This window comes from Zobellella iuensis, assembly GCF_016746085.1.
In the GTDB taxonomy this organism is placed as follows: Bacteria; Pseudomonadota; Gammaproteobacteria; order Enterobacterales; family Aeromonadaceae; genus Oceanimonas; species Oceanimonas iuensis.
Map to the genome: position 1 here is coordinate 1 of NZ_JAERTZ010000001.1, position 56,526 is coordinate 56,526.

General features: G+C 63.1%; 54 protein-coding genes, 1 tRNA gene and 2 rRNA genes (1 of these 57 only partly in view). 43 read left to right on the forward strand and 14 right to left on the reverse strand.

What is annotated here, in order from left to right; genetic code table 11:
• The 6 genes from rrf (JKV55_RS00005) to JKV55_RS00030 all read left to right on the forward strand — a co-directional run.
• Nucleotides 1-100 (forward strand): 5S ribosomal RNA (rrf, locus tag JKV55_RS00005); the annotation flags it as partial.
• Between the two features lie 9 nt (nt 101-109).
• Nucleotides 110-185, forward strand: a tRNA-Thr gene (locus tag JKV55_RS00010).
• A 27-nt stretch (nt 186-212) separates the two neighbouring features.
• Nucleotides 213-327: ribosomal RNA gene (gene rrf, locus JKV55_RS00015) — 5S ribosomal RNA — on the forward strand.
• Between the two features lie 329 nt (nt 328-656).
• The gene (gene ccoG / locus JKV55_RS00020; protein WP_202081604.1) at nt 657-2,075 is read left to right on the forward strand and encodes a cytochrome c oxidase accessory protein CcoG; all 1,419 of its coding nucleotides are present in this window, start codon (nt 657-659) and stop codon (nt 2,073-2,075) included.
• 51 nt (nt 2,076-2,126) lie between these two features.
• Nucleotides 2,127-3,095, forward strand: a complete 969-nt coding sequence (locus JKV55_RS00025) for a serine/threonine protein kinase (RefSeq protein ID WP_202081606.1) — start codon at nt 2,127-2,129, stop codon at nt 3,093-3,095.
• A 40-nt stretch (nt 3,096-3,135) separates the two neighbouring features.
• Entirely contained in the window at nt 3,136-3,738 is a 603-nt protein-coding gene (locus JKV55_RS00030) for a thiol:disulfide interchange protein DsbA/DsbL (RefSeq protein ID WP_202081786.1), read from the forward strand.
• A 44-nt stretch (nt 3,739-3,782) separates the two neighbouring features.
• On the opposite strand, the gene JKV55_RS00035 is transcribed toward JKV55_RS00030, so the two are convergent.
• Both JKV55_RS00035 and JKV55_RS00040 read right to left on the reverse strand, forming a co-directional pair.
• Nucleotides 3,783-4,100, reverse strand: a complete 318-nt coding sequence (locus JKV55_RS00035; protein WP_202081608.1) for a hypothetical protein — start codon at nt 4,098-4,100, stop codon at nt 3,783-3,785.
• Between the two features lie 66 nt (nt 4,101-4,166).
• On the reverse strand, nt 4,167-5,678 hold the full coding sequence (locus JKV55_RS00040; RefSeq protein ID WP_202081610.1) for a YifB family Mg chelatase-like AAA ATPase: 1,512 nt from the start codon (nt 5,676-5,678) through the stop codon (nt 4,167-4,169).
• Between the two features lie 383 nt (nt 5,679-6,061).
• Between JKV55_RS00040 and ilvG the strand changes: the two genes are divergently transcribed.
• The 7 genes from ilvG (at nt 6,062) to JKV55_RS00075 (ending at nt 14,376) form a co-directional block, all read left to right on the forward strand.
• Nucleotides 6,062-7,705 carry an acetolactate synthase 2 catalytic subunit gene (ilvG, locus tag JKV55_RS00045; RefSeq protein ID WP_202081612.1) on the forward strand — a complete coding sequence of 548 codons (1,644 nt, stop codon included), beginning with the start codon at nt 6,062-6,064 and terminating at the stop codon, nt 7,703-7,705.
• Between the two features lie 2 nt (nt 7,706-7,707).
• A complete protein-coding gene (gene ilvM / locus JKV55_RS00050) occupies nt 7,708-7,968 on the forward strand; it encodes an acetolactate synthase 2 small subunit (protein ID WP_202081614.1) in 261 nt (86 codons plus the stop codon).
• 11 nt (nt 7,969-7,979) lie between these two features.
• Entirely contained in the window at nt 7,980-8,903 is a 924-nt protein-coding gene (locus tag JKV55_RS00055) for a branched-chain amino acid transaminase (protein ID WP_202081617.1), read from the forward strand.
• A gap of 66 nt (nt 8,904-8,969) precedes the next feature.
• Nucleotides 8,970-10,820, forward strand: a complete 1,851-nt coding sequence (gene ilvD / locus JKV55_RS00060; RefSeq protein WP_202081619.1) for a dihydroxy-acid dehydratase — start codon at nt 8,970-8,972, stop codon at nt 10,818-10,820.
• A gap of 5 nt (nt 10,821-10,825) precedes the next feature.
• The gene (gene ilvA, locus JKV55_RS00065) at nt 10,826-12,379 is read left to right on the forward strand and encodes a threonine ammonia-lyase, biosynthetic (RefSeq protein WP_202081621.1); all 1,554 of its coding nucleotides are present in this window, start codon (nt 10,826-10,828) and stop codon (nt 12,377-12,379) included.
• A gap of 294 nt (nt 12,380-12,673) precedes the next feature.
• Nucleotides 12,674-13,513: an urea transporter gene (locus tag JKV55_RS00070; RefSeq protein WP_202081623.1), complete on the forward strand. Its 840-nt coding sequence runs from the start codon at nt 12,674-12,676 to the stop codon at nt 13,511-13,513.
• The gene (locus tag JKV55_RS00075) at nt 13,510-14,376 is read left to right on the forward strand and encodes an NAD(P)-dependent oxidoreductase (protein WP_202081625.1); all 867 of its coding nucleotides are present in this window, start codon (nt 13,510-13,512) and stop codon (nt 14,374-14,376) included. Before JKV55_RS00070 ends, JKV55_RS00075 begins: the two co-directional genes overlap by 4 nt.
• A 275-nt stretch (nt 14,377-14,651) precedes the next feature.
• Here JKV55_RS00075 and JKV55_RS00080 read toward each other — a convergent pair whose 3' ends face one another.
• From JKV55_RS00080 to hemC, 4 genes are read right to left on the reverse strand one after another with little or no spacing between them, the layout of a single operon-like run.
• Entirely contained in the window at nt 14,652-15,821 is a 1,170-nt protein-coding gene (locus JKV55_RS00080; RefSeq protein ID WP_202081627.1) for a heme biosynthesis HemY N-terminal domain-containing protein, read from the reverse strand.
• 10 nt (nt 15,822-15,831) lie between these two features.
• The gene (locus tag JKV55_RS00085; RefSeq protein WP_369409603.1) at nt 15,832-16,902 is read right to left on the reverse strand and encodes a uroporphyrinogen-III C-methyltransferase; all 1,071 of its coding nucleotides are present in this window, start codon (nt 16,900-16,902) and stop codon (nt 15,832-15,834) included.
• Between the two features lie 22 nt (nt 16,903-16,924).
• Nucleotides 16,925-17,680: a uroporphyrinogen-III synthase gene (locus JKV55_RS00090; protein WP_202081630.1), complete on the reverse strand. Its 756-nt coding sequence runs from the start codon at nt 17,678-17,680 to the stop codon at nt 16,925-16,927.
• A complete protein-coding gene (hemC, locus tag JKV55_RS00095) occupies nt 17,677-18,606 on the reverse strand; it encodes a hydroxymethylbilane synthase (protein ID WP_202081632.1) in 930 nt (309 codons plus the stop codon). Before hemC ends, JKV55_RS00090 begins: the two co-directional genes overlap by 4 nt.
• A gap of 195 nt (nt 18,607-18,801) precedes the next feature.
• Here hemC and JKV55_RS00100 point away from each other — a divergent pair, with 195 nt between their 5' ends.
• A complete protein-coding gene (locus JKV55_RS00100) occupies nt 18,802-21,318 on the forward strand; it encodes a class I adenylate cyclase (RefSeq protein WP_237332570.1) in 2,517 nt (838 codons plus the stop codon).
• Here JKV55_RS00100 and cyaY read toward each other — a convergent pair.
• Nucleotides 21,315-21,626, reverse strand: a complete 312-nt coding sequence (gene cyaY / locus JKV55_RS00105) for an iron donor protein CyaY (protein ID WP_202081636.1) — start codon at nt 21,624-21,626, stop codon at nt 21,315-21,317. The genes JKV55_RS00100 and cyaY overlap by 4 nt on opposite strands.
• A gap of 72 nt (nt 21,627-21,698) precedes the next feature.
• Between cyaY and lptM the strand changes: the two genes are divergently transcribed.
• From lptM to JKV55_RS00145, 8 genes are all read left to right on the forward strand, one after another.
• Entirely contained in the window at nt 21,699-21,821 is a 123-nt protein-coding gene (gene lptM, locus JKV55_RS00110; protein WP_202081638.1) for an LPS translocon maturation chaperone LptM, read from the forward strand.
• An 11-nt stretch (nt 21,822-21,832) separates the two neighbouring features.
• Nucleotides 21,833-23,089, forward strand: coding sequence for a diaminopimelate decarboxylase (gene lysA, locus JKV55_RS00115; protein WP_202081640.1), 1,257 nt, complete (start codon nt 21,833-21,835; stop codon nt 23,087-23,089).
• Between the two features lie 9 nt (nt 23,090-23,098).
• Nucleotides 23,099-23,926: a diaminopimelate epimerase gene (dapF, locus tag JKV55_RS00120; protein WP_369409604.1), complete on the forward strand. Its 828-nt coding sequence runs from the start codon at nt 23,099-23,101 to the stop codon at nt 23,924-23,926.
• Entirely contained in the window at nt 23,923-24,594 is a 672-nt protein-coding gene (locus JKV55_RS00125; RefSeq protein ID WP_202081643.1) for a DUF484 family protein, read from the forward strand. The genes dapF and JKV55_RS00125 overlap by 4 nt, the downstream gene beginning before the upstream one ends.
• Nucleotides 24,581-25,534, forward strand: coding sequence for a tyrosine recombinase XerC (gene xerC / locus JKV55_RS00130; protein WP_202081645.1), 954 nt, complete (start codon nt 24,581-24,583; stop codon nt 25,532-25,534). Before JKV55_RS00125 ends, xerC begins: the two co-directional genes overlap by 14 nt.
• 74 nt (nt 25,535-25,608) lie before the next feature.
• Nucleotides 25,609-26,316 (forward strand): HAD-IA family hydrolase, encoded by a 708-nt coding sequence (locus JKV55_RS00135; protein WP_202081646.1) that lies wholly within the window; start codon nt 25,609-25,611, stop codon nt 26,314-26,316.
• A 35-nt stretch (nt 26,317-26,351) separates the two neighbouring features.
• Nucleotides 26,352-28,520, forward strand: a complete 2,169-nt coding sequence (gene uvrD, locus JKV55_RS00140) for a DNA helicase II (RefSeq protein ID WP_202081649.1) — start codon at nt 26,352-26,354, stop codon at nt 28,518-28,520.
• A gap of 34 nt (nt 28,521-28,554) precedes the next feature.
• The gene (locus JKV55_RS00145) at nt 28,555-28,827 is read left to right on the forward strand and encodes a YecH family metal-binding protein (RefSeq protein WP_202081652.1); all 273 of its coding nucleotides are present in this window, start codon (nt 28,555-28,557) and stop codon (nt 28,825-28,827) included.
• A gap of 46 nt (nt 28,828-28,873) precedes the next feature.
• On the opposite strand, the gene rarD is transcribed toward JKV55_RS00145, so the two are convergent.
• Nucleotides 28,874-29,794, reverse strand: a complete 921-nt coding sequence (gene rarD / locus JKV55_RS00150; protein ID WP_202081653.1) for an EamA family transporter RarD — start codon at nt 29,792-29,794, stop codon at nt 28,874-28,876.
• A gap of 221 nt (nt 29,795-30,015) precedes the next feature.
• Here rarD and recQ point away from each other — a divergent pair, with 221 nt between their 5' ends.
• Nucleotides 30,016-31,842, forward strand: a complete 1,827-nt coding sequence (recQ, locus tag JKV55_RS00155) for a DNA helicase RecQ (RefSeq protein ID WP_202081655.1) — start codon at nt 30,016-30,018, stop codon at nt 31,840-31,842.
• A gap of 54 nt (nt 31,843-31,896) precedes the next feature.
• On the opposite strand, the gene JKV55_RS00160 is transcribed toward recQ, so the two are convergent.
• Nucleotides 31,897-32,196 carry a c-type cytochrome gene (locus JKV55_RS00160; RefSeq protein WP_202081657.1) on the reverse strand — a complete coding sequence of 100 codons (300 nt, stop codon included), beginning with the start codon at nt 32,194-32,196 and terminating at the stop codon, nt 31,897-31,899.
• Nucleotides 32,197-32,316: 120 nt separating this feature from the next.
• Here JKV55_RS00160 and JKV55_RS00165 point away from each other — a divergent pair, with 120 nt between their 5' ends.
• The 3 genes from JKV55_RS00165 to JKV55_RS00175 all read left to right on the forward strand — a co-directional run bounded on the left by JKV55_RS00165 (nt 32,317) and on the right by JKV55_RS00175 (nt 34,860).
• The gene (locus JKV55_RS00165) at nt 32,317-33,750 is read left to right on the forward strand and encodes a protein adenylyltransferase SelO (protein ID WP_202081659.1); all 1,434 of its coding nucleotides are present in this window, start codon (nt 32,317-32,319) and stop codon (nt 33,748-33,750) included.
• A gap of 2 nt (nt 33,751-33,752) precedes the next feature.
• Nucleotides 33,753-34,019 (forward strand): DUF3630 family protein, encoded by a 267-nt coding sequence (locus JKV55_RS00170; protein WP_202081661.1) that lies wholly within the window; start codon nt 33,753-33,755, stop codon nt 34,017-34,019.
• Between the two features lie 181 nt (nt 34,020-34,200).
• The gene (locus JKV55_RS00175; protein ID WP_202081663.1) at nt 34,201-34,860 is read left to right on the forward strand and encodes a 7-cyano-7-deazaguanine/7-aminomethyl-7-deazaguanine transporter; all 660 of its coding nucleotides are present in this window, start codon (nt 34,201-34,203) and stop codon (nt 34,858-34,860) included.
• Here JKV55_RS00175 and JKV55_RS00180 read toward each other — a convergent pair.
• Complete coding sequence (locus tag JKV55_RS00180; protein WP_202081665.1) at nt 34,857-35,432, reverse strand: hypothetical protein; 576 nt, start codon at nt 35,430-35,432, stop codon at nt 34,857-34,859. The two genes, JKV55_RS00175 and JKV55_RS00180, sit on opposite strands and share 4 nt — an antisense overlap.
• Before the next feature lie 243 nt (nt 35,433-35,675).
• Nucleotides 35,676-36,323: an isoprenoid biosynthesis glyoxalase ElbB gene (gene elbB, locus JKV55_RS00185; RefSeq protein ID WP_202081667.1), complete on the reverse strand. Its 648-nt coding sequence runs from the start codon at nt 36,321-36,323 to the stop codon at nt 35,676-35,678.
• A 309-nt stretch (nt 36,324-36,632) separates the two neighbouring features.
• Here elbB and polA point away from each other — a divergent pair, with 309 nt between their 5' ends.
• The 11 genes from polA to mnhG all read left to right on the forward strand — a co-directional run bounded on the left by polA (nt 36,633) and on the right by mnhG (nt 48,692).
• Nucleotides 36,633-39,374 (forward strand): DNA polymerase I, encoded by a 2,742-nt coding sequence (gene polA, locus JKV55_RS00190; protein WP_202081669.1) that lies wholly within the window; start codon nt 36,633-36,635, stop codon nt 39,372-39,374.
• A 488-nt stretch (nt 39,375-39,862) separates the two neighbouring features.
• Complete coding sequence (gene thiD, locus JKV55_RS00195; RefSeq protein ID WP_202081671.1) at nt 39,863-40,693, forward strand: bifunctional hydroxymethylpyrimidine kinase/phosphomethylpyrimidine kinase; 831 nt, start codon at nt 39,863-39,865, stop codon at nt 40,691-40,693.
• 98 nt (nt 40,694-40,791) lie between these two features.
• Nucleotides 40,792-41,070: a hypothetical protein gene (locus JKV55_RS00200; RefSeq protein WP_202081673.1), complete on the forward strand. Its 279-nt coding sequence runs from the start codon at nt 40,792-40,794 to the stop codon at nt 41,068-41,070.
• Between the two features lie 43 nt (nt 41,071-41,113).
• Nucleotides 41,114-42,670 carry a multicopper oxidase family protein gene (locus JKV55_RS00205; protein WP_202081675.1) on the forward strand — a complete coding sequence of 519 codons (1,557 nt, stop codon included), beginning with the start codon at nt 41,114-41,116 and terminating at the stop codon, nt 42,668-42,670.
• Nucleotides 42,671-42,988: 318 nt separating this feature from the next.
• Nucleotides 42,989-45,286 (forward strand): putative monovalent cation/H+ antiporter subunit A, encoded by a 2,298-nt coding sequence (locus JKV55_RS00210; protein ID WP_202081677.1) that lies wholly within the window; start codon nt 42,989-42,991, stop codon nt 45,284-45,286.
• On the forward strand, nt 45,283-45,726 hold the full coding sequence (locus JKV55_RS00215; RefSeq protein WP_237332571.1) for a Na+/H+ antiporter subunit B: 444 nt from the start codon (nt 45,283-45,285) through the stop codon (nt 45,724-45,726). Before JKV55_RS00210 ends, JKV55_RS00215 begins: the two co-directional genes overlap by 4 nt.
• The gene (locus JKV55_RS00220) at nt 45,726-46,073 is read left to right on the forward strand and encodes a Na+/H+ antiporter subunit C (protein WP_202081679.1); all 348 of its coding nucleotides are present in this window, start codon (nt 45,726-45,728) and stop codon (nt 46,071-46,073) included. Before JKV55_RS00215 ends, JKV55_RS00220 begins: the two co-directional genes overlap by 1 nt.
• Entirely contained in the window at nt 46,070-47,572 is a 1,503-nt protein-coding gene (locus JKV55_RS00225) for a Na+/H+ antiporter subunit D (protein WP_202081681.1), read from the forward strand. The genes JKV55_RS00220 and JKV55_RS00225 overlap by 4 nt, the downstream gene beginning before the upstream one ends.
• Entirely contained in the window at nt 47,569-48,042 is a 474-nt protein-coding gene (locus JKV55_RS00230; protein WP_202081683.1) for a Na+/H+ antiporter subunit E, read from the forward strand. The genes JKV55_RS00225 and JKV55_RS00230 overlap by 4 nt, the downstream gene beginning before the upstream one ends.
• 4 nt (nt 48,043-48,046) lie before the next feature.
• Complete coding sequence (locus JKV55_RS00235; protein ID WP_202081685.1) at nt 48,047-48,322, forward strand: MrpF/PhaF family protein; 276 nt, start codon at nt 48,047-48,049, stop codon at nt 48,320-48,322.
• Nucleotides 48,312-48,692, forward strand: a complete 381-nt coding sequence (mnhG, locus tag JKV55_RS00240) for a monovalent cation/H(+) antiporter subunit G (protein ID WP_202081686.1) — start codon at nt 48,312-48,314, stop codon at nt 48,690-48,692. Before JKV55_RS00235 ends, mnhG begins: the two co-directional genes overlap by 11 nt.
• Before the next feature lie 43 nt (nt 48,693-48,735).
• Here mnhG and JKV55_RS00245 read toward each other — a convergent pair whose 3' ends face one another.
• From JKV55_RS00245 to yihA, 3 genes are all read right to left on the reverse strand, one after another.
• Nucleotides 48,736-49,890 carry an HDOD domain-containing protein gene (locus JKV55_RS00245; RefSeq protein ID WP_202081688.1) on the reverse strand — a complete coding sequence of 385 codons (1,155 nt, stop codon included), beginning with the start codon at nt 49,888-49,890 and terminating at the stop codon, nt 48,736-48,738.
• A gap of 104 nt (nt 49,891-49,994) precedes the next feature.
• On the reverse strand, nt 49,995-50,681 hold the full coding sequence (gene rsuA, locus JKV55_RS00250; RefSeq protein ID WP_202081690.1) for a 16S rRNA pseudouridine(516) synthase RsuA: 687 nt from the start codon (nt 50,679-50,681) through the stop codon (nt 49,995-49,997).
• Nucleotides 50,681-51,331 (reverse strand): ribosome biogenesis GTP-binding protein YihA/YsxC, encoded by a 651-nt coding sequence (yihA, locus tag JKV55_RS00255; RefSeq protein WP_202081692.1) that lies wholly within the window; start codon nt 51,329-51,331, stop codon nt 50,681-50,683. Before yihA ends, rsuA begins: the two co-directional genes overlap by 1 nt.
• A gap of 141 nt (nt 51,332-51,472) precedes the next feature.
• Between yihA and JKV55_RS00260 the strand changes: the two genes are divergently transcribed.
• From JKV55_RS00260 to JKV55_RS00285, 6 genes are all read left to right on the forward strand, one after another.
• Nucleotides 51,473-52,090 carry a c-type cytochrome gene (locus JKV55_RS00260; protein ID WP_202081695.1) on the forward strand — a complete coding sequence of 206 codons (618 nt, stop codon included), beginning with the start codon at nt 51,473-51,475 and terminating at the stop codon, nt 52,088-52,090.
• 49 nt (nt 52,091-52,139) lie between these two features.
• Nucleotides 52,140-52,802: a class I SAM-dependent methyltransferase gene (locus JKV55_RS00265; RefSeq protein ID WP_237332572.1), complete on the forward strand. Its 663-nt coding sequence runs from the start codon at nt 52,140-52,142 to the stop codon at nt 52,800-52,802.
• Nucleotides 52,799-53,353 (forward strand): Der GTPase-activating protein YihI, encoded by a 555-nt coding sequence (gene yihI / locus JKV55_RS00270; protein WP_202081697.1) that lies wholly within the window; start codon nt 52,799-52,801, stop codon nt 53,351-53,353. Before JKV55_RS00265 ends, yihI begins: the two co-directional genes overlap by 4 nt.
• Nucleotides 53,354-53,364: 11 nt before the next feature.
• A complete protein-coding gene (locus JKV55_RS00275; protein ID WP_202081793.1) occupies nt 53,365-53,808 on the forward strand; it encodes a DUF2489 domain-containing protein in 444 nt (147 codons plus the stop codon).
• A gap of 15 nt (nt 53,809-53,823) precedes the next feature.
• Nucleotides 53,824-55,194 carry an oxygen-independent coproporphyrinogen III oxidase gene (hemN, locus tag JKV55_RS00280; protein ID WP_202081699.1) on the forward strand — a complete coding sequence of 457 codons (1,371 nt, stop codon included), beginning with the start codon at nt 53,824-53,826 and terminating at the stop codon, nt 55,192-55,194.
• Between the two features lie 521 nt (nt 55,195-55,715).
• Nucleotides 55,716-56,526 carry the 5' end (the start) of a methyl-accepting chemotaxis protein gene (locus JKV55_RS00285; protein WP_202081701.1) on the forward strand. Its footprint extends 1,121 nt past the window's final position, so the window shows 811 of its 1,932 coding nt (coding positions 1-811); it begins with the start codon at nt 55,716-55,718; the stop codon falls past the right edge of the window.

The following is a 56,526-nucleotide window of genomic DNA, read 5'->3' on the forward strand; positions in this document are numbered from 1 at the left end:
GTTGTGGTCCCACCTGACCCCATGCCGAACTCAGAAGTGAAACGCACCCGCGCCGATGATAGTGTGGCAGCTGCCATGTGAAAGTAGGTCACTGCCAGGCACCCAATTTGCTGATATAGCTCAGTCGGTAGAGCGCACCCTTGGTAAGGGTGAGGTCCCCAGTTCGAATCCGGGTATCAGCACCATATTACAATTAGATGTAGCAAGTTTTGTTTGACTGCCATAGCGTTGTGGTACCACCTGATCCCATGCCGAACTCAGAAGTGAAACGCACCCGCGCCGATGATAGTGTGGCAGCTGCCATGTGAAAGTAGGTCACAGTCAAACACCTATCCCCAAGCCCCGCTGAAACAGCGGGGCTTTTTCGTTTCTCCCTCTTGGCCTACGTGCGGTTCGCACTTGGTCGGTCATGTGCTCTCTTTCCACCATTAGCTGATCGCTGTCATGGTGCTTGCTGAACCCTATGCCCTATCATGAGGCTCTGGATGGAGGGAACTGACGTCGACTCGATAAAAGGTGATACCGATCACCTTTTTATATTAGTTTTTGCTGCAAAATGCGGCATAACTCGTATTTTATCTGCAAGTTAACAAGAGGTTACATCTTGTCTGCTAGATAATGCGGTCGCGGTCAGTCAGATTAACAATGTGAGCATAATGAACGACAAAAACAAGCAGATCGACATCAGAGACGTCACCGGGGCGGTACCTTCCCATCGGCCGACGGATGAAGGCCATATCTATGTACGTTCACAAAAGGGCCAATGGCAGCGGTTGCGCAAGCTGATGGGCTGGTTTTTCATGCTGCTGTTTGTGGTTGGTCCCTGGCTGAGTTGGGATGGCCGGCAAGCGATACTGCTGGATGTGGAGCATCAGCGCTTTCATATCTTCGCCACCACCATCTGGCCTCAGGATCTGACCTTGCTGGCCCTTTTGCTGATGGTGGCCGCATTTGGACTTTTCTTTATCACCACCTTCCTGGGGCGGGTGTGGTGTGGTTACCTCTGCCCGCAGACGGTGTGGACTTTCCTGTTTATCTGGTTTGAAGAAAAATTTGAAGGCAGTGCCAATAAACGTAAGCAGTTGGATAAATCGCCTTTCAATTTCAACAAGATATGGAGAAAAGGGGCCAAGCATACCGCCTGGCTGGCTATTTCGTTGTTCACCGGTTTTACCTTTATCGCTTATTTTGTGCCGGTAGAAGAGTTGGCGATGGGGCTGCTGACCTTCTCAACCAGCTTCTGGGTCGGTTTCTGGGTGCTGTTCTTTGCCTTCTGTACTTATGGTAACGCGGGGTGGATGCGCACCATAATGTGTACTCATATGTGTCCTTATTCCCGTTTCCAGTCGGCGATGTTTGACAAGGATACCTATACCGTCAGTTACGATGTAGAGCGGGGTGAGCAGCGAGGACCCCGTTCCCGCAAGGCCGATCCCAAACAGTTGGGACTGGGTGACTGTATCGACTGCGACCTGTGCGTGCAAGTGTGCCCGGCCGGCATCGATATTCGTGACGGTCTGCAATATGAATGTATTAACTGCGGCGCCTGTGTCGATGCCTGTGATCAGACGATGGAGCGGATGGGGTATCCCAAGGGCCTGATCAGCTACACCACCGAACACAAGCTGCGCCACAAGGAGACCCATGTGGCACGACCCAAGCTGATCGGCTACGGCATCGTCATGGTGGCGATGCTGGCCGCCTTTGCGTACATGGCATCCAGCATTATGCCGATGGGCATAGAGGTTATCCGTGATCGCAACCAGCTCTATCGGGAAACCAATGAAGGCATGGTGGAGAATACTTATACCCTGAAGATCCTGAACAAGACACTGGCGGAAGAAACCTATCTGCTGGCAGTGGAAGGCATGGCAGAGGTCGAATGGATTGGCCCGAGCGAAGTAACGCTGAAAGCGGGCGAGGTGCTGAGCCTGCCGATTAGCTTATCTGCGGATCCCTACCTGCTTTCGTCCCCGGTCAAGGACATAACCTTTGTACTCAGTCGCAAGGGGGTAGACCCGAGCGATGGCAAGGCCCTCCTCCATACCGAGAGTAAATTTTTCAGCGCTCGCTAAGCTATACTCAGGCCGCGGATAAATACCGCGGCCTTATACTATTGGAGTGATATGAATTATTACCAACTGACCCCGGATGTGATCACCGATGCGCTTGCCAGTGTCGGCGTTTATGTCGATTCGGGCTTGATGGCACTGAACAGTTATGAAAATAGGGTCTATCGTTTCAAAAATGACGAGCAGGGTGCCCTGGTGGTCAAGTTCTATCGTCCTCAGCGCTGGAGCCGGGAGCAGATACAGGAAGAACATGATTTTCTACTGGCCCTGGCAGAGGCCGGGGTGAGGGTCGCGGTACCGCTGCAGCATGAATCTGGCACGCTCTGCGAGTACGAGGGGATACTGTTCGCGGTATGGCCGGCAGTGTCAGGCCGCCAGTTCGAGGCTGATAATCTCGAGCAGCTGGAGGCGTTGGGAGAGCAACTGGCCCGGCTGCATCTGGTGGGAGCGCGTAGCGAGCTCAAGTACAGGCCGCAACTTTCCACCGATGACTATCTGCGGCGAGCCTGTGAGGTTTTGGAGCTGCAGGCCGAGATGCCGGTGCGGCTGAAGGGAGAGTTTTTTCCCTTGCTCAAGCGCGTTGCCGAGCGAGCCACGGAGCTGTATCGCCCCAGGAAACAGCTGACGCTGCATTGTGACTGCCATGCCAGCAACATCTTGTGGCGCGACGGTCCCTGGTTGCTTGATTTCGATGATTGCCGCCGGGGGCCTGCGGTTCAGGATCTGTGGATGATGCTCAGTGGCAGCCGGCAGGAGCAACTAGTGCAGTTGGACACCCTGCTGGCCGGCTATGAAACGGTGCGGGAGTTCGATGCGGCCGAGCTGGCCCTGATTGAACCACTGCGGGCCATGCGCATGGTCAACTACATGGCCTGGCTGGCGGCGCGCTGGTCCGATCCTGCCTTTCCCGCCAACTTCCCCTGGTTTAACACCGAGGATTACTGGCAGCAACAAATCAAGGTGCTGACCGAGCAGCTGCAGAGCCTGGAAGCGCCGCCATTGTCCTTGACGTCCTGGAACTGATTACTTAACTTGAAGCAGCCTTTACTGAATAGGATTGAGTATGAAAAAGTTAGTCTTTGCCTTGTTGACCCTGTTGCTGGCGCCGCTGGCCCATGCCGCGCCCGAATTCAAGGAGGGGGTGGAGTATACGGTGGTGAAGGAAACGGCCAGCAGCAAGCCGGAAGTCACCGAATTTTTCTCTTATGTCTGCCCCCATTGCTACAGCTTTCAACCGCTGATGAACCAGTTGTCCGAGCGGGTACCCGAGGCGCAGCTCAAGAAAGTACCGGTTTCCTTCCTGGGACGGGAAATGGGGCCAGTGTTGCAGCGGGCCTATGGCGCGGCTGTTCTGCTCGAGGTTGAGGATAAACTGACACCGGCTATCTTCGATCAGATCCATCGGCAGAAGAAAATGCCCAACACCCTGGATGATATCAGGGCAATTTTTGTCGCGCAGGGCGTCGAGCAAAAAGCCTTCGACGGGGTGATAAACAGCTTTGCCCTGAACGGCATGGTTGCCCAGTACGACCGGGCGACCGAAAACTTTAATGTACGCGGCACCCCGACCATCGTCGTCAAGGGAAAGTATCAACTCAATATGAGTGAGATTGGCTCAGAAGACAGGTTTTACCGGGTGGTGGAATACCTGCTGACGGCTGACTGACTCCGGCTTCCGGCCCTGGGGCCAGCCTCGTGGGCTGGCCCTTTTCAGTTACTGGGGGTGGGGGCGTTACGCTTGGCCGGCGGTATGAGATGTATGTTGGATACCGGCTCCTGATAATGGCCGCTCTGAGTCTGCCAATGTTCGGTAGGCAGATGAAACAGGTAGAATTTCTCCCTGTGGGTATCGGTGACAAAGCCCATTCCCTGCAGCGCCAGTTCGTAATGAATGTCCGTGATAAATTCGTGGGTGAAACGTTGCCGTCCGGACAGGGTGGCGATATCGCTCTTGGTGAGATAGACCCCGGACTTTACTTCCCTGAAGCGTTCATGCAGCCAACCGGCGAACTCCTTGGCACTCTTCATATTGATTTCCCTGTCAAACAGTGAGCGTTTCCTTAAGGTAGAGCAGTTTTTCCGTTTTTGCAGCCCTTATTCCTGCAGCCGGTGCAACAGCCTGTCCATGGCTCTGTAGCCCAGTGCCTCTATCAGGTGGGGCCGGGCAATGGCCGGCTCTCCGGCCAGATCGGCAATGGTGCGGGCTACCCTGATCAACTTATGCCAGGCCCGGATCGACAATTTCATCCGGTGCAGCGCCTGTTCCAGAAAGAGGGCGTCTGCCCGGCTGAGCGGGCAATAGCGTTCCAGTTCGGCGGCACCGAGCCGGGCATTGGTCTTGCCTGCCCGCGCCAGCTGCCGGGTCCGGGCCGCCAGCACTCGATCACGTACTTGTTCCGAGCTTTCCACGGGGGGACGCGGGCGGCTGAGCTCACCGGGCGGCAGCAGCGGGATTTCTACCGACAGATCGAAGCGATCGAGGAAGGGGCCGGAAATTTTGCTTAAATAGCGCAGTATCTGTTCGGAAGAACTGCGACTGCGGCCGTCTTCATAATGTCCGCAGGGACTCGGATTCATGGCCCCGATCAGCTGGAAGCGGGCGGGAAAAGTGACCCTGTGGGCGGCGCGGGAAATGGACACGGAGCCGGTTTCCAGCGGCTCGCGCAGGGCATCCAGCACCCGCCGCTCGAACTCGGTCATTTCATCGAGAAACAGCACGCCGTTATGGGCCAGGGATATTTCTCCCGGCTTGGGATAGCTGCCACCGCCCACCAGGGCAACGGCAGATGCCGAGTGATGAGGCTGCCGAAAGGCCCGTAGCAGCCAGCGCTCGGGATCCAGTCCCATACCGCTGATGGAGCGGACAGTGGCGGCTTCCAGTGCTTCTTCTTCCGTCATGGGGGGCAATAGCCCGGGCAAACGACTGGCCAGCATGCTCTTGCCGGTTCCCGGTGGCCCGAGCAGCAGCAGATTGTGCTCTCCGGCCGCGCTGATCTCCAGCGCCCGCTTACCGCTTTCCTGTCCGATCACATCGCTGAGATCTGCTGCATCGCTCTTGTGATCCGGGATGACCGGCTCGGGGGCGGCCAAGTCTCCCTGTTGCTGTAACCAGGCGGTAATGGCCAGTAGATGGGGGGCGAGTCGGGCGGGGCTGGGGAGGATGACGCCGGCTTCGCTGCCGTTGTCGCTGGGCAGCACCAGTTGTCGCCTGCTGTCACGGGCCGCCAGTACGGCCGGCAACGCTCCCCTGATGGGACGCAGCGCGCCGGTGAGGGCCAGTTCCCCCAGGAACTCCAGCTGCTCCAGCATGACCAAGGGGAGCTGCCCTGAGGCGGCCAGAATGGCAATGGCGATGGGCAGATCGAAGCGCCCCCCCTCCTTGGGCAGGTCGGCAGGGGCCAGGTTGACGGTGATGCGTTTGGCGGGGAACTCGAAACCCGAGTTGAGCAGGGCGCTGCGCACCCGATCGCGGGCTTCCTTGACGGTGGTTTCCGGCAAACCGACGATATTGAATGCCGGCAGGCCGTTGGCCAGGTGGGCCTCAACGGTGACCAGTGGCGCGGTAACGCCCAGGCTGGCGCGAGCAAAAACAACGGCGAGTGACATCCCGGTCTCCCTAATATTATATTTCAGTAAAATCGTTTTTATTGGTTTTTAGTTCCACCTTTTTTCAACCCTAAATCGCCCTTTATTTGATTTTGTGAACAAGAAAGTCTTGTCTAGTGTAGGTCATCATGCTAGTTCTATAGGGCAGTTGGGTCGGACGTTCCGAATCCCCCCCTAATTTTTATGGTCGGTATATGAATCTGTTCGTACGTTTCGTCAGCATTATCGTGGTCCTAGTGGTGATTATTAAATCACCGCTCGGGGCGCTGTGGTCTGACGAAAAGTAGAACAACCGGCAGACAACAACGCAAAACCCCCGAGCCAACCGCTCGGGGGTTTTTTTTTAAACCGGCTTTGGTAGCAAAACAGGGACAGCAACGAAGATGAATGGCGCACAGTACATTGTTCAGGCATTAAAACAACAGGGGGTAACCCAGATATTCGGTTATCCCGGCGGCGCCATCATGCCGCTCTACGATGCCCTCTACGACGGCGGAGTCGAGCACCTGCTGTGTCGTCATGAGCAGGCGGCCGCCCTGGCGGCGGTGGGCTATGCCAGAGCCAGTGGTCAGGTAGGGGTGTGCATGGCCACCTCGGGCCCCGGTGCCACCAACCTGATCACCGGTCTGGCCGACGCCATGCTTGATTCCATTCCCGTGGTGGCCATCACCGGCCAGGTGCCCATGGCGGCGATCGGCACCGATGCTTTTCAGGAAGTGGACGTGCTGGGCATGTCCCTGTCCTGCACCAAGCATTCCTATCTGGTGGAAAACGTCGAGGATCTTGGCGCTATCATCGCCGAAGCTTTCGAAATAGCCCGTTCGGGCCGACCCGGCCCGGTCTTGATTGATGTGCCCAAAAATATCCAGGTGGCGCTGGTTGAAACTAAATATACGACTCCGGTTGAGGCTGAAACCAATGCCCTGGATCAGGAAGCGCTGGCGCAGGCCAGGGCCCTGCTGGCCGCGGCCAGCAAGCCGGTGCTCTACGTGGGCGGCGGGGTCGGCATGGCCGGCGCCGAGGCAGAATTACGTGCTTTTGCCCGAGTCTGCCGGCTGCCGACGGTAACCACGCTGAAGGGTATCGGCACCCTGGATCCAGACGATGAACTGTTTTTGGGCATGCTCGGCATGCACGGCACAAAAGCTGCCAATTTGGCTGTTCAGCAGAGTGATCTGCTGATTGTGGTCGGCGCCCGTTTCGACGACAGGGTCACCGGCAAACTGGACGCCTTTGCCGTCAACGCCAAGGTGATCCACCTGGACAAGGACGCCGCCGAATTCGGCAAGGTGCGCCACGCCCATGTGGGTATGGATGCCGAGTTGCAGCAAGTGTTGCCCCTGCTGGGCCGGGGCGAGCTGGACATCGATGGCTGGCGTGACCGGTGCCGGCGGCTCAAGGCCGAACACGGCTGGCGCTATGATCACCCGGGCGAGGCCATCTACGCGCCGCTGATGCTCAAGCAACTGAGCGAGGCGCTGGACGACAATGCCATGGTCAGCTGCGACGTGGGCCAGCACCAGATGTGGGTGGCCCAGCACATGCGCTTTACCAGCCCGCGCAATCACCTGAGCAGCGCCGGGCTGGGCACCATGGGCTTCGGCCTGCCCGCCGCCATCGGCGCCAAGTTGGCCAGGCCGGAGCACACTTCGGTGCTGGTGTCCGGCGACGGCTCCTTCATGATGAACGTGCAGGAGCTGGGTACCCTCAAGCGGGCCCAGTTGCCGGTGAAGATGGTACTGCTCGACAACCAGCGCCTCGGCATGGTGCGCCAGTGGCAGGAGCTGTTCTTCGACGGCCGTTACAGCGAAACCATCCTCACCGACAACCCGGATTTCGTGGCCATGGCCGCCGCTTTCGATATTCCCGGTGAAACCATTACCCGCAAGGAAGAAGTCGAGCCGGCCATCCAGCGCATGCTGGCCGCCGAGTCCGCCTACTTGCTGCACGTCCGTATTTCAGAGGAAGAAAACGTCTGGCCCTTGGTGCCGCCGGGCGTCGCCAATGACCAGATGATGGAGAGATAAGCATGAACCAGCATAATTTGCACATTGAAACCCAGTTCCGCCCAGAAGTGCTCGAGCGGGTATTGAGGGTGACCCGCCACCGCGGGTTCCGGGTGGATGACATGGAAATGTCCACCTCGGCCGATTGTCAAAGCGTTAATATTAGGGTTACTGTCAGTGGCGAAAGGCCTATCCAGTTGTTAAGCCGCCAGCTTGAAAAACTGATGGACGTCACCCGCGTCGAAGCGCGGTCAATGGAACAACGACTCAGAAAAACGGCTTGAGGAACATAATAATGTCTACCGCCAACTACATCTGGTTCAATGGAGATATGGTGCCCTGGGACAAGGCCCAGGTGCATGTGATGAGCCACGCCCTGCATTACGGCTCTTCGGTATTCGAAGGCATCCGGGCCTACAATACTCCCGCAGGGCCAGCTATCTTCCGCCTGGAGGAGCACGTGCAACGGCTGTTCGATTCCGCCAAGATCTACCGGATGAACATCCCCTACACCAAGGCTGCGTTGATGGATGCCTGTCGGGAGGCGGTAGCCAAGAATGAGCTGGACAGCGCCTACCTGCGGCCGCTGGTGTTTATCGGCAATGTCGGCATGGGGCTGAATGCCCCCAGGGACGTGCCCTGCGAGGTGATCATCGCCGCCATTCCCTGGGGCGCCTACCTGGGCGAAGAAGGGCTGGAAAACGGGGTGGACGTGTGCGTGACCTCCTGGAACCGGCTGGCGCCCAACACCATGCCCACCGGCGCCAAGGCCGGCGGCAACTATCTGTCTTCCCAGCTGATTTCCGGTGAGGCCAAGCGCCATGGCTATTCCGAGGGCATTTCCCTGGACGTGCACGGCCACCTGAGCGAAGGCGCCGGCGAGAACCTGTTCCTGATCAAGAACAAGGTGCTGTATACCCCGCCGGTCACCGCCTGTATCCTGCCCGGCATCACCCGCGATACCCTGATGACCCTGGCCCGCGAGGCCGGCTACCAGGTGCGGGAAGAGGCCATCGCCCGCGAGGCCCTGTACCTGGCCGACGAGATGTTCATGACAGGTACCGCCGCCGAGGTGACCCCGGTACGCAGCGTGGACGGCATCACCCTGGGCGAGGGCAAACGCGGCCCGGTGACCGCCGAGCTGCAGCAAGCTTTCTTCGGCCTGTTCGACGGCAGCACCCGGGACAAATGGGGCTGGCTCACCCCGGTAAAAGATTAAGCACAGATGGAGAAGGGACGCCGCGGGCGTCCCTGATTTTCTCACGTAATTTCAGGAGTGAAAGCAATGCCAAGGTATCGTTCAGCCACCACCACCCACGGCCGCAACATGGCCGGCGCCCGCGCCCTGTGGCGCGCCACCGGCATGACCGAAGAGGACTTCGGCAAGCCGATCATCGCCGTGGTCAACTCCTTCACCCAGTTCGTGCCCGGCCATGTGCACCTCAAGGACCTGGGGCAACTGGTCGCCCGGGAAATCGAGGCCGCCGGTGGGGTGGCCAAGGAGTTCAACACCATAGCGGTGGACGACGGCATCGCCATGGGCCACGGCGGCATGCTCTACAGCCTGCCCAGCCGGGAGCTGATCGCCGATTCGGTGGAGTACATGGTCAACGCCCACTGCGCCGATGCCATGGTCTGTATCTCCAACTGCGACAAAATCACCCCCGGCATGCTGATGGCAGCCCTGCGCCTCAACATCCCGGTGATCTTCGTTTCCGGCGGCCCGATGGAAGCGGGCAAGACCAAGCTGTCCGACCAGATCATCAAGCTGGATCTGGTGGATGCCATGATCCAGGGCGCCGATCCCACGGTGTCCGATGAACAGAGCGAGCAGATCGAGCGCAGTGCCTGCCCCACCTGCGGCTCCTGCTCCGGCATGTTCACCGCCAACTCCATGAACTGCCTGACCGAGGCCCTGGGCTTGTCCCAGCCCGGCAACGGTTCCCTGCTGGCGACCCACGCCGATCGGGAGCAGCTGTTCAAGACCGCCGGCCACCGCATCGTCGAGCTGACCAAGCGCTACTACGAGCAGGAAGACGCCTCGGCCCTGCCGCGCAACATCGCCACCAAGGCGGCATTCGAGAACGCCATGGTGCTGGACATCGCCATGGGCGGCTCCACCAATACGGTACTGCACCTGCTGGCCGCGGCCCAGGAAGCGGACGTGGACTTCACCATGGACGATATCGACCGGCTGTCGCGCCAGGTGCCCCAGCTGTGCAAGGTGGCGCCGTCCACCCAGAAATACCATATGGAAGACGTGCACCGGGCCGGTGGCGTCATGGGCATACTGGCCGAGCTGGCCCGGGCCGGCCTGCTGAAGACCGAAGTACCGACGGTGCTGGGCATGACCCTGGCCGACCAGCTGGCCCGTTACGACATCATGGTGACTCCCGACGAGGCGGTGAAAACCATGTTCCGGGCCGGCCCGGCCGGGATCCGCACCACCAGGGCGTTCAGCCAGGACTGCCGCTGGCCGACCCTGGATGACGACCGGGCCGAGGGCTGCATCCGCAGCATCGATCACGCCTACAGTCAGGAAGGCGGCCTGGCGGTGCTGGCCGGCAACCTGGCCCTGGACGGCTGTATCGTCAAGACCGCCGGCGTGGCCGACGACAACCTGACCTTCCGTGGCCCGGCCCGGGTCTTTGAGAGCCAGGACACCGCCGTGGCCGGTATCCTCGGCGGCGAGGTCAAGGCCGGCGAGGTGGTGGTGATCCGCTACGAGGGTCCCAAGGGCGGCCCCGGCATGCAGGAAATGCTCTACCCCACCACCTACCTCAAGTCCATGGGCCTGGGCACCAAGTGCGCCCTGATCACCGACGGTCGCTTCTCCGGCGGCACTTCCGGCCTGTCCATCGGCCACGTATCGCCCGAGGCGGCCAACGGTGGCACCATAGGTCTGGTGCAGGACGGTGACATCATCGACATCGACATTCCGGGGCGCAGCATAGTGCTGGATGTGCCGGAAGCCGAGCTGGCCGTCCGCCGTGCCGCCATGGACGCCAAGGGCGAGCAGGGCTGGCGCCCGGTCGACCGCGAGCGGGAAGTGTCTTTCGCCCTGCGCGCCTACGCCTCCCTGGCCACCAGCGCCGACAAGGGCGCGGTGCGCGATCGCAGCAAGCTGGGAGGTTGAGGAAGATGGCACAACCGGCATTGAAAGACGCCGCCGTTCCCCGTTCGGCGGCCGAATACCTGCGCAGGATACTGCTGTCGCCGGTGTACGAGGCGGCGCGGGTGACGCCGCTGTCGCCGCTCAAGAAAATTTCCGAGCGGCTGGGGCACCATGTCTCGCTCAAGCGGGAAGACATGCAGCCGGTGCACTCTTTCAAGCTGCGGGGTGCCTACAACAAGATTGCCCAGCTTAGCCCAGAACTGCAGCAGCAGGGGGTGATCGCCGCCTCCGCCGGCAACCATGCCCAGGGGGTGGCCCTGTCTGCCGCCAAGCTGGGTATCGACGCCACCATAGTGATGCCGGTGGTGACCCCCGACATCAAGGTGGAGTCGGTGCGCCGGCTCGGTGGCCAGGTGGTGCTGCACGGCAACAACTTCGACGAGGCCTATGCCCACTGCCTGGAACTGGCCCAGGCCCGGGGCCTGACCCTGATCCCGCCCTTCGACGACGAGGACGTGATCGCCGGCCAGGGCACCATAGGCCGCGAACTGCTGGAGCAGGATACCCGCCTGACCCATGTGTTCGTGCCGGTGGGCGGTGGCGGCCTGGCCGCCGGGGTGGCGGTGTACATCAAGCAGCTGCTGCCCCAGGTCAAGGTGATCGGGGTCGAAGCCGAGGGCTCCGCCTGCCTCAAGGCGGCGCTCAAGGCCGGTGAGATCGTGAGCCTCGACCGGGTCAGCATGTTCGCCGACGGGGTGGCGGTGAAGCGCATGGGCACCGAAACCTTCCGCCTGTGCCAGGAATACCTGGATGGGGTGGTGACCGTCAGCTCCGATGAGATTTGCGCCGCCCTCAAGGACATTTTCGAAGACACCAGGGCCATCGCCGAGCCGTCGGGGGCCTTGTCGCTGGCCGGGCTGAAGAAGTACAGCCAGGCCGGGGACTATGCCCACGCCCGCATGGCGGCCATCCTCAGCGGGGCCAACGTCAACTTCCATTCCCTGCGTTACGTCTCCGAGCGCTGCGAGCTGGGCGAGAAGCGGGAAGGGGTGCTGGCGGTGACCATACCGGAGCGCAAGGGGGCCTTCCTGGAGTTCTGCGAGGTACTGGGCAACCGCATGGTGACCGAGTTCAACTACCGTTATTCCTCGGAAGAGAAGGCGGCGCTGCTGGTGTCGGTGCGGCTGTCCGACGGCGATCGGGAGCTGGCACAGATCATGGTGGAGCTGGAGCAGGCCGGGTACCCGGTGGCCAACATGACCGACAACGATCTGGCCAAGTCCCATGTGCGTTACATGGTCGGCGGCAGGCCGCCCAAGCCGTTGCAGGAGCGGTTGTACAGCTTCAAGTTCCCGGAGCAGCCGGGCGCGCTGATGCGCTTCCTGCGTACCCTGGGTACCCACTGGAACATCAGCCTGTTCCACTACCGCAACCACGGCGCCGAATACGGCCGGGTGCTCTGCGCCTTCGAACTGCCCGACGCGGATCTGGCCTCGTTCGAGAGCCACCTGGCGGAACTCGGCTACACCTGGTACGACGTCACCCAGGATCCCGCCTACCGGTTTTTCCTGGCGCATTAACGAGCTTTGTCTGCCGGCTTTTATGAAGTCGGCCAAAGGGACCGTTCCTCCGACACGCCATAAACACATCCATGTGGGCTCGGACATGCCATCCCTGGCATGTCACGGTCGGCGGAGCGGCTCCCTTTGGCCTCTTTTTAGAGGCAGGGATTGCCTGTTTCTGGATATAGTTATTAACCCTGCTTTTTAGCCACTTAACCCACCTGCAACATTGTTCACAATAATGTATTGATCAATGTCGGTCCTCCTGCTCTAATTCTCGCCGTTTCCTTTTCCTGTGCAGGAGTGTCCTCGATGGCGCTGTTGTCCGCGATGCTGGCCGGTATCAGCCAGATCTATTTTGTGAATCACCACCTGGCCGGCCTGCTGATGCTGCTGGCGGTGGCCTGGGTCTCGCCCTGGATGGCGCTGCTGATGCTGCTGGCGGTGGCGGCGGCTACCCTGCTGGCCCGCTGGCGGGGCTGGGAGCCGGCGGCCTGGCGGGACGGCCTGTTCGGCTTCAACGCCGCCCTGGTGGGGTTGGCCATCGGCCTGTTCGCACCGCCCGGCCCGGCCTGGCTGGCGCTGGCGATCCTGGGCGGCGCCCTGAGCGCCGCCATCTATGCCGGGCTGCGCCGGCTGGCCGGCATTCCCTGGTATACGCTGCCCTTCAACCTGCTGGTGCTGCCGGCCCTCTATCTGTACGGCAGCCGGCTGATCGAGGTGCCCGAGGGGCACCAGTTCGCGCTGTCGGCGGTGGGCCAGGTGGTGTTCCTGCCCGACAGCCTGTCGGCCCTGCTGATCTGCGCCGCCCTCTTGCTGGCGGGGGCCGGCCTGCTGGCCTGGGCGGTGATCGGCGGCGCACTGGCCAGCCTGGTCGCCTGGGGCCTGGGCGTCGGTACCGATGTCATTACCTTCGGCCTGGCCGGTTACAACGGGGTGCTGGTTGCCATCGGCCTGTACTGGCACCGGCTGCCGGTGGCCTGGGTACTGGCAGGCATCGTTGCCGCCGGGCTGATGAGCGGCCTGATGCTGCGGCTGGGGCTGCCGATGCTGACCCTGCCCTTCGTGCTGAGCTGCTGGCTTTGCCTGGCATTGCGCCACGGGATCTGCTATCAGGGGAACAAACGCATTCGCGACAGGGAGAAAACATGAAACTGGGATTTATCGGTATCGGGCTGATGGGTCAGCCCATGACGCAACGGCTGTTGCAGGCGGGTTTCGAGGTGCGGGTGTGGAACCGCAGCCCCGACAAGCTGGCGGTGGTGAAGGGGGCCGGTGCCATTGAAGCGGCCAGTATCGCCGAGCTGGTGGAGCAGGTGGATCTGGTACTGCTGTGCCTGGCCAACACCGCCGTGGTGGAAGAGGTGGTGTTCGGCGCCGGCGGCGTGGTCGGCCATGGCCGGGCCGGCCAGCTGCTGGTGGATTTTTCCAGTTCGGATCCGGAAGCGACCCGGGCTTTTGCCGCCCGGCTGCAGGCCGCCTGTGGCATGGGTTGGGTGGACTCGCCTGTATCCGGCGGCGTGGCCGGGGCCGAGGCCGGCACCCTGGCCATCATGTGCGGCGGCGAGGCGGCGGACATAGCGCGCATTCGCCCGGTGCTCGCGCCCTTGTCTCAGCGGGTCACCCATATGGGGCCGGTCGGGGCCGGCCAGGTCACCAAGGTGTGCAACCAGATGATAGTGGGGTGCAACCTGATGGTGCTGGCGGAGATGATGGCCCTGGCCAAGGCCTGCGGGGTGGCGGCGGACAGGATCCCCGAGGCCCTGGCCGGCGGCTTCGCCGACTCCAGGCCGATGCAGCTCACCGGCCCGCTGATGGCGGCGGAGTCGGATCCGGATCCCCTGTGGCATGTGCGCACCCTGCTTAAGGATCTGGACATGGCGGTGGCCCAGAGCCAGCGCGCCGGCAGCGCCACCCCCATGTCGGGGCTGGCCGCCCAACTGATGCGCCAGCATGGCAGCCTGGGCTACCTGGAGCGGGATCCCGCCACCCTGATCAAGCTGTACAAGCGGTAATTAAAAAGGGAGCCGCAGTGGCTCCCTTTCAGCTTGATGACAAAGTCCTCTGGTTCACTGATATGAGTCGGCCAAAGGGCCAACTCCGCCGACACGCTATGAATACATCCATGTAAGCTCGCACATGCCGTCCTTGGCATGTGACGGTCGGCGGAGCCGCTCCCTTTGTCCGTCTGCTCCGGCATGGGTGTGGCCTGTCCGAGCCTTGCTGTCGGAGGGACAAACAATAAAGGGAGCCGCGGTGGCTCCCTTTCTGGTTCAGGCCGGCTGCCGGCTTACAGCGCCAGGCTGTGGCGGTAGTAGTCGTTGGCCTTGGCCAGATCCTTGCGCTTTTCCGCCAGGCCGGCCAGCAGCACATAATCCCGGGCGCTGGGCTTGAGCGCCACCGCCTGTTGCAGCTGCTCTTCGGCCTGCTCGGGTTTGCCGTCCTTCAGGTACAGCTGGCCCAGGGCGGAGTGCAGCTCGGGCAGGCTTTCCTTCTTCGCCTTTTTCTCCAGGGTGCTGAGCAGCGGGTGGTAGTCGCCCAGTTGCAGCCGGGTCAGGCAGGCCAGCAGCCGGGGATCCGTCTGTTTGTCGAGCCCCTCCAGCAGCAGCTGCTGGGCTTCCTTGTAGGCCTTGAGCCCGATCAGCCGGTCGCACAGGGGCGCCAGCAGGTCGGCCCGGTATTTGTCCTTGCGCGGTAACTCCTGCCACAGCTTGATCAGGCCCTCGCTGCCGTCGGCCCGGGCGGTGCTGTCGAGCCAGCCGGTGTAGGCCTGCTGCTGCAGCGCCTGCTTGTCCTCGGCGTCGATCAGGCCGTGGCTGCTCAGGGCATCCAGGGTGGCCAGCAACCGCTGCCATTCACCGGTGGCCAGGTAGACGTCCTTCTGCAGCTTGAGAATGGCCGGCTGGTTGCCGTAGTCCTTTTCCAGTTGTTGCACCCCGGCCAGGGCCTGTTCGTACTGGCCCTGCTGGTATTGCAGCCGGGCCTGGGTAATGCCCACCGCCAGGCCGGCACCCGGGCTCTGCTCGTGAGCCTGGCGCAGGTAGTCGTCGCGCTTGCCGTCGAGGCCCTGGGCCTGGGCGGCGGTGGCGGCGTTCAGGTAGTTGAGCAGCGCCAGATCGTTGCCCTTGGTGCCCTTGACCAGCATTTTCTCGGCGGTGGCGTAGTCTTCCGCTACCAGCGCCTGCATGCCGCTCTGGGTGTAGCTCAGCGCCTTGCGGCGACGGCGGCCCATGAACCAGCCGCGGGTGCGGTGGCTCAGGCCGAAGATGCGGCCCAGCAGCCATTCGATGAACAGCAGCAGCAGGTAGAACAGCACCGCCGCCACCAGGAAAATGGTGACCGTGGTCTCTATGGTGTAGCTGCCGGCGGCGACCAGCACATAACCCTGGCGGCCGGTGAGATCCGGTCCTATCACCAGGCCGGCCACCAGCATGGCGACGATAATCGCAAGACGTATCATGGTTTCCCCCTTAGCGGCCGGTCAGCAGGCGTTGCAGCCGGTCGTCCAGCAACTGCTGCAGGCGATCCTGGGCGGTGAATTGCTCGGGATAGTCCACATCGATCTGCTGGCCGCTGAGCTGGTCGATCTGCTCCAGCATAAACTGGCGTACGCTGTCATCGGCAAAATAGTCCTGCAGCCACTGCCGGGACTGGACCAGGGCGCTGTCGTACACTTCCTGTTGCTCGCGGTAGACCGCCAACTGGGCCTGCAGCAGCTTGCCCTTGAGGTTTTCGCTCAGGTACCAGTGCTGCTGGGGCGACAGCAGGGCCTCGACGTTGCCGTCGCGGCGGCGCACCGTCACGAAGTTGTCGCTGAAGCTGGCCCAGCTCTTCTTCAGGTTTTCCTTCCAGTCACCGATGTCGCCGGACAGGGTGAAATCGGGCTCCTCGGCCCGGGCCATGATGACCCCGGCGAGCTTGAGCCGGTCGACCTGCTCGTTGATGCTGTTGAGCTTGATCACCAGTCCCTCCCGATCGACCCTCTGCACCGACTTGATGCCGGCGATGTCTTCTGCCAGGGCCTGGCGAATGGGCAACAGGCTGGGATCGTTGAGGGCGGCCAGGCGCTCGTCGGCGTTGGCCAGCATCATGGCGGCGGCCACCACGTCCTGCTCCAGCCACAGCTTGCGGCCGGCCATGCGCACCAGGTACTCGGCTTCCGCCAGCATCCAGTCGTTGGGGCGCTTGCTGTCCAGATCCAGCACCTTGCGCGACAGGCCGTCGAGCTGTTCGGCGGTGCTGTTCTGGCTGCTGAGAACGGCGGCGATCCGGGCGTCCTGCTCGGCCTTGCCGGCCTGGAGCGCTGACTGCTGCTGGGCCAGCTCGGCCTGCAGCCGGTTCAGTTGATCGGCCTGGGCCACCGCCTGCTTATGACCGTGCCAGTACAGGCCACCGGTCAGCAGGATAGCGAGGATAATGGCAACAATGGCCAGGATGCTGGCGGAAGAAGACGATTTCTGCTCTTTGGCGGCAGGGGCCGCCGGGGGCGGCGCGGCCTTGCCTGACTCGGCCTCGGGCAGGGTGTCAGCGCTGCTGGTCACGGTTTTTTCTTGGTTATCTTGATTATTGTCTGTCATTCCTTTTCCTCTCATCCAGGGCGGCAATCAGCGCCTGGTTGGATGCACCTTCTGCATTGATGACCTGAGTGAATCCCAGTTCCCGGGCACTGTCCGCCACCCGGATGCTGGGCACAATCAATAAACGGCTTAGCAGCCAGTCCTTTGCGTGGGCGGTCGCCAGTTGGAAAACATGGGCCAGCAAGCCGCCGCTGGTGACGATAATACTGTCCACCCCCGCGCTCTGCCAACTTTTCACCAGGCTGCCGCCCGGATCGGCCCGGTAGTGGCGGCGGTAGACTTCGCAGTAGTCCACCCGCGCGCCCCGTCGCGCCAGGGCCGGCGCAATCATATGGCGACCGCCGTCACCGCGCAGTATCAGCACCCGGCAGCCGTCGAGCGCTTGCAGCCCCGGCAGCGAGACGATGCCTTCGGAGCGGGGGTCTTCGGGCACGGTGGCACCCGTGATGCCGGCCCCGGCCAACGCCCGGCCGGTGGCGTCACCCACCGCCACATAGTTGGCCGGCGGCCAGGCAAGGCCTCGCCGGCGCAGAGCATTATCGGTGAAAGTCACCGCCGGTACGCTGACCGCTATCACATAATCCCGGTGTGTCAGGGTGTCGAACAGGGCGGGGAGAGCATGCAGCCCGGCGCCGTCACCGAAGCTCAGCAACGGGCAGGCCAGCGGCCGGTGGCCTGCCTCGGCCAGGGCCCGGCACAGGGCCTGGTTCTGGGGCTCGGGGCGTACCACCAGCGGGTTCATGAGCGATACACCTCATCCAGTATCTTGTCGGCGCCCCGGGCCAGCAGCCGCTTGGCCAGCTCGGCGCCCAGGGCTTCACCCTGGCTGGCCAGGCCGGTGATCTCGTCGAAGATGATCTGGCTGCCGTCGGGTTTGCCGACCAGGCCGCGCAGCCAGAGCTTGTCTCCTTCCAGCTCGGCGTAGGACCCGATAGGAACCTGGCAGCCGCCCTGCAGGCCCTGGTTCATGGCCCGCTCCGCCGCCACCCGCAAGCGGGTGGGGGCGTGATCCAGGGGGGCGAGCAATGCGAGCAATGCGGGGTCGTCCAGCCGGCATTCGATGCCCACGGCCCCCTGGCCGTTGGCGGGCAGGCTTTCGTCCGGGCTCAGCAGGCAGGCGATACGAGCGTCCAGTTCCAAGCGTTTGAGACCGGCGGCGGCGAGGATGATGGCGTCGTATTCGCCCTCATCCAGCTTGCGCAGCCGGGTCTGCACGTTGCCGCGCAGGGTCTTGATCTGCAGGTCCGGTCGCCGGGCGCGGATCTGGCATTCCCGGCGCAGGCTGGCGGTGCCGACCACGGCACCGGCGGGCAACTGGTCCAGGCTCTGGTACTGGTTGGAGACAAAGGCGTCGCGCGGGTCTTCCCGCTCGCAGATCACGGTCAGGCCCAGGCCCTCGGGAAACTCCACCGGCACGTCCTTCATCGAGTGCACCGCGATATCGGCCCGGCCATCCAGCATGGCCTGTTCCAGCTCCTTGATGAACAGGCCCTTGCCGCCGATCTTGGACAGGGGGGTATCGAGCAGTACATCACCCTGGGTCGTCATCGGCACCAGCTCGACGGTGACATCGGGATGCAGCTGTTCCAGCCGATCCTTGACATAATGGGCCTGCCACAGGGCCAGCAGGCTCTTGCGGGTGGCGATGCGGATGATGCGATTTGCCATGTGAGTCTCTTCCTTTGTCCATTAATGCGCCGATATTATCATCCCTGCCGGCGTATTTCAGGGAAGAAAGCAGCGTAGTCAGGATGTTGCGAAAATGTGTCATGATAGATGTTGTTCATTTACTGGCTAATTGTTACCATGATCACACTTTTGACCTGTTCCGGGTCTGTGTCGGTCCAACGAAGGCCTGTACCCTTGCACGCGAATTTTCACCGGCTCGTCGAGCGATGTGACCAGTTTAACCAGCAGAAGCAGGCTCGCGCCCTGGCGGTGATGAGTCGCTACGGCCAGCAGGTATTCCAGTTGCTGCCGGTGCTGCTGCACTACCACCATCCTCTGTTGCCCGGCTACCTGCCCGGGGACGTGCCCGCGGGTGTCTGCCACTTCCGACCCAATGAGCGCCAGCAGGAATTCATCGACGAGCTGTGCCAGGCGGCCAACGGCCACCAGGGGCTGGCAAACAGCCATTGTGAGATTTTCGGGCTCTATTCCATGGGCAGTACCTCGTCCATCGGCCAGTGCCGCCATTCGGATCTGGATGTCTGGGTCTGTTACTCCCATCTGATGGAGCCGGAACGGGTGGCGTTGTTGCAGCAAAAATGCCTGCTGATCTCCAAGTGGGCGGAGCAGCGCCAGGTGGAGCTTAATCTGTTCCTGATCCCCGACAACAAGTTCCGTACCGACAACCAGCAGTGGGTGCAGGGCGAGAGCTGCGGCAGTGCCCAGCACCTGCTGCTGCTGGACGAATTTTACCGCAGTAACCTGCGCATTGCCGGCAAACGGCTGGTGTGGATGTTTGCCCCCGGCAAGCTGGGGCCCAAGTACGACAGGTTCGTGGCCGAGCAGTTCGCCAACGGCACCCTCAATACCGATGAGTGGCTGGATCTGGGCGGCTTTGCCCGCATTCCGGCGGAAGAATACTTCGGCTCCGCCCTGTGGCAGCTGTACAAGGGCATCGACTCGCCCTACAAGGCGGTGCTGAAGACGGTGCTGATGGAAGCCTACTCCCACGAGTACCCGGACACCCAGCTGCTGTGCCGCCACCTCAAGGGGCACTTCCAGTCCTCGGAGGTGCTGGACGAGTACCAGGATCACTACATGCTGATGCTGGAAAAGGTGACCGGTTATCTCAAGTCCATCGGCGACGACAAGCGGCTCGATCTGGTACGGCGCTGTTTCTACCTCAAGGTGTCGGAAGGGCTGCACCGCACCCACGGCAACGATGCCCAGTACGCCTGGCGGCGAAGGCTGATCAACCGGCTGGTGACGGCCTGGGGCTGGCCGGCGGACAAGCTGGCCCGGCTCGACGACCGGGCCCACTGGAAGGTGGAAGAGGTCAAGGCCGCCTACGGCGAGCTGCTCGAAGCCCTGATGCAGAGCTACCGCAACCTGATCCAGTTCGCCCGGCGCAACAACATCAGCGAGTGCATCAACCCGGAAGACATCGGCATACTGTCGCGCAAGCTCTACGCCGCCTTCGAAAACCTGCCGGGCAAGGTACAGTTGATCAACCTCAAGATAGCCCCGGATCTGAGCGAGCCGGACATCAGCCTGGTGCAGGTGCCGGAAGGGCGGGCCAACCCCGCCGGCTGGTATTTGTACAAGTGCGGCCTGGCCCCGGGAGACATCATCGGCCGCAGTCCTCTCGAGTACAGCGGCTATATTGGCAAGCTGGTGGCCTGGGCCCATTTCAACGGACTGCTGGCGGCCGGCACCCGATTGCACCTGTTCAACCAGAACACCGATCTGAGCCGGCGTCACCTGCAGGAATTCTGTGGCGATCTGGCACGTATCTTCCCGGTGCGGACCCCGGCTCCGACCAACCTGGCCCTGAGCCGGCCCTGCGAGGTGCGCAACCTGGGCATCTTCCTCAACCTCGAAACCGACCCCACCGCCCGCTGGCGCAACAGGGCCATCGAGTTCAGCGCCAAGACCAGCGATCCCTTCAGCTTCGGTCAGCAGTTGGAGAACCTGGTGGGCTCGGTGGATCTGATCTACCGCAACTCCTGGGACGAGATCCGCACCCTGCACTTCAGCGGGCCCACCGCCGTGGTGGAGGCGCTCACCACCATCCTCGGCAAGATGCACCAGGACGCCAACGCGCCCGAGAGCCTGGACGTGTATTGCTACAGCCTGAACTTCCGCAGCCTGATCCGCACCCGTTTTGAGCAACTGGTGAAGGAATGCATCGGCCTGCGGCTGGCGCGCGCCCAGGGCAGCACCATCAAGACCCTGGTGTTGGGCGGCGACAAGTACGGTATCTTTTTCGAGCGGCGCGGGGTCAGCGTGCAGAAGATGGAAAACGCGGTGGACTTTTACCGCCAGCTGTCCAGCCAGAAGCAGTCACGCCACGCCCTGCGACTGGATCAGCGGGACGACAAGTCGGTGCCGGACATAGTGGATGCCTATGCCAGCGAAGGCCTGATGCAGTTTTTCTTCGAGGACAGCGGCGACGGCTACAACCTCTATATTCTCGATGAAGCGAACCGTATCGAGGTTTATCGCCAGGTGGCCGGCAGCAAGGATGAGCTGGTGCAGAGCATCAACCGCTTCTACACCTCCCATCATGAGCACGTGGTGGGGCAGAGCCATTTCGCCAACTTCAACCTGCCCCAGTACTACGATATCGTGTCCGCCGACGGCCAGCCGCGGGTGCTGCCCTATCGCACCGTCAAGGATGACAAGGACGGCTCCCGGACCTGCCTGAGTTAGAGCGCAAGCTCGGTATCGCCCTGGCGCCTGGCCTGCAGGCCGAGCCAGGCCAGTAGCTCGTGGCCCTGGCGGTTGTCTATCCACTTGCCTTGCTGATAGGCGAAGTGATGGCCGTTTTCCCGGGTGGCCAGCCAGATCTGGTGCAGCGGCTCCTGGCGGTTGATCACGAACTTGACGCCGTTTTCGAAGGTGAGGGTCATGACGCTGCCGATGGTCTCACAGTCGATATCGACCCCGCTCTGGTCGATGCACTCTTCGATGTGCTGATAAATGGCGTCCGCCAAGGCATGGAATTCACTGTCTTTCATCGCCCGCTTCCTATTGCTTTTGAGAATCTGAATGCGATTATAAGAGCCTGTAACCATATTCACAGTCATACGATGAACAAATTCAAGCTGACCGCACTGGTCGTCCTGGCCCTGAGCCTGGCGGGTTGTGGCCTCAAGGGCCCCCTGACCCTGCCCGAAGCCCAGCAGGAGCGGCCCCAGGTTGAACAGTCGTAAAGGAAACTACCTTGGATTATTTTAATTATCAGGACGATGGCCGCCTCTACGGCGAGGCCTGCGATCTCACCCGTCTGGCCGAGCAGCACGGTACCCCTCTTTATGTGTATTCCCGCGCCACCCTGGAGCGTCACTGGCGGGCCTTCGATCAGGCCGCCGGTGAGGTGGACCACCTGATCTGCTACGCGGTCAAGGCCAATTCCAACCTGGCGGTGCTGAACGTGCTGGCGCGGCTGGGCTCCGGCTTCGACATCGTCTCCAAGGGGGAACTGTGCCGGGTGATCGCCGCCGGCGGCGATCCGCGCAAGGTGGTGTTTTCCGGGGTCGGCAAGCGGGTCGACGAAATCCGCTTCGCCCTGGAGCAGCAGATCTTCTGCTTCAACGTGGAATCGGTGGCGGAGCTGGAACGCATTAACCGGGTGGCGGGCGAGATGGGGGTCAAGGCGCCGGTTTCCATCCGGGTCAACCCGGACATCGACGCCGGCACCCATCCCTATATTTCCACCGGCCTCAAGGAAAACAAGTTCGGCATTCCCATCGACCAGGCGCAGCAAATTTATCGCCAGGCGGCGGCCCTGCCCCATCTCGAGGTCAATGGCGTGGACTGCCATATCGGCTCCCAGCTGACCGAGCTGTCGCCCTTCCTGGAGGCGGTGGACAAGCTGCTGGCACTGATTGACGCCCTGGCCGAAGACGGCATCCATGTCCGCCACCTGGACGTGGGGGGTGGCCTGGGCGTGCGCTACGACCAGGAAGCGCCGCCCGAGCCCAGCCGCTACGCCGAGCAGCTCAAAGCCCGCCTGCAGGACCGCAACCTGACCCTGGTGTTCGAGCCGGGCCGGGCCATCGCCGCCAACGCCGGTGTGTTGCTGACCCGGGTGGAGCACCTCAAGCCCGGTGAAGCCAAGAATTTCGCCATCGTCGACGCCGCCATGAACGATCTGATCCGCCCGGCCCTGTACAGCGCCTGGCAGGCCATTATTCCGGTGGATTCCACCTTGCAGCGGGAGGCCGCCGTTTACGACGTGGTGGGACCTGTGTGCGAGACCGGCGACTTTATCGGCAAGGACCGTACACTGGCCATTACCGAGGGCGATCTGCTGGCGGTGCGTTCGGCCGGCGCCTATGGTTTCGTCATGGCCTCCAACTACAACAGCCGGCCCCGGGCCGCCGAAGTTATGGTCGACGGGGAGCAGGCCTTTGTAGTGCGTGAACGGGAACAACTGACCGAGCTGTGGCAGGGCGAGAGCCTGTTGCCCGGCGTCTGAGGGGGGAGCGTGATCCACTTTTCCAAAATGCAGGGGCTCGGCAACGACTTTATGGTGGTCGATGGCGTCACCCAGAAGGTGTTTTTCAATCCCGAGGTGATCCGGCACCTCGCCGACCGTCACTTCGGCATCGGCTTCGACCAACTGCTGCTGGTGGAGCCGCCCTATGATCCCGAGCTCGACTTCCATTACCGCATCTTCAACGCCGATGGCTCCGAGGTGGAGCAGTGCGGCAACGGCGCCCGCTGTTTCGCCCGCTTCGTACGGCTCAAGGGGCTGACCAACAAGGACAGGATCAATGTCAGCACCCAGAAGGGCAACATAGTGCTGCAACTGGAAAAGGACAACCAGGTCACCGTCAACATGGGGGTGCCCGAGTTCGAGCCGGCCAATATTCCGTTCAAGGCCCAGAAGGCGGAAAAGACCTACCTGATCCGGGCCGAGGAGCAAACGGTACTGTGCGGGGCCGTGTCCATGGGCAACCCCCACTGCGTGCTGGAAGTGGATGATATCAACACCGAGCTGGTGGCTACCCTGGGCCCCGAGCTGGAGAACCACGAGCGCTTTCCGGCCCGGGTCAACGTCGGTTTTATGCAGATCCTCAACGCCCGGGAGATCAACCTGCGGGTGCATGAGCGCGGCGCCGGCGAGACCCTGGCCTGCGGCACCGGCGCCTGCGCGGCGGCGGTGATGGGCATGAGCTGGGGCAAACTGGCCGACCGGGTACAGGTACAGCTGCCCGGCGGTACCCTCACCATCGCCTGGAAGGGGCCGGGCAAACCGGTGTACATGACCGGCCCGGCAGAGCACGTTTTCGACGGACAGATCAATCTATGACCGACAGAACCCAAAGGGCGGAAATCAGCCTGGATGATACCCACATTGCCGACTACCTGGCCTCGCAACCGGATTTCTTCGTGCGCCAGCGGGGGCTGCTGGAGCAGTTGCGGCTGCCCCACGAGCAGCGGGGCAGCGTCTCCCTGGTGGAGGCCAAACTGGAGCGCCAGCGCCAGCGCATCCATGCCCTGGAAGAGGATATTACCCAGCTGATGACGGTGGCCGGGGAGAACGAGCGCATCTTCCGGGTGTACCTGGACCTGTTCCCCCGGCTGTTCGAATGTACCAGCCTGGGTGAACTGGAAGGGTGCATGCGCCATACCCTGCAGGAGCAGCTGCGGGTGTCGGCGCTCAGGCTGGTGCCGGACGCCCGCTGGCATCCGTCGGCAGGCGAGCAATTGGAGCGGCTGTACCGGGAGCGGATGGCGGGCCGGGACGTCTACCTGGGCCGGCTCGGCAAGGACGAGAAGCAGCGGCTGTTCGGCGATGCCCTGGTCAACTCCTGCGCCCTGATCCGCCTGGGGCGGCAAGGGGAAATGGGGCTGCTGGCCTTCGGCAGCGCCGACAGCGGCCACTACCGGCTGGGCATGGACACCCTGATCATCCGCCAGCTCGCCGATTTCCTCGCGCTGTTGCTGCCCCGGCTGGTGGCCGATGGCCGGCCCTGAGCCGGCCCGGCCGGCCGCGCCTAAGCCGGCCACGCCTGAACTGGCCGTGGCCATCGCCGACTTCCTCGAATACCTGCGGGTGGAGCGCCAGCTGAGCGCCCACACCCGCGACGGCTACGGCCGCCACCTGCATGCCATGGCCGGCCAGCTGGCGGAGCTGCACCTGAGCCAATGGCGGGCGCTGACCCTGGTCCAGGTGCGCGGCCTGGCCACCCGCCTGCATAAGCAGGGGCTGTCGCCCCGCTCCATCGCCACCAAGCTCAGCGCCCTGCGCAGCTTCTGCGACTGGCTGGTGCTGCAGGGCCAGCTCGCCGCCAATCCCGCCAAGGGGGTCAGCGCCCCCAAGCAGGGCCGGCCCCTGCCCAAGAACCTGGACGTGGACGAACTGCACCAGCTGATGAACCTCGACGAGTCAGACCCGCTGGCGGTGCGGGACAGGGCCATCATGGAGCTGCTGTATTCCTCCGGCCTGCGCCTGGACGAGCTGGTGTCCCTCGATCTGGGCGACGTCCAGTTTGCCGAGCGCCAGCTGCGGGTGATCGGCAAGGGCAACAAGGAACGCATACTGCCGGTAGGGCGGATGGCGCTGGACTGGCTGGAGAAGTGGCTGGCGGTGCGGGGCGAGCTGGCCGGACCGGACGAGCCGGCGCTGTTCGTGAGCAAACAGCGCCGGCGTATTTCCCATCGCAGCGTGCAGCTGCGCCTGGCCAAGCGCGGACAACAGCAGGCGCTGTCGAGCCATGTCCATCCTCACAAGCTGCGCCACTCCTTCGCCACCCATATGCTGGAGTCCAGCGGCGACCTGCGCGCCGTGCAGGAACTGCTGGGCCACGCCGATCTGGCCACCACCCAGATTTATACCCACCTCGACTTCCAGCACCTGGCCAAGGCCTACGACCAGGCCCACCCCAGGGCCAAAAGGCGCAAGGAAGAGGAATAGCCGCCCCAATCTCCAAGACTCGTCCCCGGTTTTTTGGTTAGAATCCCCCCACTGCCCTTTACCCGGAACCCAGGATGCGCTTTTACAAACGACTCGGCCCCGTCAAGGTACTCAGCTTCGATCTGGACGACACCCTGTACGACAACGTGCCGGTGATGGCGGCGGCGGAAGCCTGGCTGCTCAACGCCCTGAAGCAGGATCACCCAGAATCCACCCTGCTCGGCAAGGAGCAGCTGGCGGCGCTCAAGCGGCAACTGCTGCAGGAACAACCCGAACTGGCCCACGATGTGAGCGCCTGCCGGCGGGCGGTGCTGACCGAGGGCCTGCGCCGCCAGGGCGTGGCCGAGGCGCGGGCCGGCCTGCTGGCCGAGCAGTACTACCAGGGCTTTCTGGCCGAACGCGGCAAAATACGGGTGCCCGAGGTAACCCACAGGGTGCTCTCCACCCTGGGCCGGCGCCACCGGCTGGCGGTGATCACCAACGGCAACCTGCCGCTGGAGCGCACCGAGCTGGCGCCTTATTTCGAGGTGGTGCTCAGGGCCGGGCCCGACGGCCGGATGAAGCCGGCGCCGGATCTGTTCCTGACCCTGGCCGAACGGCTGGGGGTGGCGCCGTCCGAAATCCTGCATATCGGCGACCATATCAACACCGACGTGGCCGGCGCCGTACGCAGTGGTTGCCAGGCGGTGTGGCTCAACGATAACGGCCGCAGCGAAGCGGATCTGCACTGTCTGCCCCAGGTGGCCCTGGAGCGGTTGGAGCAGCTGCTGGAGCTGTTATAATCGCCGCCATACTGTAAATATTCCCAGGAGATGTGATGGATGTATCCAGCCTGCTTGACGGCATGAACGACAAGCAACGCGAGGCGGTGGCCGCCCCTTCCCAGAACATGCTGGTGCTGGCCGGGGCCGGCAGCGGCAAGACCCGGGTGCTGGTGCATCGCATCGCCTGGCTGATGCAGGTGGAGCAGGTGCCGGCCTCCGCCATACTGGCGGTGACCTTCACCAACAAGGCGGCCGCCGAGATGCGCGGCCGGGTGGAGCAACTGCTGGGCGGGCGCCTGTTCGGGCTCTGGCTCGGCACCTTCCACGGCCTGGCCCACCGGCTGCTGCGCGCCCACCACCTGGACGCCAAGCTGCCCCAGGACTTCCAGATCCTCGACTCGGACGACCAACTGCGGCTGCTGCGCCGGATCCTCAAGAGCCTGAACCTGGACGAAAAACAGTGGCCGCCGCGCCAGGCCGCCGGCTTTATCAACGCCCGCAAGGACGAAGGCCTGCGCCCGGGCGATATCCAGGTGCTCAACGACCCGCTGCAGAAAACCTACCGCCAGATCTACCAGGTCTATCAGGACACCTGCGATCGGGCCGGGCTGGTGGACTTCGCCGAGTTGCTGCTGCGTGCCCACGAGCTGTGGCTCAACCAGCCGCACATACTGCGGCACTACCAGGACCGCTTCCGCCATATTCTGGTGGACGAGTTCCAGGACACCAACAGCATCCAGTATGCCTGGCTGCGGATGCTGGCCGGCGACCGCGCCAGGGTGATGATAGTGGGCGACGACGATCAGTCCATCTACGGCTGGCGCGGGGCCAGGGTGGAGAACATCGCCCGCTTCCTGGCCGACTTTCCCGGCGCCGAGACCGTCCGCCTGGAGCAGAACTACCGCTCCACCGGCACCATCCTCAAGGCCGCCAATACCCTGATCGCCAACAACGCCGAGCGCATGGGCAAGGAGCTGTGGACCGAGGGCGCCGAGGGCGCGCCCATCGCCGTGTACAGCGCCTTCAACGAGGTGGATGAGGCCCGCTTCGTGGTGGAGCGCATCAAGCAGTGGCGCCAGCAGGACGGAAACTTAAGCGACACCGCCATCCTCTACCGCAACAACGCCCAGTCCCGGGTGCTGGAAGAGGCGTTGATCCAGGAGCGCCTGCCTTACCGCATCTACGGTGGCCTGCGCTTCTTCGAACGCCAGGAGATCAAGGACGCCCTCGGCTACCTGCGCCTCATCAACAACAGGGGCGACGAGGCCTCCTTCGAGCGCATCGTCAACACCCCCACCCGGGGCATCGGCGAGCGCACCCTGGGGTTGATTCGCGACGCCGCCCGGGACCGGCAGCAGACCCTGTGGCAGTCGGCCTGGGCGCTGGTGGAGGAAAAAATCCTCACCGGCCGGGCCGCCTCGGCGGTGAGCCGCTTCCTGGCGCTGATCAACCAGCTGGAGGACGATACCCGGGAGCTGCCGCTGCATGTGCAGACCGACCGGGTGATCGAGCTGTCCGGGCTCAAGGCCATGTACCTGGCGGAAAAGGGCGAGAAAGCCCAGTCCCGGGTGGAGAACCTGGAGGAGCTGGTCAGCGCTACCCGCCAGTTCAGTCCGGCGGAAGAGGACGAGATGTCGCCGCTGTCGGCCTTTTTGTCCCACGCCGCGCTGGAGGCGGGCGAGGGCCAGGCGGATCAGTTCGACGACGCGGTGCAGCTGATGACGCTGCACTCGGCCAAGGGCCTGGAGTTCCCGCTGGTGTTTATGGTGGGGGTGGAGGAGGGCATGTTCCCCAGCCAGCTGTCGGCGGAGGAAAGCCGCCGGCTGGAGGAGGAGCGCCGGCTGGCCTACGTGGGCATGACCCGGGCGATGCACAAGCTCTATATCAGCCATGCGGAGAGCCGCCGGCTCTACGGCCGGGAGATGTTCCACCGGCCCAGCCGCTTTATCAAGGAGCTGCCCGCCGACTGCCTGGAGGAGATCCGGCTCAAGGCGAAAGTCACCCGGGCCCTGCCCAACGGCCGCTTCAGCCAGGACCGGGTGCAGGAGACCTTCGACCAGACCGGCTTCCGCCTGGGCCAGCGGGTGCTGCATCCCAAGTTCGGCGAGGGGGTGGTGCTCAACTTCGAGGGCGCCGGCGCCCAGAGCCGGGTGCAGGTCAACTTCGACGACGGCGGCAGCAAATGGCTGGTCACCGCCTATGCCAGGCTGGAAGCGGTCTGAGTTTGATGTCGATCAGCGTCGGGAGCCGGCGGCCGTGGTACAACTGCGCCGTTTGTTCAATCCGGAGACCGAGATGACCCACGCCCACGACTTGCTGCACGCCCTGCTGGCCCACGCCCGGCCGGTGCCCGCCGCCGATATCCACGCCTTCGCGGCCGAACGCTTCGGCGAGGCGGCCCGTTTCTGCACCTGCTCCCACCAGGATCTGAGCCTGGACGAACTGCTGCCCATCATGCAGGCCAAGGGCAAACTGGTGCTGACCGAGCAGGGCTGGCAGCTCAACTTCGCCGCCATGGCCGCACACTGAGCCGTCCAGGCCCGGGTATTTCCAGTCTTTGACGTCGCTCATTCCGCTATTTTAGCGGCTCGGGGCCGCCGCTGTTTTGTAAAACATTGCGCCGCCGCTGGCGCAGGCCGTCCAGGGTGTAGATCACCAGCGCGGTCCAGATCAGGGCGAAGGTGATCACCTTGTCCCGGGTGAAGGGCTCGTTGTAGAGCAGCACCGCCAGCAGGAACATCAGGCTGGGACCCAGGTACTGGAAGAAGCCGAGGGTGGACAGCCGCAGCCGCCGGGCGGCGCCGGCGAACAGCAGCAGCGGCGCCGTGGTGACGATGCCTGCGGAGATCAGCCAGAGGTTGAGGCTGAGCGGGTTGTCGCCCAGGTGGCTGGTGGCGGTGTCGGCAAAGACCCACAGGTAGAGGGCGGCGGCGGGCAGCAGCACCAGGGTTTCCAGCATCAGGCCGGTAAAGGGATCCACCGGCACCTTCTTGCGGATCAGGCCGTAGCAACCGAAGGACAGCGCCAGCACCAGCGCCACCCAGGGCAGGCTGCCGAACACCAGTATCTGGATGACCACCCCCAGGCTCGCCAGGCCCACCGCCAGCCACTGCATGGGGCGAAAACGCTCGCCCAGGAACAGCATGGCCAGCACTATGTTGAACAGCGGGTTGATGTAGTAGCCCAGGCTGGCATCCAGCATATGGTCGTTGTTCACCGCCCAGATGAACACCAGCCAGTTGAGGCCTATGGTGAGCGACGACAGCCCCAGCATCAGCAGCTGGCGCGGGGCGCGCAGCAGGGCCCTGACCCGGGGCCAGTAACCGAGGGCGCTGATCAGCGCCAGCAGCAGCAGGAAAGACCAGATCACCCTGTGGGTGAGGATCTCGAAGGCCGGCACCGCCATCAGCTGCTTGAAGTAGAGGGGGGCGATGCCCCACAGGAAATAGGCGCCGAGGGCGAACAGGGCACCCTGGGCGGCTTGGTCTTTGGCCATGGTCAAAAATCGGGTGAGAGGATGGAAAGCCAGTTTAGCCACAAGACCAGCTGGCTGGCCAGTAGCAAATGTAACTGAATTGTCGGCTCGGGTGCCGATCTCTGCCGGCAAGCGGCCCGGGGGCTGGGGGCGGGTTGCAGGAGGGGTCCATGGTCCAGTACGGTTTATTGTTGCCTCCCCCTGCTTTACAATGCCCGCTTCTTTTCAGCCAGCGGATACCCATGACTGCCGTGCCCGATCCCTCCGATGCCATTGCCATTCCCGACACCCCGCTGGCGGTATTGCAGCAGGTGTTCGGCTACCAGTCTTTCCGCGACGGCCAGCAGGAGATCATCGAATCGGTGATCGCCGGGCGCGATGCCCTGGTGATCAAGCCCACCGGCGGCGGCAAGTCGATCTGCTACCAGATCCCGGCCCTGCTGCGCCCCGGCCTGACGGTGGTGGTGTCGCCGCTGATCTCGCTGATGAAGGATCAGGTGGATACCCTGGTCGCCAACGGCGTGGCCGCCGTCTATATCAACAGTGCGCTGAGCCGGGAGGAGATGCTGCGCCACTTCGCCGCCCTGCGCCGGGGCGAGATCAAGCTGCTCTACGTATCGCCGGAGCGGCTGCTGCAGCACGAATTCATGGAGCGGCTGGGGGAGCTGGAGCTCGGCCTGTTCGCCATCGACGAAGCCCACTGCATTTCCCAATGGGGCCACGATTTCAGGCCCGAATACGCCGAACTGGGCCGGCTCAAGCAGTGGTTCCCCCATATTCCGGTGATGGCGCTCACCGCCACCGCCGACGAGGCCACCCGGGGGGACATGCTGGGCCGGCTGAACCTGACCGATCCCCTGGTCCATATCGCCAGCTTCGACCGGCCCAATATCCGCTATACCCTGGTGGAGAAGTTCAAGGGTATCGACCAGCTGCTGCGTTATGTGGCCGAACAGCCGGGGCAGTGCGGCATCGTCTACTGCTCCAGCCGCAAGCGGGTGGAGGAGGTGGCCGAGCGGCTGCTGGGCCGGGGCCACAGGGCCGCTAGCTACCACGCCGGCCTGCCGCTGGAACTGCGCCAGTCGGTGCAGGAGCGCTTTATCCGCGACGACCTGGACATAGTGGTGGCCACCGTCGCCTTCGGCATGGGCATCGACAAGCCCAACGTGCGCTACGTGGTGCACTACGACATTCCCAAGAACATCGAGTCCTACTACCAGGAAACCGGCCGGGGCGGGCGCGACGGCCTGCCGGCGGAAGCCCTGCTGCTGTACGATCCGGCGGACGTGGGCCGGGTGCGGCGGCTGCTGGAAAACAGCGACAACGAGCAGCAGCTGCAGGTGGAGCTGTACAAGCTCAACGTGATGGCCGCCTTCGCCGAGTCCCTCACCTGCCGGCGCCAGGTGCTGCTCAACTACTTCGGTGAATACCAGCGCGAGCCCTGCGGCAACTGCGATATCTGCCTGGATCCGCCCAAGCGTTACGACGGCAGCGAGGACGCGCAAAAGGCGCTGTCCTGCGTCTACCGGGTCGGCCAGGGCTTCGGTGTCATGTACGTGGTGGAGGTGCTGCGCGGTGCCGCCACCCAGCGTATCCGCGATCATGGCCATGACAGGCTGTCCACCTACGGCATCGGCAAGGACAAGAGCCAGGAGCACTGGGTCAGCGTCATTCGCCAGTTGATCCATTCTGGCCTGCTGGCCCAGAACATCACCCGCAACATGGTGCTGCAACTGACCGAGGCGGCCCGGCCGGTACTGCGGGGGGAGGCCCGGTTACAGCTGGCGGAACCCCGGCTGGCGCGGGTGCGTCAAAAGGATAAAGGCGAAGCGGTGCTGAGCCGGGCCGAGGACAGGACCCTGTTCAAGGAGTTGCGGCAGCTGCGCAAGCAACTGGCGGAAGAGGCGGACGTGCCGCCCTACGTGGTATTCAGCGATGCCACCTTGACCGAGCTGGCCCGTTACCGACCCAAGACGGAGTCGGAGCTGCTGGGCATCAACGGCGTGGGCATGCGCAAGCTGGAGCGTTTCGGGGCGGCCTTTCTGGCGCTGTTGCGCCGGCAGGGCTGAACGCCGGTCCGCTGAACCGGCGTTAAGGTCCGCGTGATGCGGACCCTGGGGGTATTACAGGCCGGCGTAGTAGGCGGCCAGATCTTCGATATCCTGATCGGACAGCGGCTTGGCCATGGGCGACATCACGGGGTCGTTACGCTCGCCATCGCGGAAGGCTTTCAGTTGCTTGCTGGCATAGGCGGCTTTCTGGCCGGCCAGGTTCGGATACATGTCGATGGCGGAAATCCCTTCGGCGCCGTGACAGGCGGCGCAGACGGCGGACTTGGCCTTGCCCGCTTCCGCATCACCGGCGGCAAAGGCAGGAGCACTGATCAACGCCATTACGGCGGCGGCTGTCATCAATTTCTTCATCGTTGAACTCCGTTATTGTAGGTAGACGAATTGCTTCCGAGGCTCCTTTACTGAGCCGAAGCAGTATAAAGTAAGCCATGGTGAAAAATAAAACGCGGTCGACGGGCATAGGATGAAAATGTGATATTAAGCAATCAATATGCAACTTTTGACTGGGCCGGAACAAGGCTCCAACCGACGCCACTGCAGGCGCCCCGGCTGCTGCTGGTGAACCACCCCCTGGCCGCGGAGCTGGGCATGCAGTTGAGCGAGCAGCAGTGGCTGGAGGTCACCAGCGGCACCCGGCTGCTGCCGGAGATGGAGCCCTTCGCCCAGGTCTATGCCGGCCACCAGTTCGGTGGTTACAGCCCCAGGCTGGGAGATGGCCGCGCCCTGTTGCTGGGCGAGGTGGTGGCCCCCGACGGCCAGCGCTGGGATCTGCACCTCAAGGGGGCGGGCAAGACCCCCTATTCCCGCTTCGGTGACGGCCGGGCGGTGTTGCGCTCCTCCCTGCGCGAATATCTGGCCTCCGAGGCCATGCATCATCTGGGCATTCCCACCACCCGGGCCCTGTGCCTGGTGGGCAGCGAGGAGCCGGTCTACCGGGAACAGGTGGAGCCGGGCGCCGCCGTGCTGCGGGCGGCCCAGAGCCACTTGCGTTTCGGCCACTTCGAGTATTTCTATTACAGCGGTGAGGCGGAGCGCATTCCCGCCCTGCTCGACTACCTGATCGACACCCAGTGGCCGGATCTCGGTAAAGATGAAACGGGGTACGCCGCCCTGTTCGAACGGGTGGTGGAGCGCACCGCGACCCTGATTGCCCGGTGGCAGGCGGTGGGTTTCTGCCATGGGGTGATGAATACCGACAACATGTCGATGCTGGGCCTGACCCTGGATTACGGCCCCTACGGTTTTCTCGACGGCTATGATCCCGGGCATATCTGCAACCACTCGGATCATGTTGGGCGTTATGCCTACGATCAGCAGCCCACGGTGGGCTACTGGAACCTGCAGCGGCTGGCGCAGTCCCTGTCCAGGCTGATCCCGGTGGAACTGTTACAGCAGGCGATGGATAAATACGAGTACGCTTTGCTGTCCTCCTTCTCTGAATCGATGCGACAAAAATTGGGCCTTACGGGGTGGCAGGACGAGGATCCGGCGCTGTTCCGCGACATGTTCACCCTGATGGCGGCCCAGAAGGTGGATTACAGCTGCTGGTTCCGCCGGCTGGCGCTGCTGGCGGCGGAGGGCCCGCTGCCCGAGCCGCTGCTCGCCCTGCTGAGTGATGCCGGCGCCTGGGATGACTGGTTTTCCCGCTACCGGGCCCGGCTGGCGCAGGAAGGCCGGGATCCGGTGGAGAAGGTGGCCCGGATGAATGCGGTCAATCCCAAATATGTGTTGCGCAACCACCTGGCCCAGCAGGCCATAGAGCGGGCCGAGCGGGGCGACATGAGCGAGGCGGCGCTGCTGCTGCAGGTATTGTCCCGGCCCTTCGACGAGCAGCCCGAATTCGATTACTACGCCGCCCCGGCCCCCGAGTGGGCCGGACAACTCTGTATTTCCTGCAGTTCCTGATCATGAAGACACTGACCTCCGACATTAGCCTGACCATGGAAAACTTTCCCGCCTGGGCCGCGCGCCTGGTGCGGGAGCTGGAGCTCGACCTCGTCGAGCGGGAAGAAGGGGCCGACTACCACCAGTGGCTGGTGGCGTTCGAAGGCAGCCGGCTGCTGCTGTGTTTCCAGCACTACGCGGATGCCGCCTGGCTGCAGCCGCTGGGCGAGCAGGACCAGGAGGCGGCCGACTGGCTGACGGCGCAGTGGAACCGGGGTATTTCCCGTTAGCGCTATTTTTATCTTTATGTAAAGACAATTGCCCCGCCAGCGGCTAAAATGGCGCCGCTTCGCATCCCGGTGCTCAAAAACAAGGCGGTTGTCAATTTCCGGTGTGGCCTTATACTGCGCCCGGCCAGCCCCTTGCCGGGATGGGTTCCCTTACCCCATTAGCCAAAAAGGTGAAAATACCGTGATTTCTCCCGCTCAATACCGCACGGCGCTGATCCGGCTGTCGTTGTTCCACGTTGCCATCATTGCGTCCAGCAACTACCTGGTGCAGTTGCCTTTTACCCTGTTCGGCTTCCATACCACCTGGGGCGCGCTCAGCTTTCCCTTTATCTACCTGGCCACGGATCTGACGGTACGCATCTTCGGCGCCGGCATGGCCCGGCGCATCATCTTTTACGTGATGCTGCCGGCGCTGGCCACCTCCTACGTGCTGTCGGTGCTGTTCTTCGAGGCCCGCTACCAGGGGCTGGCGGCCCTGTCCGAATTCAACCTGTTCGTGGCCCGCATCGCCCTGGCCAGCTTTATGGCCTATGTGCTGGGTCAGATCATGGATGTATCGGTGTTCAACCGGCTGCGCCAGATCAAGGCCTGGTGGGTGGCGCCCACCTGCTCCACCATTTTCGGCAACCTGGTGGATACCCTGGCCTTCTTCAGCCTGGCCTTCTACCGTTCGCCGGATCCCTTTATGGCCGAGCACTGGGTGGAAATCGCCTGGGTGGACTACCTGTTCAAGCTGGTCTTCAGCCTGGCCCTGTTCGTACCGGCCTACGGGCTGTTGCTCAAATACCTGAGCCGCAAGTTTGTGGGCGAGCCGCAAGCGCAGGTTCAGGCCAACGGCTAGAATCCGGTCAACGCCTCGATATCGACGGCTTCGGCGTAGGCGCTGAACTCGGCTTCGGACATTCCCCTGCCGCTGAGTTGCAGCAGGGTGGTATTGGCAATCAGCATCTGCAGTTCCCGGTTGTCGCCTTCCTCCTTGACCATGGCGGTATGGCCCCGGATGCGTTTCACCTTGTAGCCGCCCATGGCCGCCATGCTGGGGTTGCTAAAAAGCACGGCCATGGTTTGCAGCAGGGGCGAATCCTTGGTGATGGTGATGTCCAGGCTGGCGCCGCTCTTGTTGTAGTGGCGGGAGGCATTGATGCCGCCACCGAAAAAGGCGGCCGAACCGGCCTGGGTGTCGACGCTGTCAGCTTGCCAGCCGGGCAGGGGCTCCGGGAACCGGGCACCGAGTTCCCCGGCCTGCTGCTGGCGGATCAGGGTGGCCGCATAATCGAATTGCGCCGCCGCCCGCGACAGTTCCCCGGCCTGGTAAGCCTGCCGCCCTTCCTCTATGGCTTGTTGAATTTCCGTGTCGTCGGCCTGCAGTGCCAGTGGGAACAAGAGCCCCGCCAAAACCCATTTCATGTTCATGCCATCGGCTCCTTGAGGTGATGCATTTCCAGTGTAGCCAAGGACGGCAACGGGCCTCCAAAAGAAAAGCAGAAAAAAGCGAGAAATATATTTGCAATTATAAATGATAACGATTATCGTTACTTTGCTTTCCGGGAATGACTTCCTCTTCTTTCTAGGTGTAGGTGAAGACAGCTTGCGAAGGCACGACATTGCTCACATTGCTTCCAGAGTTTTCAGGCCGGCTTTATGCCGGCCCTTTTTTTACATCTCCAGCAGCCGCTTCACCAGCTTGCCGATACCGGTATCCGCCTCGGCGATGTTCTCGGCCAGCATGTAGGCGGGGGTGGAGATCACCTTGTAGTGCTCGTCTTCCACCACGTCGGTCACGGCACAGCCGATATGCTCGCCGCCCATGGCGGCGAAGGCCCCGGCCACGCCCGGATCCGTGCCTATGGTGCCCTTGACCCCGGCCGGGTAGGCGTGGGGGATCAGCACCGGGGCGATACAACAATAGCCGGCGGGCTTGCGGGCGGCGGCGAAAGCCTTGCAGGCGGCCAGCACCCCGGCGTCCACCCTGGCGTCGGCACCCTTGAAGGCGAAGTCGCACAGGTTTTTGGCGGCACCGAAGCCGCCGGGCAGCAGCAGGGCGTCGAAGTCGTCGGCCTTCAGTGCCGAAATGGGCTTGATCTGGCCCCGGGCGATGCGGGCGGCTTCCTCCAGTACGTTGCGGCTGCCGGCCTGGGCTTCGCCGGTGAGGTGGTTGACCACATGGTGCTGGGGCTTGTCGGGTGCAAAGCACTGGTAGCGGGCACCCTGCCGGGCCAGGTGCAGCAGGCAAAGCACCGCTTCGTGGATTTCCGCTCCGTCATAGACGCCGCAGCCGCTCAAGATAACGGCAACTTTTTTCATATGGCTCTCCTTTTCGGCTTTAAAATTTGTGATCCAACGCCAGGTGATCTGCCAGAACTATGCTAGCATTAATTCCGCTCAACATTTGTGCAGATCTTCTTTGCTGCCGATTTTCCACATCCGAAGATCGCTTATCAAGATCAATATTTAAATTATAAGACACTGATAATATTGTGTTATTTTATTTTTTGAAGATCTTCCCCCGATCCCCTTTGCACAGAGTTATCCACAGTGCCGCCAGGCTCCGCCGTGGTGTCGGCAGCCCCGCTGTGGCATGCTAGCGGCCAACGTACCCACGAGAAAGACACCATGGTTGCCATTCCTGCCAAACCCCTGATCCTGGTCGATGGATCCTCCTACCTGTATCGCGCCTATTTCGCCTCCCAGCAGGCCGACTTGCGCACCAGCGACGGCCGGCCCACCGGCGCCATCCGGGTGGTGACCAACATGCTGCGCAGCCTGCACAAGCAGTTTCCCGAGTCCCGGGTGGCGGTGGTGTTCGACGCCAAGGGCAAGACCTTTCGCAACGACATGTACGCCGACTACAAGGCCCACCGCCCGCCCATGCCCGACGAGCTGCGCAGCCAGGTGGAGCCCATCCATGCCATTATCCGCGCCATGGGGCTGCCGCTGTTGATCGAGGACGGGGTGGAAGCGGACGACGTCATCGGCACCCTGGCGCGCCAGGCCACCGAACAGCGGCTGGACGTGGTGATCAGCACCGGCGACAAGGACATGGCCCAGCTGGTGTCGGATCATGTGCTGCTGATGGACACCATGAAGAACAGCTTTATGGACCGGGACGGGGTGGTGGAGAAATTCGGGGTGCCGCCGGAGCTGATCGTGGATCTGCTGGCCCTGGTGGGCGACAAGGTGGACAACATTCCCGGCATGCCCGGCGTGGGCGAGAAGACCGCCCTGTCGCTGCTGCAGGGGCTGGGCTCCATCGAGGATATCGCCGCCAGCCCGGACAGGATCGCGGCCTTGGGTTTTCGTGGATCCAAGACCTTCGCCGCCAAGTTCCTCGAACACCAGGAGATGGTGCGCTTGTCCCGGGAGCTGGCCACCATCAAGACCGATGTGGCGCTGGAATTCGGCCCCGCCGAGCTGCAACCGGGCGAGCCGGACCAGGCCGCCCTGGCGACCCTCTACCGGGAATACGAATTCAAGAGCCTGCTGGAAGAACTGGAGCGGGGCGAGGGGAACCCGGTTTCCGCCGAACCGGCGACGCCGGCCCCGGAAACCGACTACCAACTGGTGCTGGAGCAGGAGCAGTTGGAGGCCTGGATCGAACGGCTGCAGGCGGCGCCCTATTTCGCCTTCGATACCGAGACCACCAGCCTCAACTACCGGGATGCCCGGGTGGTAGGGGTGTCCTTCGCGGTGGAGCCGGGCCGGGCCGCCTATGTGCCCTTCGGCCACGACTACCTGGACGCGCCGGTCCAGCTGAGCGAAGAGGTGGTGCTGGGGGCGCTCAAGCCGCTGCTGGAAGATAAACAGCGCATCAAGCTGGGCCAAAATCTCAAGTACGACACCAACGTATTGAAGAACCACGGTATCGAGATGCAGGGCCTGGGGCTGGACACCATGCTCGAGTCCTATGTGCTCAACTCGGTGCAGACCCGGCACGACATGGACAGCATGGCGTCCTTCTTCCTCAACCAGGACACCATTTCCTTCGAGTCCATCGCCGGCAAGGGCGCCAAACAGCTCACCTTCAACCAGATCCCGCTGGAGCAGGCGGGGCCCTACGCGGCGGAAGACGCCGACATCACCCTGCGGTTGCACCACCACCTGGCCCCCAAACTGGCGGCCGAGCCGGAGCTGCAGCGGGTATTCGACGAGATCGAAATGCCGCTGGTGCCGATACTGGCGCGGATGGAATACGCCGGGGTGCGCATCGACAGCAAGCTGCTGGCCATCCAGAGCGATGAAATTGCCAAGCGGCTCAAGGAACTGGAGCAGGAGGCCTTCGAGCTGGCCGGCGAGCCCTTCAACCTGAGCTCCACCAAGCAGCTGGGCGAGATCCTGTTCAACAAGCTGGAACTGCCGGTGCTGAAGAAGACCCCCAAGGGGGCGCCGTCCACCGCCGAGGAGGTGTTGCAGGAGCTGGCGCTCGACTACCCCCTGCCCAAGCTGCTGATGGAATACCGGGCCTTGAGCAAGCTCAAGTCCACCTATACCGACAAGCTGCCGCTGATGGTCAACCAACACAGCGGCCGCATCCACACCTCCTATCACCAGGCCAACGCCGCCACCGGCCGGCTGTCGTCGTCCGATCCCAACCTGCAGAACATCCCCATCCGCACCCCGGAAGGGCGGCGTATCCGCCAGGCCTTCGTGGCCGAGCCCGGCTACCGGCTGGTGGCGGCGGACTACTCCCAGATAGAGCTGCGCATCATGGCGCACCTGTCCCGGGACCAGGGCTTGCTGGACGCCTTCGCCCAGGGACAGGACATTCACAAGGCCACCGCCGCCGAGGTGTTCGGGGTGGCGGTGGAGCAGGTGACCGGCGAGCAGCGGCGCCGGGCCAAGGCCATCAACTTCGGCCTGATCTACGGCATGAGCGCCTTCGGCCTGTCGCGCCAGCTGGGCATTCCCCGGGCCGAGTCCCAGGCCTACATGGACATCTACTTCGAGCGCTACCCGGGCGTGCTGCGCTATATGGAGGAGACCCGGGAACAGGCGGCCGAACGGGGCTATGTATCGACCCTGTTCGGCCGCCGGCTCTATCTTCCCGAGATCAACGCCAAGAACGGTGCCCGCCGCAAGGGTGCCGAGCGGGCCGCCATCAATGCCCCCATGCAGGGCACCGCCGCCGACATCATCAAGCAGGCGATGATCAAGGTGGACGCCTGGATCGCCGGGCTGCCCGCGGGCGAGGTGCGCATGCTGATGCAGGTACACGATGAACTGGTGTTCGAGATCCGCGAGGACAGGGTGGACGCCTACAAAGAACAGATCCGAGCCCTGATGGAGCAGGCGGCGACCCTGGACGTACCGCTGCTGGTGGAAGCCGGCGTGGGCGAGAACTGGGATCAGGCTCACTAAAATGATGGTTGACCAACAAAATTGTAAATATATTACGAAATTACTTTTTTTATCTGGTCAGCTGTTGTACAGTTTGTGACGTAGGGTACAGAGGTAAGGCGTTATGTCTTACAGACCTTTTATTTCACGTAATTGAATATGGCTGGCTAGGCCGCCCCTGGGGTTTCCCGGGGGCATTTTTTTATCTGCCGTTCGGCACGCCGTCCTTTCATTCCCCCCTTTATGGAGTGGGAATGCCTCCCAAATTGTATACAAGCAAACGTTTTATGTTGCTTAATTACGTTGTTCGTTAGCCTTATTGAGGCGCCTGATTGTGGCTGGCATTTGCCGGTGGCCGTCGTTATCATCGGTCTGAACCAGTCGGGAAGCCGCCGGGCCGAGACGGCAGCGCCGGACCCGCTGTACCCGATCCAGTTGATGCTGGTGCAGGGCTCCGGGGGCGGCTTTCTGCCGCCGCCGGCTTCTGCGCCCGGGAGGACCATAAGGACATGCACAGCACCAAGCCCGTTATTCTCACCATCGCCGGCTCCGACAGCAGCGGCGGTGCCGGCATTCAGGCCGATATCAAGGCCATCGCCGCCACCGGCGGTTATGCCTGTTCGGTGGTCACCGCCCTCACCGCCCAGAACACCAAGGGGGTCACCGCCGTTGAGCCCGTGTCCCAGCAGATGATCCGCGCCCAGCTGGAGGCGGTTTTCAGCGATCTGCCGGTGGCGGCGGTGAAGGTGGGCATGCTCGGCGACGGCGCCACCATCCGTACCCTGGCCGAGGTGTTGCGCCGCCACCGGCCGGCCCACCTGGTGGTGGATCCGGTGATGGTGAGCGCCAACGGCGATCCGCTGCTGGCCGAGGAGGCGGTGGCCGCCCTGCGCGAGGAGCTGCTGCCCCTGGCGGAGGTGATCACCCCCAACCTGCCTGAGGCGGCCCGGCTCACGAATTGCGCCTTGCCGACCAGGCTGGCCGAGGTTGAATCCCTGTTCGCCGGCCTGGCCGAACTGGAGTGCACCACCGTGCTGCTCAAGGGGGGCTTTCTGCAGCGGGAATCGCGCAGCCCCGATTGGCTGCTGAGCGGGGGGGAGGTGCGCTGTTTCGATGCCCCCCGGGTGATGACCATCAATACCCACGGCACCGGCTGTACCCTGTCGGCGGCCCTGGCCTGCTACCTGGCCCAGGGACTGGCCCTGGAGCTGGCGGTGGCCTCCGCCAAGCATTATATCGACGGGGCCATCGCCGCCGGGGCCACACTCCGGGTGGGCCATGGCCGGGGTCCGGTGGAGCATTTCTTCCGTGGCCTTGCCTCGCCCGGCACCACGCCTTAACCTGGGCTCGGGTGGCGGTGAACAGGCCGGCGCCCTGCCGACGGAGAGACACTGACACCATGTTGAGCGGAACGGGCAAAAAGGTAACAGTCGGCGGCATGCTGCTGCTGGTTTTGCTGTGCCTGCCGCGAACCGCCCTGCCGATGGCCCTGACGGTGGTGCCGGTGGGCACTACCGCCTGCGTTGACTGCCCGGCAGGGGCGATAGACTCTCATCAGCATCAGCATCAGCATCAGCATCAGGATTGCCAGCTGTGCCTGGGGCTGCCCGCCACGCCACCCGCGCCGCTGCGGGCGTCCGCCGATATCGTGTTTTCCCCTGTCGTCGTCGGTATCCGTACGGTGCCGAAGCGGCTGGAGCGGCCGCCCAGATCCTGACTCGAATCCCCCTTTTTTAATTTGGTGATTTGAGGTTAACACTATGAAAAGACGCGATGTGATGAAGCTGGGGCTGGCGGGTGCCGCCCTGGCCGGCCTGCCCGCTTTGCTGCGGGCCGACGACATTTCCCCTTCCACCCTGGCGCAACTGCCCCGGCTCGAGCCCGATGGCGAAGGGCGCTACCACCTGACCTTGGCCCCGACCCGGGTGCGGCTGGATGGACGCGACACCGAACTCTGGCTCTACAATGGCCAGCTCGGCCCCGTGCTGGAGTTGACCGAGGGCGACCGGGTGGAGGTGCGGGTGACCAACGGCCTGGCCCAGCCTACTACCGTGCACTGGCATGGCCTGCTGGTGCCCGCCAGAGAGGATGGCGGGCCCCACGATGCCATTGCCCCCGGCGCCAGCCGCCGGTACCGCTTTACCGTACCCGCAGGCAACGCCGGTTTGCACTGGTTCCATCCCCATCCCCATGGCCATACCGCCGAGCAGATTGCCCACGGCGCCGCCGGCCTGATCCTGGTGAAGCCCAAGGCGTCGCCGCTGCCGGATTATCCCCGGCAACTGCTGATGGTGACCGACCTGCGCCTGGATCGGGATGGCAGGGTTGCACCCCATACCATGGCGGACTGGATGAACGGCCGGGAAGGGGAGCTGCTGCTGGTGAATGGCGGCCGCCGGCCCGCCCTGGTGCGCCCACCGGCCACCGAGGAGCGGTTCGGCCTGGTCAACGCCTGTGCCGGCCGTTACCTGCATGTGCGCCTGGAAGGCGGCACTTTCTGGTTGCTGGGTACCGACGGTGGCTTGCTGGCGGCGCCAGAACTGCGGGATGAACTGCTGCTGGTGCCGGGACAGCGGGCCGACCTGCTGCTGGCCTGGCCCTCGAAGGGCGGGGAAGAGCGCTTGCTGTTCAGCCAGCCCTATGATCGGGGCTGGATGGGCCCGGAGCCGGAGCACTATCGCCGGCCCCAGCCCTTGCTGCGGTTGGTGGCCAACCGGGAGCCGGCGGCGACGGTGCCGGAGCTGCCGGACCAACTGGCGCGGATCGACTGGCTGCCCGCAGCGGCGGTCAGCCGGGAGCTGGTGCTGAGCGAACTGATGCCGGAGGGGCATCCGCATCAGGGCGCCGCCGGCCATCACGCGCACGGCGGCCATCGGGGGCACGGCGAGGTGGAGCAGAGGGAGTCGGCCGGCCACGATGGCCACCGGGACCACGCCAGGGCCGCCATGCCGGCCTCGGCACAGCAGGTGCTGGCCCAGGGGCTGGCTTTCCTGATCAACGGTCGCGCCTTCGACATGGAACACATCATGTTCGAAGGCAAGGTCGGCCAGGTGGAGGAATGGGTGGTGGAGAACGATTCCCATATGGATCATCCCTTCCATGTGCACGGCACCCATTTCCAGCTGGTGGCCGAGCAGCAGCGGGGTGGCGACTGGCGACCGCTGGCGCAGCCGCATTGGCTGGACACGGTGAACCTCAGGCCCTACCAGAAGCTCAAGCTGCGCCTGCGCTTCGACCGGCCCGGCGACTGGCTGTGCCACTGCCATATCATAGAGCACGAAGAGCTGGGCATGATGGCCACCATCCGCATCGTCTGATGTCTTGCGGGCGCCTTGAAGCGTCTGGTGGCTCCGTTGCATGAAGTATTGCACTGGACTCCCGCCTTCGCGGGAGTGGCAACAGGGTATTCCGGAGGTTCGTCAGCAGTCCGGGGGCCGCGAGCGGCCCCGTCTTTACTTGCCTTTTGCCGGGGCGGCTTGTAGTATCGGTCGCCATAAAAATGCAAAAACAATCAATTAACTTCTTGAAAGTTAATCTAAAAACTTCCTTACTATAGCCTGCGCCTTGTGCTGATTTTCCCCTCTTTTAGCTGATCCTGTCGCCTTGAATAGGCATTGAAAGGAGGCGTTTTGCCTATGCTTGTTGCAGTTATAGCGGGTTTTATTCTGGCCGCCCTGGTCCCCAGCCTGACGCCCCTGGCCGGTCGTCGCATCGGCTGGCTCCTGGCCCTGTTGCCGGCCACGCTATTCGGATATTTCCTGGGATTCTGGCCCGAGGTCACCGGCGGCGAGGCGGTGCTGATCTCCTACCCCTGGATCCCCAGCCTCGATATCAGCCTCAACTTCCTGGTGGATGGCCTGAGCCTGATGTTCGCCCTGCTGATCACCGGCATCGGCACCTTTATCCTGATCTACGCCGGCAGCTACCTCGAGGGCCACAAGGACATCCACAAGCTGCTGATGTACCTGCTGGCCTTTATGGCCTCTATGCTCGGCCTGGTGCTGTCCAACAACCTGATTTCCCTGTTCGTGTTCTGGGAACTGACCAGCATCACCTCCTACCTGCTGATCGGTTTCAACCACGAGCAGGAAAAGGCGCGCAAGGCGGCCTTGCAGGGGCTCTTCATCACCGTGGGCGGCGGCCTGGCACTGATGACCGGCCTGATCATGCTGGGCTACCTGGGCGGCAGCTTCGAGCTCCACGAGCTGCTGACCCAGGGCGACGTGCTGCAGAGCCACCCCCTGTTCCTGCCGATGATGATCCTCATCCTGGCGGGCACCTTCACCAAGTCGGCCCAGACCCCCTTTCACTTCTGGCTGCCCAACGCCATGGCGGCGCCGACCCCGGTCAGCGCCTACCTGCACTCGGCCACCATGGTCAAGGCCGGTGTCTTTCTCATGGCCCGGCTGCAACCGGTGATGGCCGGCAGCGAGGCCTGGCTCTACACCCTGTCCCTGTTCGGCGGTGTCACCATGACGGTGGGGGCGGTGATGGCGGTGTGCAGCACCGACCTCAAGCGCATCCTGGCCTTTTCCACCGTCATGGCCCTGGGTACCCTGACCATGCTGATCGGCATTGGCACCCCGGCGGCGCTCAAGGCGGCCATGGTGTTCCTGCTGGCCCACGCCCTGTACAAGGGGGCGCTCTTTATGGCGGCCGGTACCCTGGATCACGCTACCGGCACCAAGGATGTGCGCGAGCTGGGTGGCCTGCGCCAGGTCATGCCCTGGACCGCCGGCTTCACCTGGGTGGCGGCCCTGTCCCTGGCCGGCATTCCGCCCCTGTTCGGTTTTATCGCCAAGGAACTGATGTTTGAAGCGGCACTGGGGGCCCGGGCGCTGTCGTCGCTGCTGGTGGTCTTGTCCCTGATCACCGCCGTCTGCATAGTGGCGGCCACCGGCCTGGTGGCGATAAAGCCCTTTTTGGGGACGCTCAGGCCTACCGCCAAAAAGCCCCATGAGGTGCCCCTGGCGATGCGCCTGGGCTTCAGCGTGCTGGCCTCCCTCGGCCTGCTGCTGGGGCTGCTGCCGTTCCTGGCCGAGCCCCTGCTGCGGGCGGCGGTGTCCGCCGTGACCGGTGCGCCCGTGCCCGATCTGGAGCTGGCCCTGTGGCACGGCATCAACCTGCCGTTGTTGTTCAGTGCCGCGGCGCTGGCGGCCGGCGTACTGCTGTATCGCGGCTGGGCGCGGGTCTATCCGCCGCTGGCCGCGGCCATCCGCCCCCTGGCCTACGGCCCGGAGCGGGGCTACGAACGGATGATGGATGGCCTGGTGTGGCTTGCCCGCTGGCAGACCCGGGTGCTGCAGAACGGCTACATGACCAACTACATCCTGACCATACTGCTCACCACCATAGGTCTGCTGGCCTACGCCTTCTGGAGCCGGGACGCCTTCGTCTACGAGCTGTCGTTCGAGGGGGTGCGTTTCTACGAGGTCATCATCAGCCTGCTGATGCTGGGGGCCGTGGTGTACGCCAGCGCCACCCGGCTGCGCCTGGGCGCGGTGGCGGCGGTGGGGGTGCTGGGCTTCGCCATGGCGATGATCTACGTGTTCTTCAGCGCGCCGGATCTGGCCATCACCCAGGTGTTGATTGAAACCCTGACCGTGATCCTGCTGGTGCTGGTGCTGTTCCGCCTGCCCGGTTTCCAGGGCCTGTCCAGCGTGCGGGTGCGTCTGCGCGACGCCTCCGTGGCGGGGGCCTTCGGCATACTGGTGGCCATGATGGTGCTCACCGTCAACCAGTCGTCCCTGGGGGGAGGGATCAGCGACTACCTGATTGCCGCCAGTTACCCCGAGGCCCACGGCCGCAATATCGTCAACGTGATCCTGGTGGACTTCCGGGCCCTGGACACCCTGGGCGAAATCTTCGTGCTGGCGCTGGCGGCCATCGGGGTGAACGCCATGATCCGCTTCCGCTGGGAGGACCAGAGATGAAAACCGAACTGAGATCGGACGCCTCGATTATCCTGCAGACCGCCACCCGTTTCCTGGTACCGCTGCTGCTGCTGTTTTCGGTGTTCCTGCTGCTGCGCGGCCATAACGAGCCGGGCGGCGGCTTTATCGCCGGCCTGGTGGCGTCCAGCGCCTTCGCCCTGTATCTGTTCGCCTTCGATGCCAGCAGCACCAAGCGGCTGCTGAAGGTGGAAACCCAGCTGCTGATGGGACTGGGCCTGCTGCTGGCGCTGTTGAGCGGCATCATCGGCATGGTGCTGCACGGCCAACCCTTTCTCACCAGCCAGTGGTGGAGCCTGTATGTGCCGGGTATCGGCGAGCTCAAGTTGAGCACGCCGCTGCTGTTCGATGTGGGCGTCTACCTGGTGGTGATAGGGGTGGTGTCGACCATATTGCTGTCGCTGGCCAAAGTGGAGGAATAATGGAAAACCTGTTTGCCTTTGTGATCGGTGGCCTCTACGCCACCGCCCTGTTTATGATGCTCAGGCGCAGCATCGTCAAGCTGGTGATCGGCCTGATGATCCTCTCCAACGCCGCCAACCTGCTGATTTTCACCGGTGGTGGCCTGGTGCGGGGCGCGCCGCCCCTGATCCCGGAAGGCCTCTATCATCCGGTAGGAGCCATCGCCGACCCGCTGCCCCAGGCGCTGATCCTGACGGCCATCGTCATCAGCTTCGGGGTGCTGGCCTTTGCCGTGGTGTTGATCCACCGGGCCTATGAAGTCATAGGCGCCGATGACATGAACGAGATGAAGAGCACAGATTCGTGAAAGCAGAAGTCATAATTCCCATTCTTATCCCCATGCTGGCCGGGGCCCTGACCCTGATTTGCTGGCGCTGGCGGCTGGTGCAGCGCTGGATTTCGGTCTTCTCCGGCGCCGGCCTGCTGGTGGCCGGCCTCTATCTGCTGGTGCAGGTTCAGGAGCGGGGCATACTGGTCAGCTACATGGGCGCCTGGTCGGCCCCCTACGGCATCACCCTGGTGGCGGATCTGCTCAGTGCCATCATGGTGGTGGTAACCGGCGTCATCGGCCTGGCGGTGGCGGTCTATTCCCTCGCCACCATGAGCCGCAACCACGAGGCCTTCGGCTACTATCCGCTGCTGCACCTGATGCTGTCCGGGGTGGTGGGCGCCTTCCTCACCGGCGATATCTTCAACCTCTACGTCTGGTTCGAGATCATGCTGGTGGCCTCCTTCGGTCTGCTGATCCTGGGAGGAGAACGTTCCCAGATGGAAGGGGCGCTCAAGTACGTGACCCTCAACCTGATCTCCTCGGCGCTGTTCCTCACCGCCGTGGGCCTGTTGTACGGCTACGCCGGCACCCTCAATATGGCGGATCTGGCGGTGCGCCTGGCCAACGGCAGCCAGCCCGGCCTGGTGACGGTGATCGCCATGCTGTTCCTGGTGGCCTTCGGCATCAAGGCGGCGGCCTTTCCGCTGTTCTTCTGGCTGCCGGCCTCCTACCACACGCCGCCGGTGGCGATTTCGGCGGTGTTCGCCGGCCTGCTCACCAAGGTGGGGGTCTATGCCCTGTACCGGGTGTTCAGCCTGATTTTCGTGCAGGACGTAGGCTTCACCCACCATACGGTACTGATGTGGATGGGCATTTTCACCATGCTTACCGGGGTACTGGGGGCGGCGGCCCAGTTCGAGGTGCGCCGCATCCTTTCCTTCCATATCGTCAGCCAGATAGGCTACATGCTGGTGGGGCTGGCGTTGTTCACCCCCCTGGCCATCGCCGGCGGGGTCTTCTACATCTTCCACCACATCATAGTGAAGACCAACCTGTTCCTGATCAGCGGCGTCATGTACCGCTACCATGGCAGCTACGATCTGGCCAGGCTGGGCGGGCTCTACCGCTCCGCGCCCTGGCTGGCGCTGCTGTTCCTGATCCCGGCCATGTCCCTGGCGGGGTTGCCGCCCCTGTCCGGCTTTTTCGCCAAATATACGGTGATCAAGGCGGGCGTGCTGGCCGAGTCCTGGTTTATGGTTGCCATCGCCCTGGTGGTGGGCTTGCTGACCCTGTACTCGATGATCAAGATCTGGGCCGAGGCGTTCTGGAAGCCATTGCCCGAAGATGCCAAGCCCCTGCGCGGCGGCGGCGATCCGCACCGATACTTGTTGTATCTGCCGGTGGTGGGCCTGGCGCTGATCACCCTGGCCATCGGTTTCGGGGCCGAGTGGTTCGTGCAACTGGCGATGGATACGGCGGCGCAGCTGCTGTCGCCGGAGCTGTATATTGAAGCGGTACTGGGGGGTAGCCAATGAGAGCTTTTGGTTGGAATATGCTGCTGGCCCTGGCCTGGGTCATCCTCTCCGGCACCTATACCATCAGCAACCTGGTGGTAGGCATGCTGCTGAGCTACCTGGTGCTGGCCTATGTGGCGCGGGACAAACCCATGTTTGCCCGCTACTTCGGCAAGCTGCCCAAGATAGTCGGCTTTATCCTGTTTTTCATCTGGGATCTGATCAAGGCCAATGCCCGGGTGGCCTACGACGTGCTCACCCCCACCCATCTGATGCGGCCGGGGGTGATCGCCATTCCCCTAGATGTGAAGGACGACGGCGCCATCACCATGTTCGCCAACCTGATCACCGCCACCCCGGGCTCCCTGGCGCTGGATGTATCCAGCGACCGGCGGGTGCTCTATGTGCACATGATGTACCTGGACGACGAGGCCCGCCAGCTGGCGGAATTCAAGGCCCTGGAGGCCCGTGTTATCGACTTGCTGGGATAAGCCTATGTTTGACCTTGCTATCTTATTGTCTTTCTTGTTTTTGAGCCTGGGGCTGGTGCTGGCGGCGGTGCGGCTGCTGATCGGCCCCACCCTGCCGGACCGGGTGGTGGCGCTGGAAGTGATCGCCTCCATGACCGTCGGCTTTATCCTGCTGTACAGCGTGGCCTACGACACGCCGCAGTTTATCGACGTGGCCATAGTGCTGGCGCTGACGTCCTTTATGGCGGCGGTGGGCTTTGCCCGTTACCTGGAGCGGGGAGGCCATCGCGATGATGACTGAACTCGTTACCGGCCTGCTGATGCTGCTGGGCTCCTTCCTGATGCTGCTGGCCGGCATCGGCATCATCCGCATGCCGGATCTGCTGACCCGGATGCATGCCACCAGCAAGGCCGGCGCCCTGGGTGCCGGCCTGATGGCGGTGGGCTTCGCGGTGTTCTTTTTTGCCGACACCAGCGTGGTGGTACGGGCGCTGGCGGTGGTGGTGTTCGTGATCATGACCGCGCCCATCGCCGCCCATGTGATGGCCCGGGCCGGCTACTTCGTGGGCATCAAGCTGTGGGAGGGCACGGTGAAGGACGTGATCAAGGAACGCTACGATCTCAAGACCCACCAGCTCGGCAGCTCCACCCGCAAGCGGGAAGAGGACTGAATAAGGACAGGGGAGGCGGAATGCCTCCCCTGTTGTTTGTGCCTCAGGGCCGGGGGGCAGGGCGCTGCCAGCGTTCCGGATCCAGTCCTACCCGCCGCATCAGGCGCAGGATGTCCGGCTGCTCCAGCTGGCCGGCGACCGTCATGGCCGCCAGATACATCAGCAGGGGCCCCCGGTCGGCGCTGTTTTTCTTCAGCAGGTGGACGGCGCCGATCAGCTCGCGCAGGGGCAGGGGCAGATGCCACTGTATCTTGACCCTGTTGCCATAATCGGCGGCCCAGCGGCTCAGGCTGTCGTCTATCTGTTGCGCCGATATGGCGCCCCCCAGCCGGATATAATCCTGTAAGGCGCGCAACACACCCAGTTCACCCACCCGGCTCAGCAGCCCCGCCGTGTAGAAGGCGGCGCCTTCCTGCCCCAGGCTGAGCGCCATGGCCCGGGCGATGGCGGCCACCTGCTCGGCCTGCTGCAGGTGGTGGCGTGCCCGCTCGCCCAGGCGGGGATCGGCAAGGGCACGGGAAATGTCCAGGGACAGGGCGAAGGCTTGGTTGAGCGCCATCTCCACGCCCATGGCGGCGATGGCTTCTTCCAGCTTGCCGATGGGCTTGCCGGCCCGGCCCAGGGAGGCGCTGTTGGCGATATCCAGCAACCGGGCCGAAAGCGCGGCCTGGCCGCGCCAGTGCCGGGCCAGCTCGGCCGGAGACAGTTCCTGGCCGCGTTCCATCAGGGCCAGCACCGTTTGCTGATCGATGTCCGTGGGCAGTTGTATGGAGCCCGTGGCCGCCTCGGCCAGATGGCGGTCGAGGGGAGGCGGGCCGGGGCGGCCGGGGTCGGCATCCGTCCTCAGCAAGGGCTGGAGCCGTCGGTGCAGCAGGGCCACGTCGAAAGGTTTGGCGATAAAAGCGTTGATGCCGAGGCGGGCGGCGGTGAGCACCGTTTCCTTGTCGGAATGGGCGCTGAGCATCAGTATGGGCAGTTGCTTGTCCTGGGCGCGGATCTGGCGGACCAGGGCCAGGGCCGAGCCATCGGGCAGGCTCCATTCGCTGAGCAGCAGGGAGGGGGAATAGCGGTGCCAGGCGCGGACGGCCTCTGCGATGGTGCTGCAGCGGTGCACCCTGATACCCGGCGCCAGGCCGGTTACTACTGTTTCCAGCAGCTCCGCCGTGGGGACATGGTGTTCAAGGATCAGTACGTTCATTCGGACTCGCCATATGGGTCGCGCCGGTCGGGCTCAGTCTAGGGTCCGCTCGGTGATGGCGCCATACCCCCAAGGTCGCAAGGGCGGCTTCCCGCCCTGGTGCCTCACACCGAAGCGATCTCATCCTCGGTGAGATGGCGCCATTCGCCTTCCGCCAGGCTGTCGTCCAGGCGGATCTCGCCGATTTGCAGCCGGTGCAGGCCCACTACCTTGTTGCCCACGGCGGCGAACATGCGTTTCACCTGGTGGTATTTGCCTTCCTGGATGGTCAGCAGCACCCGGGTGGGGGCGAGCACTTCCAGGGTGGCGGGCAGGGTGGGTTTGGGTTCGCCGTGCAGTTGCACGCCTTCCTGGAAGCGGGCGGCGGTGTCTTCGGCCAGGGGTTCGGCCAGTTCCACCCGGTAAACCTTGCCACAGGCTTTTTTCGGCGAGCGGATCCGGTGGGACCACTGGCCGTCGTCGGTGAGCAGCAGCAGCCCGGTGGTGTCCAGGTCCAGCCGGCCGGCGCACTGCAGGTCGCGGCACAGCTCCGGCGGCAACAGCTGCAGCACGCAGGGATGGTCTTCATCCTGGCTGGCGCTGATATAGCCCTTGGGCTTGTGCAGCAACAGGTAGCGGGGCGGGTGCAGACTCAGCAGGCGGCCTTCCAGGCGCACTTCCTGCTCCTGGACATGCAGATCGCCTTTTTTGACGATGAAGCCATCCACCGTGACATCACCCCGGTGCAGGGCCTTCTTGGCCAGGGAGCGGGTCAGGCCGGTGCTCTCGCATAGGAAACGATCGAGGCGCATCAGGCTTGTTCACCTTCATCGGCAACGGGTGCGGCCGCCACCTCGCCTTGCAGCAGCCATTCGCTGAGGATGGCCCTGGCCTGCTCGACGCCGGTGCCCTTGAGGGAACTGAAGGCCTCCACCCGGATATCGCCACCGAAGATGGCTATGGCTTCGCGCACCTTGAGCACTTCCGCCTTGCGGGCGCCGGACTTGAGCTTGTCGCACTTGGTCAGCAGCGCCAGCACCGGCAGTTCGCTGTCGCTGGCCCATTGCAGCAGCTGCTGGTCGATGTCCTTCAGCGGATGGCGGATGTCCATCAGCACCACCAGGCCCTTGAGGCTGTCGCGCTGTTGCAGGTATTCGGAGAGGGCCGCCTGCCATTTCAGCTTCATTTCTTCCGGCACCTTGGCGTAGCCATAGCCGGGCAGGTCGATCAGCCGTTTGCCTTCGCTCAGCTCGAACACGTTGATAAGCTGGGTGCGCCCCGGGGTTTTACTGGTCCGGGCCAGGCTTTTCTGCTGGGTAATGGTGTTGAGGGCGGACGATTTACCGGCGTTGGAGCGGCCGGCAAAGGCGATCTCTACGCCGGTGTCGGCCGGCATTTGCTTGATGTTGGGCGCGCTGGTAATAAAGCGGGCGGCGTTAAAATTTATCTGCTTGTTATCCAATATGAATTCCCCGGGGTTCTGAACCCGCCTTGCTTACTTTTTCGCAAAATCGTGTAGAATGGAGCCGTTTTTAAATCGTATTGTAACATGCCCTTGCCGGTATGTGATCTGGAAGCTCTTACAACGAGAAGTCGGAACGTCATGAAAAAAATTGTTTTCACGCTAGCCTTAATGCTCGGAGTGGTCGGTGTCGCACAGGCCCAAGGCGATGCCGAAGCCGGTAAAGCCAAAGCCGCCACCTGTGTGGCCTGTCATGGTAACGATGGCAACAGCCCGACCGATATGTACCCTAAAATCGCCGGCCAACACGCCTCTTACCTGGAAAAGCAGTTGATTGAATTCAAAACCGGCGCCACCGGTGGCGCCGGCCGTGCCAACGCCATCATGGCACCCATGGTGATGGGGCTGTCCGCACAGGACATGGCCGATCTGGCGGCGTTCTACGCCAGCGAAGCGATCACCCCGGTCGCCACTCCCGAAGAGGTGATCGAAGCCGGTGCAGCCCTGTACCGGGGTGGCGATCTGGAGCGCGGCATTACCGCCTGCATCGCCTGCCACAGCCCCCGCGGCGAGGGCCTGGAGTCCGCCAGGTTCCCGCGCCTGTCCGGCCAGCATCCGGCCTATATCAAGGCCCAGCTGCTGGCTTTCCGCAGCGGCGAGCGTGAAAACGATCCCAACGGTATGATGCGTGATATCGCCAAGAAACTGACCGACCAAGATATCGAAATCCTGTCCCAGTACGTGGCGGGCCTGCGTTAATTTAAGCCCATCAAGGGGGCCCGGGCCCCCTGATTTCTCTGGTTTGTCCATGTCTGCTCAGTCGCAAGACTTTCCCTGCCCCCTCTGTGACCATACCGAAACATCTCTGTTTTGGCAGGATAAACAGCGTCGCTATCATCGCTGCCGTCAATGCGGGCTGATTTTTGTCGAGCCCGGATACCGGCTGGACGCGACGGCGGAAAAAGCGATCTATGACCAACACCAGAACAGGGTAGAGGATGCCGGTTACCGGCACTTCCTGAACCGCCTGGTCGACCCCCTTATTGAACGGCTCAAGCCCGGAAGCACAGGGCTCGACTTTGGTTGCGGGCCGGGGCCGGCCCTGGCCGCCATGCTGAACGAGGCGGGCTTTGCCGCCACCACCTATGATCCCTACTATGCGGATTATCCGGAGCGGTTGGCACGGCATTACGACTTTGTGACCTGCACCGAGGCGATAGAGCATTTTTACCAACCGGGGCGGGAGTGGCGGCAACTGCTGGCCATGCTCGCACCCGGCGGCCGGCTGGGTCTGATGACCAAGCTGGCCCGCGACCAGGCGGCCTTCGCCAACTGGCATTACAAACAGGATCCCACCCATGTCAGCTTTTTCAGCCGGGACACCTTTCTCTGGCTGGCGGCACGGGACGGGCTCGGCATCGAATTTATCGGTGCCGATGTGATACTTCTGCACAAACCGGAGTCTGTATGACACGCATTAAGAAGGCCCGCACACCGGGCCAACTCGGGGCCCGCAAGGAAAGTCGGGAAAATGCCGAGCAAAGCAGGGATCGCAAGCGCAAGGCCAAGCGCAAGGGGCTGGCCCCCGGCTCCCGCCACAACCAGGGCGGTGAATCCGGTGGCGGCGGTACCGCCAAGGTGCAGCAGGATCCACGTCTGGGCTCCAAAAAACCCATTCCCCTGATCCAGGACGAGGCCAGGGACGCAGCCAAGGCGGCGCCGGTTGCCAGGGTCAGGGTCGCCAAGCCCGAGGCCCTGACCCCGGAGCAGGAACTGGACCAGCTGGAGAATAACGAGCGGCTCAACACCCTGCTGGACCGGGTCGACGCCGGCGACAAGCTGGGCAAGGAAGACGCGGCCTGGCTGGATCAGACCCTGGCCCGCCACCAGCAGCTGCTGGAGCAGCTCGGCCTGCTCGACGACGAGGACGAAGAGCCGGAAGAGGGCGATGATCTCTGGACCCGCTTTATGGACGCGGACCTTGATCCCGCGCAATACCAGGAGAAGGAAGATAAGTCATGATCTCACCCTGGCTGATGGCCGCCCTGTTGGGCGGCCTCATCATAGTGGGTCTGGCGGTATACGCGGGAGTCCTGCTGGCCCGGCTGAAGCAGCAGACGCAACAGCGCGAACAGGCCATAAACAGGCGCAACGAGCGCATTATCGACAGCATCCGGACCATCGCCATGGCGGTGCGCGACGATCAGTGCAACCTGTCGGAAGGGGCCATTCGCCTGACCAACCTGCTCAACACCCTGCAGTTCAGCCGGCCGAAGGACTTTGCCCAGGACTATCCCGGCCTCTACGATCTCTACGACAGGGTCAAGGAGATGCCGACCCACGACGCCCGCAAGCAGCTCAAGCGTAACGAACGCATGCGCCAGGATCTGCAGCGGGCCGGTTTCGAACATGAGCTTGAGGCTCAGATAAAAATTGAGGTCGAGCGGCTGGCCAGCCTGGAACTGCCCGGTCGCTGACCCGGGGAGGAGGCAATGTCAGCAAGCATCGAGTGGGATCAGTCCCTTATCGAGAAATACAACTATTCGGGGCCCAGGTACACGTCCTACCCCACGGCCCTGGAGTTCAACGACTCTTTCGGCATGGCCGAGTTCGAGGCCGCCGCCGGGCGCTATCCCGAACGACCCCTGTCGCTCTATGTGCATGTGCCCTTCTGCCACAAGCTGTGCTACTACTGCGGCTGCAACAAGGTGATCACCCGCCACCAGGGCAAGGCCGACGTCTACCTGGACTATCTGGAACGGGAGGTCGAGCGCCTGGCGCCGCTGTTCGCCGGCCGCACCGTGACCCAGCTGCACTGGGGCGGCGGCACCCCCACCTTCCTCACCGAGCCGCAGATCCGCCGGCTCAACGGCCTGCTGCGCCGCCATTTCCGCTTCGCCGAACGGGGCGAGTTCAGCATCGAGATAGACCCGCGGGAAATCGAGCTGTCGGTGCTGGAGGTGCTGAAGGAAGAAGGCTTCAACCGCATCAGCCTGGGGGTGCAGGACTTCGACAAGGCGGTGCAGAAGGTGGTGAACCGGGAGCAGGATAACGACTTTATCAAGGCGCTGGTCAAACGCGCGGCCGAGCTCGGCTTTGTGTCCACCAACCTGGATCTGATCTACGGCCTGCCGCTGCAGACCCCGGCCAGTTTCCGCCACACCCTGGAGCAGGTGGCGGCCATGAAGCCGGCCCGGCTGTCGGTGTTCAACTACGCCCACCTGCCCAGCCGTTTCGCCGCCCAGCGCAAGCTGAACGAGGCGGACATGCCCCAACCCGCCCAGAAGCTGGCCATGCTGCAGGACAGCATCGGCTACCTCACCGGCCAGGGCTACCAGTTTATCGGCATGGACCACTTCGCCCTGCCGGACGACAGCCTGGCGGTGGCCCAGCGCCGGGGCGAGCTGCACCGCAACTTCCAGGGCTACACCACCCAGGGCGACTGCGACCTGCTGGGGCTGGGGGTGTCCGCCATCAGCATGATCGGCGACGCCTATTCCCAGAACCACAAGGATCTCAAGCGCTACTACGGCCGGCTCGACCAGTTGGGCCACGCCCAGACGGTGGGCTATGCCCTGAACGAGGATGACCGGCTGCGCCGGGATCTGATCAAGACCCTGATCTGCAACTTCGAGCTGGAGCTTGCGCCCCTGGAGCGGGAATACGGCATCCGTTTCGCCGACTACTTCGCCGAGGATATCGCGCTGCTGCAGACCTTCGTGGACGACGGCCTGGTGCAGGTGGACGCCGGCGCCATCCGGGTGGCGCCCAAGGGCCGGCTGCTGATCCGCAATATCTGCATGTGCTTCGACGTGCACCTGCGCCGCCAGGCCCGGATGCAGCAGTTCTCACGGGTGATCTGAGCGGGAAGGGGCGATTCCGCCGCAGGGGAACGGGAGCACCGCCCGCTCCGGCTTTTTGCTTACCTTCCCGTAGGGGACCTTTCGTCACGGGGTATTCCTTATCCTTAAATAAGGTTTACCCCCATTGAAGTATCTCGCCATTCTCGTAATGACCAGCTGTTTATCCGGTTATGATTTCCGCTGATATCCGGATTGAAGTCTCATGCCTTGGCTATTCAGCCTATCCTCCATGGAGTAGATCGTTTCATTTCTATGCCACGGAGCTGAGGTAGAAAAAGTGGGTATCTTACTGCCATGGTAAGGATTTCCTTACTCAAAAAGAGGCCTGTGCCTTCTGAATAACGGTTTTCAATACTGTTACCTTCTTCTTACTTCAACGTTGTCCGAGGGGCCGGTAAATAGCTATTCCAAATAGTCGATCTCTATCGGCGGCGATCGGGTTCCGCTAAGCATCCCCTTAGCACCAGGGGGCAACAATGATTGCCGATCATGCGTCGGCCTTGGGGAATGGGGGAAGGAATATGAAGCAGGCATGGAGCAAACTTCCCTTTGGTGTTCGGTTAACCGCCACCATGGTAACGATGTTGTTCGCCACCATCGTGATTATCAGCACTTCTTTTTATTCGCAATACCATGGCGCCATGGTTGCAACCACCATGGAAAGCCTGGAGAGCCGGGGTGAATCCAGTGCTTCCGCCATGTCTCGCTGGTTGGCCATGCGCCAGAATGACATGCGTTACCTTGCTGCCGTAGAGGCAGCCAGAGCATTGGACAAGATGTCCTTGCAGGGATTGCTGCGCGATCTTGCCCAGCAGCAGGGCAACTGGGATACCATTTTCGTGGTAATGCCGGATGGACGAGGGCTGGTTGGAGTCAGTTATGAAAACGGCCGGGCCCGGGTATTGCCGGATGATGAGGCGCACGCTTTTATGGTCGCCGATAGGGATTGGTTCCGCCGGGCTATCCGCGGTGAGGAGGTGTTTTCCGAACCTCTGGTATCCCGCGCGACGGGCAATACCGTCAGCACAGTGGCGATACCTATCCGACAGAATGATCAGATCATTGCCGTCATGCGTGGCGCCTTGCAGCTGGATACTATTTATCAACAGGCCGCCGCTCTGCCTCGTGCCGAATATACCCAGATTTTTTTGCTGGATCGCAGTGGCGTGGGAATTACCTCTTCCCCTTCGGTTCCGGAATCCGGCAAGGCCATCGATACCGAGGCGGCCCGCGGCATCGCGGCCCAGCGCAGCGGCAGTGGATTTTATCCGGATGTGAATGGTGAACGGGTGATGGGGGCTTACAACTATATTCCATTGTTGGGCTGGGGAC

Bases quoted from the DNA above. Each gene is read 5' to 3' on its own strand.
- ccoG (WP_202081604.1), top strand. From the start codon at position 657: ATGAACGACAAAAACAAGCAGATCGACATCAGAGACGTCACCGGGGCG.
- JKV55_RS00025 (WP_202081606.1), top strand. From the start codon at position 2,127: ATGAATTATTACCAACTGACCCCGGATGTGATCACCGATGCGCTTGCC.
- JKV55_RS00030 (WP_202081786.1), top strand. From the start codon at position 3,136: ATGAAAAAGTTAGTCTTTGCCTTGTTGACCCTGTTGCTGGCGCCGCTG.
- JKV55_RS00035 (WP_202081608.1), bottom strand. From the start codon at position 4,100: ATGAAGAGTGCCAAGGAGTTCGCCGGTTGGCTGCATGAACGCTTCAGG.
- JKV55_RS00040 (WP_202081610.1), bottom strand. From the start codon at position 5,678: ATGTCACTCGCCGTTGTTTTTGCTCGCGCCAGCCTGGGCGTTACCGCG.
- ilvG (WP_202081612.1), top strand. From the start codon at position 6,062: ATGAATGGCGCACAGTACATTGTTCAGGCATTAAAACAACAGGGGGTA.
- ilvM (WP_202081614.1), top strand. From the start codon at position 7,708: ATGAACCAGCATAATTTGCACATTGAAACCCAGTTCCGCCCAGAAGTG.
- JKV55_RS00055 (WP_202081617.1), top strand. From the start codon at position 7,980: ATGTCTACCGCCAACTACATCTGGTTCAATGGAGATATGGTGCCCTGG.
- ilvD (WP_202081619.1), top strand. From the start codon at position 8,970: ATGCCAAGGTATCGTTCAGCCACCACCACCCACGGCCGCAACATGGCC.
- ilvA (WP_202081621.1), top strand. From the start codon at position 10,826: ATGGCACAACCGGCATTGAAAGACGCCGCCGTTCCCCGTTCGGCGGCC.
- JKV55_RS00070 (WP_202081623.1), top strand. From the start codon at position 12,674: ATGGCGCTGTTGTCCGCGATGCTGGCCGGTATCAGCCAGATCTATTTT.
- JKV55_RS00075 (WP_202081625.1), top strand. From the start codon at position 13,510: ATGAAACTGGGATTTATCGGTATCGGGCTGATGGGTCAGCCCATGACG.
- JKV55_RS00080 (WP_202081627.1), bottom strand. From the start codon at position 15,821: ATGATACGTCTTGCGATTATCGTCGCCATGCTGGTGGCCGGCCTGGTG.
- JKV55_RS00090 (WP_202081630.1), bottom strand. From the start codon at position 17,680: ATGAACCCGCTGGTGGTACGCCCCGAGCCCCAGAACCAGGCCCTGTGC.
- hemC (WP_202081632.1), bottom strand. From the start codon at position 18,606: ATGGCAAATCGCATCATCCGCATCGCCACCCGCAAGAGCCTGCTGGCC.
- cyaY (WP_202081636.1), bottom strand. From the start codon at position 21,626: ATGAAAGACAGTGAATTCCATGCCTTGGCGGACGCCATTTATCAGCAC.
- lptM (WP_202081638.1), top strand. From the start codon at position 21,699: ATGAACAAATTCAAGCTGACCGCACTGGTCGTCCTGGCCCTGAGCCTG.
- JKV55_RS00125 (WP_202081643.1), top strand. From the start codon at position 23,923: ATGACCGACAGAACCCAAAGGGCGGAAATCAGCCTGGATGATACCCAC.
- xerC (WP_202081645.1), top strand. From the start codon at position 24,581: ATGGCCGGCCCTGAGCCGGCCCGGCCGGCCGCGCCTAAGCCGGCCACG.
- JKV55_RS00135 (WP_202081646.1), top strand. From the start codon at position 25,609: ATGCGCTTTTACAAACGACTCGGCCCCGTCAAGGTACTCAGCTTCGAT.
- uvrD (WP_202081649.1), top strand. From the start codon at position 26,352: ATGGATGTATCCAGCCTGCTTGACGGCATGAACGACAAGCAACGCGAG.
- rarD (WP_202081653.1), bottom strand. From the start codon at position 29,794: ATGGCCAAAGACCAAGCCGCCCAGGGTGCCCTGTTCGCCCTCGGCGCC.
- recQ (WP_202081655.1), top strand. From the start codon at position 30,016: ATGACTGCCGTGCCCGATCCCTCCGATGCCATTGCCATTCCCGACACC.
- JKV55_RS00160 (WP_202081657.1), bottom strand. From the start codon at position 32,196: ATGAAGAAATTGATGACAGCCGCCGCCGTAATGGCGTTGATCAGTGCT.
- JKV55_RS00170 (WP_202081661.1), top strand. From the start codon at position 33,753: ATGAAGACACTGACCTCCGACATTAGCCTGACCATGGAAAACTTTCCC.
- JKV55_RS00180 (WP_202081665.1), bottom strand. From the start codon at position 35,432: ATGAACATGAAATGGGTTTTGGCGGGGCTCTTGTTCCCACTGGCACTG.
- elbB (WP_202081667.1), bottom strand. From the start codon at position 36,323: ATGAAAAAAGTTGCCGTTATCTTGAGCGGCTGCGGCGTCTATGACGGA.
- polA (WP_202081669.1), top strand. From the start codon at position 36,633: ATGGTTGCCATTCCTGCCAAACCCCTGATCCTGGTCGATGGATCCTCC.
- thiD (WP_202081671.1), top strand. From the start codon at position 39,863: ATGCACAGCACCAAGCCCGTTATTCTCACCATCGCCGGCTCCGACAGC.
- JKV55_RS00200 (WP_202081673.1), top strand. From the start codon at position 40,792: ATGCTGCTGCTGGTTTTGCTGTGCCTGCCGCGAACCGCCCTGCCGATG.
- JKV55_RS00205 (WP_202081675.1), top strand. From the start codon at position 41,114: ATGAAAAGACGCGATGTGATGAAGCTGGGGCTGGCGGGTGCCGCCCTG.
- JKV55_RS00210 (WP_202081677.1), top strand. From the start codon at position 42,989: ATGCTTGTTGCAGTTATAGCGGGTTTTATTCTGGCCGCCCTGGTCCCC.
- JKV55_RS00215 (WP_237332571.1), top strand. From the start codon at position 45,283: ATGAAAACCGAACTGAGATCGGACGCCTCGATTATCCTGCAGACCGCC.
- JKV55_RS00220 (WP_202081679.1), top strand. From the start codon at position 45,726: ATGGAAAACCTGTTTGCCTTTGTGATCGGTGGCCTCTACGCCACCGCC.
- JKV55_RS00230 (WP_202081683.1), top strand. From the start codon at position 47,569: ATGAGAGCTTTTGGTTGGAATATGCTGCTGGCCCTGGCCTGGGTCATC.
- JKV55_RS00235 (WP_202081685.1), top strand. From the start codon at position 48,047: ATGTTTGACCTTGCTATCTTATTGTCTTTCTTGTTTTTGAGCCTGGGG.
- mnhG (WP_202081686.1), top strand. From the start codon at position 48,312: ATGATGACTGAACTCGTTACCGGCCTGCTGATGCTGCTGGGCTCCTTC.
- JKV55_RS00245 (WP_202081688.1), bottom strand. From the start codon at position 49,890: ATGAACGTACTGATCCTTGAACACCATGTCCCCACGGCGGAGCTGCTG.
- rsuA (WP_202081690.1), bottom strand. From the start codon at position 50,681: ATGCGCCTCGATCGTTTCCTATGCGAGAGCACCGGCCTGACCCGCTCC.
- JKV55_RS00260 (WP_202081695.1), top strand. From the start codon at position 51,473: ATGAAAAAAATTGTTTTCACGCTAGCCTTAATGCTCGGAGTGGTCGGT.
- JKV55_RS00265 (WP_237332572.1), top strand. From the start codon at position 52,140: ATGTCTGCTCAGTCGCAAGACTTTCCCTGCCCCCTCTGTGACCATACC.
- yihI (WP_202081697.1), top strand. From the start codon at position 52,799: ATGACACGCATTAAGAAGGCCCGCACACCGGGCCAACTCGGGGCCCGC.
- hemN (WP_202081699.1), top strand. From the start codon at position 53,824: ATGTCAGCAAGCATCGAGTGGGATCAGTCCCTTATCGAGAAATACAAC.